General features: G+C 63.9%; 44 protein-coding genes and 2 tRNA genes (1 of these 46 only partly in view). 30 read left to right on the top strand and 16 right to left on the bottom strand.

Annotated features, from left to right (window positions below; genetic code table 11):
- From ACFW0H_RS23740 to ACFW0H_RS23750, 3 genes are all read right to left on the bottom strand, one after another.
- Positions 1–2,390, bottom strand: the 5' portion of a protein-coding gene (locus ACFW0H_RS23740) for an FAD-binding and (Fe-S)-binding domain-containing protein (RefSeq protein ID WP_422916303.1). 424 nt of this gene lie to the left of the window's left edge; the window shows 2,390 of its 2,814 coding nt (coding positions 1–2,390); its start codon is at positions 2,388–2,390; its stop codon lies beyond the left edge, outside the window.
- A 54-nt stretch (positions 2,391–2,444) separates the two neighbouring features.
- Positions 2,445–3,590 carry an FMN-dependent L-lactate dehydrogenase LldD gene (gene lldD, locus ACFW0H_RS23745; protein WP_422916304.1) on the bottom strand — a complete coding sequence of 382 codons (1,146 nt, stop codon included), beginning with the start codon at positions 3,588–3,590 and terminating at the stop codon, positions 2,445–2,447.
- Between the two features lie 75 nt (positions 3,591–3,665).
- A complete protein-coding gene (locus ACFW0H_RS23750) occupies positions 3,666–5,351 on the bottom strand; it encodes a lactate permease LctP family transporter (RefSeq protein WP_422916305.1) in 1,686 nt (561 codons plus the stop codon).
- A gap of 325 nt (positions 5,352–5,676) precedes the next feature.
- Between ACFW0H_RS23750 and ACFW0H_RS23755 the strand changes: the two genes are divergently transcribed.
- On the top strand, positions 5,677–6,444 hold the full coding sequence (locus tag ACFW0H_RS23755) for an FCD domain-containing protein (protein ID WP_422916306.1): 768 nt from the start codon (positions 5,677–5,679) through the stop codon (positions 6,442–6,444).
- A 47-nt stretch (positions 6,445–6,491) separates the two neighbouring features.
- Here ACFW0H_RS23755 and smpB read toward each other — a convergent pair whose 3' ends face one another.
- Positions 6,492–6,971 carry an SsrA-binding protein SmpB gene (gene smpB, locus ACFW0H_RS23760; protein ID WP_044874050.1) on the bottom strand — a complete coding sequence of 160 codons (480 nt, stop codon included), beginning with the start codon at positions 6,969–6,971 and terminating at the stop codon, positions 6,492–6,494.
- A 141-nt stretch (positions 6,972–7,112) separates the two neighbouring features.
- Here smpB and ACFW0H_RS23765 point away from each other — a divergent pair, with 141 nt between their 5' ends.
- Positions 7,113–7,547 (top strand): type II toxin-antitoxin system RatA family toxin, encoded by a 435-nt coding sequence (locus tag ACFW0H_RS23765; RefSeq protein WP_422916307.1) that lies wholly within the window; start codon positions 7,113–7,115, stop codon positions 7,545–7,547.
- Complete coding sequence (locus tag ACFW0H_RS23770) at positions 7,540–7,860, top strand: RnfH family protein (RefSeq protein WP_422916308.1); 321 nt, start codon at positions 7,540–7,542, stop codon at positions 7,858–7,860. Before ACFW0H_RS23765 ends, ACFW0H_RS23770 begins: the two co-directional genes overlap by 8 nt.
- 53 nt (positions 7,861–7,913) lie before the next feature.
- Here the strand turns inward: ACFW0H_RS23770 and ACFW0H_RS23775 are convergent, their stop codons facing one another.
- The gene (locus ACFW0H_RS23775; RefSeq protein WP_422916309.1) at positions 7,914–8,441 is read right to left on the bottom strand and encodes an outer membrane protein assembly factor BamE; all 528 of its coding nucleotides are present in this window, start codon (positions 8,439–8,441) and stop codon (positions 7,914–7,916) included.
- Between the two features lie 98 nt (positions 8,442–8,539).
- Here ACFW0H_RS23775 and fur point away from each other — a divergent pair, with 98 nt between their 5' ends.
- Positions 8,540–8,944 (top strand): ferric iron uptake transcriptional regulator, encoded by a 405-nt coding sequence (fur, locus tag ACFW0H_RS23780; RefSeq protein WP_422916310.1) that lies wholly within the window; start codon positions 8,540–8,542, stop codon positions 8,942–8,944.
- 56 nt (positions 8,945–9,000) lie between these two features.
- On the opposite strand, the gene recN is transcribed toward fur, so the two are convergent.
- Positions 9,001–10,674, bottom strand: a complete 1,674-nt coding sequence (gene recN, locus ACFW0H_RS23785) for a DNA repair protein RecN (protein ID WP_422916311.1) — start codon at positions 10,672–10,674, stop codon at positions 9,001–9,003.
- Positions 10,675–10,830: 156 nt separating this feature from the next.
- Between recN and grpE the strand changes: the two genes are divergently transcribed.
- The 9 genes from grpE to ACFW0H_RS23830 all read left to right on the top strand — a co-directional run bounded on the left by grpE (position 10,831) and on the right by ACFW0H_RS23830 (position 21,691).
- On the top strand, positions 10,831–11,400 hold the full coding sequence (gene grpE, locus ACFW0H_RS23790) for a nucleotide exchange factor GrpE (RefSeq protein ID WP_422916312.1): 570 nt from the start codon (positions 10,831–10,833) through the stop codon (positions 11,398–11,400).
- Positions 11,401–11,500: 100 nt separating this feature from the next.
- Positions 11,501–13,414: a molecular chaperone DnaK gene (dnaK, locus tag ACFW0H_RS23795; RefSeq protein WP_422916313.1), complete on the top strand. Its 1,914-nt coding sequence runs from the start codon at positions 11,501–11,503 to the stop codon at positions 13,412–13,414.
- 123 nt (positions 13,415–13,537) lie between these two features.
- Positions 13,538–14,665: a molecular chaperone DnaJ gene (gene dnaJ / locus ACFW0H_RS23800; protein ID WP_422916314.1), complete on the top strand. Its 1,128-nt coding sequence runs from the start codon at positions 13,538–13,540 to the stop codon at positions 14,663–14,665.
- 87 nt (positions 14,666–14,752) lie between these two features.
- On the top strand, positions 14,753–15,556 hold the full coding sequence (dapB, locus tag ACFW0H_RS23805; RefSeq protein WP_422916315.1) for a 4-hydroxy-tetrahydrodipicolinate reductase: 804 nt from the start codon (positions 14,753–14,755) through the stop codon (positions 15,554–15,556).
- A gap of 183 nt (positions 15,557–15,739) precedes the next feature.
- The gene (carA, locus tag ACFW0H_RS23810) at positions 15,740–16,876 is read left to right on the top strand and encodes a glutamine-hydrolyzing carbamoyl-phosphate synthase small subunit (protein WP_422916316.1); all 1,137 of its coding nucleotides are present in this window, start codon (positions 15,740–15,742) and stop codon (positions 16,874–16,876) included.
- A gap of 26 nt (positions 16,877–16,902) precedes the next feature.
- The gene (gene leuE, locus ACFW0H_RS23815; protein WP_422916342.1) at positions 16,903–17,553 is read left to right on the top strand and encodes a leucine efflux protein LeuE; all 651 of its coding nucleotides are present in this window, start codon (positions 16,903–16,905) and stop codon (positions 17,551–17,553) included.
- A 19-nt stretch (positions 17,554–17,572) separates the two neighbouring features.
- Positions 17,573–20,794, top strand: a complete 3,222-nt coding sequence (gene carB / locus ACFW0H_RS23820; RefSeq protein WP_422916317.1) for a carbamoyl-phosphate synthase large subunit — start codon at positions 17,573–17,575, stop codon at positions 20,792–20,794.
- Positions 20,791–21,267, top strand: coding sequence for a transcription elongation factor GreA (gene greA, locus ACFW0H_RS23825; protein ID WP_422916318.1), 477 nt, complete (start codon positions 20,791–20,793; stop codon positions 21,265–21,267). The genes carB and greA overlap by 4 nt, the downstream gene beginning before the upstream one ends.
- Positions 21,245–21,691 (top strand): DUF4149 domain-containing protein, encoded by a 447-nt coding sequence (locus tag ACFW0H_RS23830; RefSeq protein ID WP_422916319.1) that lies wholly within the window; start codon positions 21,245–21,247, stop codon positions 21,689–21,691. The genes greA and ACFW0H_RS23830 overlap by 23 nt, the downstream gene beginning before the upstream one ends.
- A 22-nt stretch (positions 21,692–21,713) precedes the next feature.
- Here ACFW0H_RS23830 and ACFW0H_RS23835 read toward each other — a convergent pair whose 3' ends face one another.
- Positions 21,714–22,028 carry a YhbY family RNA-binding protein gene (locus ACFW0H_RS23835; protein ID WP_422916320.1) on the bottom strand — a complete coding sequence of 105 codons (315 nt, stop codon included), beginning with the start codon at positions 22,026–22,028 and terminating at the stop codon, positions 21,714–21,716.
- 76 nt (positions 22,029–22,104) lie between these two features.
- Here ACFW0H_RS23835 and rlmE point away from each other — a divergent pair, with 76 nt between their 5' ends.
- The 17 genes from rlmE to ACFW0H_RS23920 all read left to right on the top strand — a co-directional run bounded on the left by rlmE (position 22,105) and on the right by ACFW0H_RS23920 (position 39,358).
- Positions 22,105–22,728, top strand: a complete 624-nt coding sequence (rlmE, locus tag ACFW0H_RS23840) for a 23S rRNA (uridine(2552)-2'-O)-methyltransferase RlmE (RefSeq protein ID WP_422916321.1) — start codon at positions 22,105–22,107, stop codon at positions 22,726–22,728.
- 199 nt (positions 22,729–22,927) lie between these two features.
- The gene (ftsH, locus tag ACFW0H_RS23845) at positions 22,928–24,841 is read left to right on the top strand and encodes an ATP-dependent zinc metalloprotease FtsH (RefSeq protein ID WP_422916322.1); all 1,914 of its coding nucleotides are present in this window, start codon (positions 22,928–22,930) and stop codon (positions 24,839–24,841) included.
- Positions 24,842–24,850: 9 nt separating this feature from the next.
- Positions 24,851–25,702, top strand: a complete 852-nt coding sequence (gene folP / locus ACFW0H_RS23850) for a dihydropteroate synthase (RefSeq protein ID WP_422916323.1) — start codon at positions 24,851–24,853, stop codon at positions 25,700–25,702.
- 18 nt (positions 25,703–25,720) lie between these two features.
- Positions 25,721–27,061 (top strand): phosphoglucosamine mutase, encoded by a 1,341-nt coding sequence (glmM, locus tag ACFW0H_RS23855; protein ID WP_422916324.1) that lies wholly within the window; start codon positions 25,721–25,723, stop codon positions 27,059–27,061.
- A 65-nt stretch (positions 27,062–27,126) separates the two neighbouring features.
- Positions 27,127–27,882, top strand: a complete 756-nt coding sequence (tpiA, locus tag ACFW0H_RS23860; protein WP_422916325.1) for a triose-phosphate isomerase — start codon at positions 27,127–27,129, stop codon at positions 27,880–27,882.
- A 4-nt stretch (positions 27,883–27,886) separates the two neighbouring features.
- Positions 27,887–28,270, top strand: coding sequence for a preprotein translocase subunit SecG (gene secG, locus ACFW0H_RS23865; RefSeq protein WP_422916326.1), 384 nt, complete (start codon positions 27,887–27,889; stop codon positions 28,268–28,270).
- A 10-nt stretch (positions 28,271–28,280) separates the two neighbouring features.
- Positions 28,281–28,366, top strand: a tRNA-Leu gene (locus tag ACFW0H_RS23870).
- A 97-nt stretch (positions 28,367–28,463) separates the two neighbouring features.
- A tRNA-Met gene (locus ACFW0H_RS23875) sits at positions 28,464–28,540 on the top strand.
- Between the two features lie 132 nt (positions 28,541–28,672).
- Positions 28,673–29,131 carry a ribosome maturation factor RimP gene (rimP, locus tag ACFW0H_RS23880; protein WP_028630011.1) on the top strand — a complete coding sequence of 153 codons (459 nt, stop codon included), beginning with the start codon at positions 28,673–28,675 and terminating at the stop codon, positions 29,129–29,131.
- A gap of 47 nt (positions 29,132–29,178) precedes the next feature.
- Positions 29,179–30,660, top strand: a complete 1,482-nt coding sequence (gene nusA, locus ACFW0H_RS23885) for a transcription termination factor NusA (RefSeq protein WP_422916327.1) — start codon at positions 29,179–29,181, stop codon at positions 30,658–30,660.
- Between the two features lie 26 nt (positions 30,661–30,686).
- Complete coding sequence (infB, locus tag ACFW0H_RS23890) at positions 30,687–33,251, top strand: translation initiation factor IF-2 (protein ID WP_422916328.1); 2,565 nt, start codon at positions 30,687–30,689, stop codon at positions 33,249–33,251.
- Between the two features lie 93 nt (positions 33,252–33,344).
- A complete protein-coding gene (rbfA, locus tag ACFW0H_RS23895) occupies positions 33,345–33,734 on the top strand; it encodes a 30S ribosome-binding factor RbfA (protein WP_422916329.1) in 390 nt (129 codons plus the stop codon).
- A gap of 4 nt (positions 33,735–33,738) precedes the next feature.
- A complete protein-coding gene (gene truB / locus ACFW0H_RS23900; protein ID WP_422916330.1) occupies positions 33,739–34,656 on the top strand; it encodes a tRNA pseudouridine(55) synthase TruB in 918 nt (305 codons plus the stop codon).
- 94 nt (positions 34,657–34,750) lie between these two features.
- Positions 34,751–35,020: a 30S ribosomal protein S15 gene (gene rpsO, locus ACFW0H_RS23905; RefSeq protein WP_215379404.1), complete on the top strand. Its 270-nt coding sequence runs from the start codon at positions 34,751–34,753 to the stop codon at positions 35,018–35,020.
- A 153-nt stretch (positions 35,021–35,173) separates the two neighbouring features.
- A complete protein-coding gene (gene pnp / locus ACFW0H_RS23910; RefSeq protein WP_422916331.1) occupies positions 35,174–37,282 on the top strand; it encodes a polyribonucleotide nucleotidyltransferase in 2,109 nt (702 codons plus the stop codon).
- Between the two features lie 89 nt (positions 37,283–37,371).
- Entirely contained in the window at positions 37,372–38,790 is a 1,419-nt protein-coding gene (locus ACFW0H_RS23915) for a hypothetical protein (RefSeq protein WP_422916332.1), read from the top strand.
- A gap of 208 nt (positions 38,791–38,998) precedes the next feature.
- Positions 38,999–39,358, top strand: a complete 360-nt coding sequence (locus ACFW0H_RS23920; protein WP_422916333.1) for a BON domain-containing protein — start codon at positions 38,999–39,001, stop codon at positions 39,356–39,358.
- Positions 39,359–39,421: 63 nt separating this feature from the next.
- Here the strand turns inward: ACFW0H_RS23920 and ACFW0H_RS23925 are convergent, their stop codons facing one another.
- The 9 genes from ACFW0H_RS23925 to ACFW0H_RS23965 all read right to left on the bottom strand — a co-directional run.
- Entirely contained in the window at positions 39,422–40,876 is a 1,455-nt protein-coding gene (locus tag ACFW0H_RS23925; RefSeq protein WP_422916334.1) for a rhomboid family intramembrane serine protease, read from the bottom strand.
- Positions 40,877–40,886: 10 nt separating this feature from the next.
- Positions 40,887–41,060 carry a hypothetical protein gene (locus ACFW0H_RS23930; protein ID WP_422916335.1) on the bottom strand — a complete coding sequence of 58 codons (174 nt, stop codon included), beginning with the start codon at positions 41,058–41,060 and terminating at the stop codon, positions 40,887–40,889.
- A gap of 61 nt (positions 41,061–41,121) precedes the next feature.
- The gene (locus ACFW0H_RS23935) at positions 41,122–41,394 is read right to left on the bottom strand and encodes a DUF2845 domain-containing protein (RefSeq protein ID WP_422916343.1); all 273 of its coding nucleotides are present in this window, start codon (positions 41,392–41,394) and stop codon (positions 41,122–41,124) included.
- Between the two features lie 89 nt (positions 41,395–41,483).
- Positions 41,484–41,774, bottom strand: coding sequence for a DUF2845 domain-containing protein (locus tag ACFW0H_RS23940; RefSeq protein ID WP_422916336.1), 291 nt, complete (start codon positions 41,772–41,774; stop codon positions 41,484–41,486).
- Positions 41,775–41,782: 8 nt separating this feature from the next.
- A complete protein-coding gene (locus tag ACFW0H_RS23945; protein WP_422916337.1) occupies positions 41,783–44,716 on the bottom strand; it encodes a DUF748 domain-containing protein in 2,934 nt (977 codons plus the stop codon).
- 92 nt (positions 44,717–44,808) lie between these two features.
- The gene (locus ACFW0H_RS23950; RefSeq protein WP_422916338.1) at positions 44,809–45,828 is read right to left on the bottom strand and encodes a class I SAM-dependent rRNA methyltransferase; all 1,020 of its coding nucleotides are present in this window, start codon (positions 45,826–45,828) and stop codon (positions 44,809–44,811) included.
- Positions 45,829–46,004: 176 nt separating this feature from the next.
- A complete protein-coding gene (locus ACFW0H_RS23955; protein ID WP_422916339.1) occupies positions 46,005–46,880 on the bottom strand; it encodes an oxygenase MpaB family protein in 876 nt (291 codons plus the stop codon).
- 75 nt (positions 46,881–46,955) lie between these two features.
- Entirely contained in the window at positions 46,956–48,893 is a 1,938-nt protein-coding gene (gene acs / locus ACFW0H_RS23960; protein WP_422916340.1) for an acetate--CoA ligase, read from the bottom strand.
- 260 nt (positions 48,894–49,153) lie between these two features.
- Positions 49,154–49,295 (bottom strand): hypothetical protein (locus ACFW0H_RS23965; RefSeq protein WP_422916344.1); only part of this gene is annotated, 142 nt, incomplete at its 5' end.

The following is a 49,295-nucleotide window of genomic DNA, read 5'->3' on the forward strand; positions in this document are numbered from 1 at the left end:
CGCAGGGTGCAGGGGCTGGTGTCGCAATAGATGGGGTCCAGACCGCCGCGGCTGGCGGCGAGCAGGGCGTCCACCAGTTCGCGGCGTTTGTTCTCGGCCTGCTCGGCATAGCCCTTGGAGGCGAAGGGCTGGCCGCAGCAGAGGCTGTCCAGGTTTTCCGGGAACACCACCTGGTAGCCGGCCTTCTCCAGCAACATGCGGGTCTTGTCGATCAGCGGCACCTGCTCGCGGTCTCCCGCGGACGGGCCCATGGCGCGGGAAACGCAGGCGGCCAGGTAGACCACGCGGGGACGGTTGTCGGCGCTCGGCGGGATGAAATGGATGGGTGCCACGGCCTGGGGCAGGGCGGGGGTCCATTGCGGCAGACGATTGCCGGAGAGCTGGCGCAGCGCGCCGGAGGTCTTCTCCAGCAACGGCGCGCCCAGTACCTTGCGAGCACCATTGGCGATTCGCAGGGTCAGGCGCGCGCCTTTGAGCGCGGTTGCGAAATGTCCGGCGAGCCAATTGGCGCTGCCGGCGTGGTGGACGTCCCGGGCGCGCAGCTTGCGCACCAGGTCGCCGGTGTTGATGCCCACCGGGCAGCGCTGGGCGCAGAGGCCGGTGGCGGCGCAGGTGTCGATGCCCTGGTACTGGTAGGCCCGCTCCAGTTCGCTGGTATCGATGCCGGCGCGCTGCTTGGCCTGGATGTCGCGCCAGATCACGATGCGCTGGCGCGGACTGAGGGTCAGCCCCTTGGATGGGCAGACCGGTTCGCAGAAGCCACATTCGATGCACTTGTCGACGATCTCGTCGGCGGCCGGCAGCGGCTTGAGGTTCTTCAGGTGAATGTCGCGGTCTTCGCTGAGGATCACATCCGGGTTGAGGATGCCGCGTGGGTCCAGCAGGCGCTTGATCTGCCACATCAGCTGGTAGGCGTCGCTGCCCCATTCCAGCTCGACGAAGGGCGCCATGTTGCGCCCAGTGCCGTGCTCGGCCTTGAGCGAGCCGCCGAACTCCACCGCCACCAGTTGTGCCACGTCCTGCATGAAGGCTTCGTAGCGGGCCACTTGCTCGGGCTGCTCGAAGCCCTGGGTGAAGACGAAGTGCAGGTTTCCTTCCAGGGCATGGCCGAAAATGATCGCTTCGTCGTAATGGTGCTTGTCGAACAGCGCCAGCAGACGGTTGACGCCTTCGGCCAACTGCTCGATGGGGAAGGTGACGTCTTCGATGATCACCGTGGTGCCGGTCTGGCGCACCGCGCCGACGGCCGGGAAGGTGTCCTTGCGGATTTTCCACAGCAGGTTGTACACCGCCGGGTCCTCGCTGAAGTCCACCTTCTGCTCCAGCGGAAAATGGGCGATGGCGGCCATGATCTGCGTCAGTTGCTCATGCAGCAGGCTCTGGCTGGCAGCGCGGGACTCGATCAGCAGGGCGCAGGCGTTGGCCGACAGGCCCTTCACCCATTCGGGCATGCCGGGCTTGTTTTCCACCGAGCGCAGGCTGCGGCGGTCCAGCAGTTCTACCGCCGACACCGGCTGGCTCTTCAGCAGTGTCACGGCCTTGCAGCAGCTTTCCACGTCGGGGAAGACGATCAGCGCGCTGGCCTTGTGCGGGTGGTCGGGCACGGTGTCGTAGGTCACCGCGCTGATGAAGCCCAGGGTGCCTTCCGAGCCCACCAGCAGGTGGCTGAGGATGTCCAGCGGCTCGTCGAAGTCCACCAGGGCGTTGAGGGACAGGCCGGTGGTGTTCTTCAGCCGGTACTTGTGGCGGATCTTTGCAGCCAGCTCGGCGTTGGCGCGGGTCTGCCGTCCCAGCTCGGCCAGCTCTGCCAGCAGCGGGCCATGGCTGCGGCGGAATGCAGCGACGCTGGCCTCATCCTCGGTGTCCAGCAGGGTGCCGTCGGTCAGCACCAGGCGCAGTCCGGCAAGGGTGTGGTAGCTGTTCTGGGCGGTGCCGCAGCACATGCCGCTGGCGTTGTTGGCGACGATGCCGCCGATCTTGCAGGCGTTGATGGAGGCCGGGTCGGGGCCGATCTTGCGGCCGAAGGGCGCCAGCCAGGCATTGGCCTGGGCGCCGATGACGCCTGGTTGCAGGCGGATCTGTTCGCCACCCTGGCGGATGTCGCGGCCGTTCCAGTTGTCACCCAGCACCAGCAGCACGGAGTCGCTGATGGCCTGGCCGGAGAGGCTGGTGCCGGCGGCGCGGAAGGTCACCGGCACCAGCTCGGCGTGGGCGGCCTTGAGCAGGGCGATGACTTCGGCCTCGCTTTCGACGCGGATCACCAGCTTGGGGATCAGCCGGTAGAAGCTCGCGTCGGTACCGAAGGCCAGGGTGGACAGTGGATCGTCGAAGCGCCGCTCGCGGGGGATCAGGCGTTCGACGGTATTTACGAAGGGGATCGGCAGGCTCATGCGGTGTCCCGTCTGTGGTCGCGGGCCGCGGTTGGCCCGCCGGGTTGTTTCGGGTCAGCGACCGAGTTCGCGCACCAGCGAATCGGCGTTGATCTCGCTGATTGATTTTGCGCCGGTCAGCACCATGGCAACGCGCATTTCCTTCTCGATCAGGTCGAGCAGGTTGCTCACGCCCGCGCCACCGGCGGCGGCAAGGGCATAGACGAAGGCGCGGCCGAGCATCACGGTATCGGCGCCGAGGGCGAGCATGCGCACGACGTCGAGGCCGGTGCGGATGCCGGAGTCGGCGAGGATTTTCAGCTCGCCCTTCACCGCGTCGGCAATCGCCGGCAGGGCGCGAACGCTGGAGAGCACGCCGTCGAGCTGGCGGCCACCGTGGTTGGAGACGACGATACCGTCGGCGCCGAACTTGACCGCGTCCTTGGCGTCTTCCGGGTCGAGGATGCCCTTGATCACCATGGGGCCTTCCCAGAAGTCGCGGATCCACTCCAGGTCCTTCCAGGAAATCGACGGGTCGAAGTTGGCGCCCAGCCAGCCGATGTAGTCAGCGAGGCCAGTGGGGTTGCCGCGGTAGGTGGAGATGTTGCCCAGGTCATGGGGTTTGCCCAAGAGGCCCACGTCCCAGGCCCAGGCGGGGTGGGTCATGGCCTGCAGCACGCGGCGCAGCGGCGCGTTGGGGCCGCTCATGCCGGAGTGGGCATCGCGGTAGCGGGCGCCAGGCACCGGCATGTCGACGGTGAACACCAGGGTGGTCACGCCGGCGGCCTTGGCCCGTTCCAGGGCGTTCTTCATGAAGCCGCGGTCCTTCAGCACATAGAGCTGGAACCACATGGGGCGATTGATGGCCGGCGCGACCTCCTCGATCGGGCAGACCGAAACGGTGGAGAGGGTGAAGGGGATGCCCTTGGCCGCTGCCGCCTGGGCCGCCTGCACTTCGCCACGGCGAGCGTACATGCCGGTCAGGCCGACCGGGGCGAGCGCCACCGGCATCGACAGGGTTTCACCGAACAGCTGGGTCTCAAGGCTCAGCTCGGACATGTTCCGCAGGACGCGCTGACGCAGGGCGATGCTGGCCAGGTCCTCGACGTTGCGGCGCAGCGTGTACTCGGCATAGGCGCCGCCATCGATGTAGTGGAACAGGAAGGGCGGGAGCTTGCGCTGCGCGGCGGCACGGTAGTCGGTAGAGGCGGAGATGATCATGAATTCGATCCGATTCAGGGCTTCAGGGCAGTGAAAAGGAACCGGGCTGCGTCTGTACGCGGCCCGGACGCGCCATTAGTGAACCAGCATGCCGGTGAACACGTAGGCCTGGGCCAGGGTGATCAGGCCGACAATGGCGGCGAAGAGCAGGCTGTGCTTCAGGGTGAAGCGGAACAGGTCGGATTCCTTGCCGACCATGCCGGTGGCAGCGCAGGCCACGGCGATGGACTGGGGCGAAATCATCTTGCCGGTTACGCCGCCGCTGGTGTTGGCCGCGACCAGCAGGGTGTCGTTGACGCCGATCTGGTGCGCGGTGGTCGATTGCAGCGAACCGAACAGGGCGTTGGAGGAGGTGTCCGACCCGGTCAGGAATACGCCCAGCCAGCCGAGGAACGGCGAGAAGAACGGGAAGGCCGCGCCAGTTCCGGCCAATACCAGGGCCAGGGTGGTCGACATGCCGGAGAAGTTGGTGACGAAGGCGAAAGCCAGCACCATGCCGATGGACAGGATCGGCCACTTCAGCTCGACGAAGGTCTCCTTCAGAGTGGTCAGACCAATTTTAAAGCGGATCGAAAGAATGGTCATGGAAACCAGCGCCGAGAGGAAGATCGCGGTGCCGGTGGCCGATACCGGGTCGAACTTGTAGACGGCGGGAATGGCCGTTGCGGTGGCGACGATGGGCGCGCCCTTCATCACCAACTGGTCCAGGTGCGGGATGGCGAACAGGAAGACGAACTGCTCCAGCGCGCCGCCCGGGGCGAACATGGCCTTGAAGGGTTTGAGGGTCCAGATGGTCACCAGCACGGTGAGGACCAGGAAGGGCGACCAGGCCTTGAGGATCTCGCCGAAGCTGTAGGGCGAGGGCGTGGTGCTGCGCGGGCCGCCGAAGCCACCCATGACCGCTGCGCCGCCGGATGCGCCGACCACCTGTGCGTTTTCGGCGCGCTTGGGCTGCCAGACCTTGAGGAACAGGGTCAGGGACACCAGGCTCACCAGGGCGGAGGTGATGTCGGGCAGTTCCGGGCCGATGAAGTTGGAGGTGAAGTACTGGGTGACGGCGAAGCTGGCACCTGCTACCAGGGCCGCCGGCCAGGTTTCCTTGATGCCGCGCCAGCCATCCATCATGGCCACCAGCCAGAAGGGCACGATGATCGACAGCAGCGGCAGCTGGCGGCCGGTCATGGCGCCGATCTTGACGGCGTCGATGCCGGTCACCTGGCCGGCCACGATGATCGGGATGCCCAGGGCGCCGAATGCCACCGGCGCGGTGTTGGCGATCAGGCACAGGCCGGCCGCGTAGAGCGGGTTGAAGCCCAGGCCCACGAGCAGGGCGGCGGTGATCGCTACCGGAGCACCGAAGCCCGCCGCACCTTCCAGGAAGGCGCCGAAGGAGAAGCCGATCAGCAGTACCTGCAGGCGCTGGTCGTCGGTGATGGACAGTACCGAGCTGCGGATCACCTCGAACTGGCCGCTCTTGACCGTGAGTTTGTAGAGGAACACCGCGGCGACGATGATCCAGGCGATGGGCCAGAGGCCGTAGGCAAAGCCATAGCCTGCGGCTGCGAAGGCCATGTCGGCGGGCATCTGGAAGGCGAAGATCGCGACCGCCAGGGACAATGCCAGGGTGATGGTGCCGGCGATGTGGCCTTTCAGGCGGAATACTGCCAGGGCCAGGAAGAAGAACACGATGGGGATGAGTGCGGCGAGCGCCGACAGCCCGAGGCTGCCAAGGGGGGTATAGATCTGCTGCCAGGTTTGCATCTTGGGGTGGCTCCCTAATTGTTTTTGGAGTGCCTGTTAGCCGGACCGGGCGAAGGACCGTTGCGCTTGTGGCGCAGCGGCAGGCGTAGACCGAGTCGGCGCTGCTTGTCGGTTAAATTGGTAAGACCAATTTACAAAACCGATGGCTCAGGGTAAAAGCAGGGCTATCCTTGTGTCAATTTGCCGCGTTGCGACTTTGGTCGAGCGGCGGCGGGATGGTGTGCTTCTTGTGTGTGGCCGGCGCGGTGGTTAGGCTGCCGCGTCACGCGCCGCAGGCGCCGTTCCAGAAGGCCGCCGGGTGTGGCGTGAGAGGGTGGGTAGAGCAATGGGATTCGGTCAGGTACGTCAGCGCCGTCTGTCGGACGATATCGTCAGTCAGTTGGAGGCGATGATCCTCGAAGGCACCTTGAAGGCGGGTGAGCGGCTGCCGGCCGAGCGCGCGCTGGCCGAGCAGTTCGGCGTGTCGCGGCCATCGCTGCGTGAAGCGATCCAGAAGCTGGTGGCCAAGGGGCTGCTGGTCAGCCGCCAGGGCGGTGGCAACTATGTCGCCGCCGAACTGGGCGCCACCTTCAGCGATCCGTTATTGCAGTTGCTCGAAAGCAATCCCGAGGCCCAGCGTGACCTGCTGGAGTTCCGTCACACCCTGGAAGGCTCCTGCGCCTATTACGCCGCGCAGCGGGCGACTCCGGTGGACCACGAACGACTCACCGAGGCATTCGAGGTCCTGCAGGCCTGCTATGCGCCGGGCAGCAAAGCGACGCGGGCGGAGGAGGGCGCGGCCGATGCACGCTTCCACCTGGCTATTGCAGAGGCAAGCCACAATGCGGTGCTGCTGCACACCATTCGTGGGCTGTTCGACCTGCTCAAGCACAACGTGGTGACCAATATCGGCGGCATGTACCTGCAGCGGGGTGAGACCCGCGAGATGCTGACCAGGCAGCACCGCGCGCTCTACGAGGCGATCATCGAGCGGCGTGCCGAGGAGGCGCGGGAGATTTCCCATCAGCACATCCAGTACGTGCAGGAGGTCCTCGAAGAGTCCCAGCTGGAAGCCCAGCGCTTGGCGCGGGCGCAACGGCGGCAGGGCATCTGAGACAAACAAAAACGCCGGGCGATGCCCGGCGTTCTTCTGGGTGGGGCTTACTCCTTGCCCTTGGTGCGCATGGCCCGCGCGATCTCGCGGTCGGAATCGCGCTCCTTCTCCGTGGCGCGCTTGTCGAATTCCTTCTTGCCCTTGGCCAGCGCAATCTCGCACTTGATCAGGTGCTTCTTCCAGTAGAGCGACAGCGCCACGCAGGCGTAGCCCTTCTGCTGCACCGCGCCGAACAGCTTGCCCAGCTCGCGCTTGTGCAGCAGCAGCTTGCGGGTGCGAACCGGATCGGCGATCACGTGAGTGCTGGCGGTCTTCAGCGGGGTAATGTGGCTGCCCAGCAGCCAGGCTTCGCCGTCCTTGAGCAGCACGTAGCTGTCGACCAGCTGTGCCTTGCCGGCGCGCAGACTCTTCACTTCCCAGCCTGCCAGGGCGAGGCCGGCCTCGAACTTCTGTTCGATGGAATAGTCGTGCAGCGCCTTCTTGTTGAGGGCGATGGAGCCTTCGGGATGTTTCTTTTGCTTAGCCATAGGCGGCGCATTATAGGGAGTCGCAGACGGCGCGGCTACGGCGGCGTAGGCTTGAGCGATGCTTGCGAATCCTCGACAATGCGGCACTTTTTTGACCAGTCCGGCCCGCGTGACGCGGCCCGGAACCCGTTCGAGGCCATGATGACCACCCATATCCAGCGCTCCGCCCTGCTGCCATTCCCTGCGCAGGCGCTCTACGACCTGGTCAACGACGTGGCGCGTTATCCGGAATTCCTGCCCTGGTGCTCGGCGGCCACCGTGATGGAAGAGAGCGAGAGCCACATGCTCGCCAGCCTCGAAGTGGCCAAGGGCAGCGTCAGCCAGCGCTTCGTCACCCGCAACAAGCTGGAGCATGGCAAGACCATCGAGATGAATCTGGTGGAAGGTCCATTCACCCAGCTGCATGGCGTCTGGCACTTCAAGGCCCTGGGCGAGAAGGCCTGCAAGATCAGCCTGGATCTGCGCTTCGACTACGCCGGCCCGATCATCAAGGCCACGCTTGGGCCGCTGTTCAATCAGGCCGCCAATACCTTGGTGGATGCCTTCTGCCAGCGGGCGAAACAGCTCTATGGCTGAGGACGTGATCCAGGTCGAGGTGGTCTATGCCCTGGCCGACCGCCAGGAACTGCTGCGCCTTGCCTTCCCCAGGGGTACCAATGCCCGTGACGCGGCACTGCGTTCGGGAATGGACGTACGCTTCCCCGGAGTGGACCTTGCCACTTGCCCGCTGGGCATATTCGGCAAGGCGCTGCCCAGGCCTGAAGAGCGGGTGCTGGAAGAGGGGGATAGGCTGGAGATCTACCGGCCGTTGATTGCCGATCCCAAGGAAGTTCGCAAGCAGCGTGCGGCCAAGGCCGCCCAGGCCCGCGCCGGCGAGCGGGATGCTTGAATCCCGCCCATGAAAAAGCCCGGGACCAGCCCGGGCTTTTTTGTTGCCGCGTGTTATTGCGGCGAAGTTTCAAGCGGTTCCGGAATCGGTACCGGTACCGGTTCCGCGGTGTCCACTTCCTTCTGGATCTTCTCCAGCAGCGAGCCCGGTGCCGCCGGCTCTTCCGGCTTGGGCTGCTCTTTCGGTTGCTCGGGCTTGACCTCGGTGGTGGTGCTTTCGCCGCCGAGGATGGCCTCGTCACGGCTTACGCCGGGCATGAAGTCGCCGGCCAGGCCGATGAGTTGATCGTTGTTGTCGAACACCACGCTGACACGTTCCTGGAGGCGTTGTCCGCCGCCCGGCTGGATGCTGTAGAGGTAGTCCCAACGGTTGGCGTGGAAGGTGTCGGTGATCAGCGGATTGCCCATGATAAACCGCACTTGACGCCGGGTCATTCCGGGCTTCAACTGGTCTATCATGTCCTGCGTTACGACGTTGCCCTGCTGTATGTCGATCTTGTAGACCCCGGGAAACGAGCAACCGGCGAGTGCGAGCAGGCCTGCTAGGGTGAGGCTGTTCAGCAGGAGCTTGGTGTTTTGCATCGGTGGGAGACTTCCACTATCTTGGCTGGGCATTAAAAGCCCGATCATACCTGCATTAAGGGAAGCTGCGAAAGCCGCATTCCTCGAGAAAGCTGACCATGGTTGAAAACAACGAACTGCGTAAAGCCGGCCTGAAGGTGACCTTGCCTCGGGTCAAGATCCTCCAGATGCTCGACTCCACCGAGCAGCGCCACATGAGCGCAGAGGACGTTTACAAGGCCCTGATGGAAGCCGGCGAAGACGTCGGTCTGGCCACCGTCTACCGGGTCCTGACCCAGTTCGAGGCGGCGGGCCTGGTGGTGCGCCACAACTTCGATGGCGGCCATGCCGTGTTCGAGCTGGCCGATAGCGGTCACCACGACCATATGGTGTGTGTGGATACCGGTGAAGTGATCGAGTTCTTCGATCCCGAAATCGAGAAGCGCCAGAAGGAGATCGTCAAGGAGCGTGGCTTCGACCTGGTCGACCACAACCTGGTGCTCTACGTGCGCAAGCGGAAGTAAGTGCGACTCCTGTGAAAAAGGCGACCTCCGGGTCGCCTTTCTCGTTTTGGGCAGGATCAGCCCTGGGCGCTGGTCACCATCTTGCGGGCGTGCGCCAGGGACTCCTCGGTAAGGTCGACGCCGCCCAGCATCCGCGCGATCTCCTCGATGCGCGGTGCCTCCCGCAGCTTGGCAACTGCCGTGCGGGTTTCTTCGGTGCCGCGTTCCTTGTGCACGAACAGGTGGTGATGACCCTGTGCGGCGACTTGCGGCAGGTGGGTGACGGTAAGCACCTGGCCACGCTCGCCGAGGCGGCGCAGCAACTGGCCCACCACCTCGGCGGTGGGGCCGCCGATGCCTACGTCCACTTCGTCGAAGACCAGGGTGGGGACGCGTGAGGTCTGCGCGGTGATGACCTGGATGGCCAGGCTGATGCGTGACAGTTCGCCGCCCGAGGCGACCTTGGCGAGGGCCTTGAGGGGCTGGCCGGGGTTGGCACTGACAAGGAATTCCACCTGTTCCAGGCCGTACTGCTGCGGTTCCTGCGCCTGGCTGGTCTGCAGTTGAATGCTGAAGCGCCCGCCGGGCATGCCCAGGCGTTGCATTTCTACCTGTACCGAGCCGGCCAGTCGGTCGGCGGCCTCGCTGCGCAGCCTGCTCAGCTCCGCGGCTTTTTCATGGTAATGGCGCTCATAGGCGGCCAGCTCCTCGGCCAGGCGCTCGGCGGCCTCGTCGTCGGCATTCAGCGCCTCCAGTTCGTCCAGCAGCTTCTGTTGCAGCTCGGCCAGGTCGCTCGGCTGGACCCGGTGTTTGCGCGCCAGGGTATAGATGGTGTCGAGGCGCTCTTCCAGTGCCTGCTGGCGCTCCGGGTCGGCGTCGAAGTGGTCGAGGAAGCGGTTCAGCTCGCCCACGGCTTCTTCCACCTGGATCTGCGCGCTGGACAGCAGATTGACCGCTTCGGCCAGGGTGCCGGGCTGGGTGTGGAAGGCGGTAATGCGGTTGAGGCTGGCGGTCAGGGCGCTGAGTACGTTGCCGGCATCGCTTTCACTGCACATGTCGATGACCTGGCGGCAGGCGGCCAGCAGGCTTTCCGCATTGGTCAGGTTCTTGTGTTCCAGCTCCAGTCGTTCCAGTTCGTTCTCGCCCAGGGCGAGGTTTTCGAGTTCGTCCAGCTGGTAGCTCAGCAGCTGATGGCGGGCACGCTGCTCGTCGCCTGCGCGGGATAGGCGCTCCAGTTCCTGGCGGGTCTGCCGCCAGCGCTGGGCGGCCAGTTGCACCTGTCGGGCGAGTTCGCTGGCGCCGGCGAACTCATCAAGCAGGCGTCGATGGGTGTCGGCCTTGAGCAGTGACTGATGCTCGTGCTGGCTGTGGATATCGATCAGCAGTTCACCCAGGGTCTTGAGGTCACTCTGGGGGCAGGGGCTGCCATTTATATAGGCGCGGGTACGGCCCTCGGCGGTGATGACGCGGCGCAGGATGCAGGGACCGTCGTTGTCCAGGTCGCGCTCGGCCAGCCAGGCGCGGGCTTCGGGAATGTCCGCCACGTCGAAGCTGGCGAGGATGTCCGCCTTGTCGGCGCCGGGGCGCACCGCGCCGCTGTCGGCACGGTCGCCCAGGGTCAGGCCGAGGGCGTCGAGCATGATCGACTTGCCGGCCCCGGTTTCGCCGGTGATCACGGACATACCGGCTTCGAGTTCCAGGTCCAGGTGTTCGACGATGGCGTAGTTGTGGATCGACAGGTGTACCAGCATGGTGCGACTCCCGCGCTGAGTTGGCTGTGTATTTATACAGTGTTTGTTTTCTGGCTGACAATCGCCCCTCCCCCTTGAAGCGACAAAATGGCGACCCCATATAGGCGGACATATCAGCGGGTCTTTCCCGCAGCTGTCTTTTATGAGGAGGAAGGCATGGCCGACGAACAGACCCTGGATACCCAGACCCCCGAAGCGAATTCCGCTGCTGAAACCGCGTCCGGCGAAGACCTCGCCACTCGCGTGCAGGTGCTGGAAGAGCAACTGGCCGCGGCCCAGGATCAGTCGCTGCGTGTTGCCGCTGAGCTGCAGAATGTGCGCCGTCGTGCCGAGCAGGATGTGGAGAAGGCGCACAAGTTCGCCCTGGAGAAATTCGCCAACGACCTGCTGCCGATCGTCGACAGCCTGGAGCGTGGCCTGGAATTGACCAGCGCCGACGATGAATCGATCAAGCCGGTGCGTGAAGGCATGGAACTGACCCTCAAGTTGTTCCACGACACCCTCAAGCGCTACCAGCTGGAAGCCGTGGACCCGCACGGTGCGCCCTTCAATCCGGAGCACCACCAGGCCATGGCCATGCAGGAAAGCGCCCATGTCGAGCCGGGCAGCGTGCTCAAGGTGTTCCAGAAGGGCTACCTGCTCCACGGTCGCCTGCTGCGCCCCGCCATGGTGGTGGTCAGCAAGGCGCCGAGCGAAACGCCGCCGTCGATTGACGAGAAGGCTTGAAATTCGCCCTCGGGCCCCCATCTGTTAGTTCAAGCGTTTATGTGCTGCCGCGGCTCGTGAAGCAGGGCCGCGGAGAATCCAAAGTTTCGGGAGAGAGAATATGGGCAAAATCATTGGTATCGACCTGGGGACCACCAACTCCTGCGTGGCCATCCTGGAGAACGGCAACGTCAAGGTGATCGAGAACGCCGAAGGCGCTCGTACCACGCCGTCCATCATCGCTTACACCAACGATGGCGAGACCCTGGTGGGCCAGTCCGCCAAGCGTCAGGCGGTGACCAACCCGCAGAACACCCTGTACGCCGTGAAGCGCCTGATCGGTCGCCGCTTCGAAGAAGACGTCGTGCAGAAAGACATCAAGATGGTTCCCTACAAGATCGCCAAGGCTGACAACGGTGACGCCTGGGTGGAAGTGAAGGGCCAGAAGATGGCGCCGCCGCAGATTTCCGCGGAAGTGCTGAAGAAGATGAAGAAGACCGCCGAAGACTACCTCGGCGAGCCGGTGACCGAAGCGGTGATCACCGTTCCGGCCTACTTCAACGACAGCCAGCGCCAGGCTACCAAGGACGCCGGCCGCATCGCCGGCCTGGACGTCAAGCGCATCATCAACGAGCCGACCGCGGCTGCCCTGGCCTATGGCATGGACAAGGCCAAGGGCGACCACACCGTGATCGTCTATGACCTGGGTGGCGGTACCTTCGACGTGTCGGTGATCGAGATCGCCGAAGTCGACGGCGAGCACCAGTTCGAAGTGCTGGCCACCAACGGTGACACCTTCCTGGGTGGTGAGGACTTCGACCTGCGCCTGATCGACTACCTCGTCGACGAATTCAAGAAGGAATCCGGCATGGACCTCAAGGGCGACCCCCTGGCCATGCAGCGCCTGAAGGAAGCCGCCGAGAAGGCCAAGATCGAGCTGTCCTCCAGCCAGCAGACCGACGTCAACCTGCCGTACATCACCGCAGACCAGACCGGTCCGAAGCACCTGAACGTGAAGATTTCCCGCGCCAAGCTGGAAGCCCTGGTGGAAGATCTGGTCGCTCGCACCATCGAGCCGTGCCGCATCGCCCTGAAGGACGCCGGCCTGGACGTGTCCGACATCCAGGAAGTGATCCTGGTCGGCGGCCAGACCCGCATGCCGCTGGTGCAGAAGCAGGTGGCCGACTTCTTCGGCAAGGAGCCGCGCAAGGACGTGAACCCGGACGAAGCCGTCGCCATCGGTGCCGCCATCCAGGGCGCCGTACTGGCCGGTGACGTGAAGGACGTGCTGCTGCTCGACGTCTCCCCGCTGACCCTGGGTATCGAGACCCTGGGTGGCGTGATGACTGCGCTGATCGAGAAGAACACCACCATTCCGACCAAGAAGTCCCAGGTGTTCTCCACCGCTGACGACAACCAGTCCGCCGTGACCATTCACGTGCTGCAGGGTGAGCGCAAGCAGGCCGCGCAGAACAAGTCCCTGGGCAAGTTCGACCTGGCCGAGATCCCGCCGGCTCCGCGTGGCGTGCCGCAGATCGAAGTGACCTTCGACATCGACGCCAACGGCATCCTGCACGTTGGTGCGAAGGACAAGGCCACCGGCAAGCAGCAGTCCATCGTGATCAAGGCCAACTCCGGCCTGTCCGAGGAAGAGATCCAGCAGATGGTGCGCGACGCCGAGGCCAACGCCGAGGAAGACCGCAAGTTCGAGGAGCTGGCCGCTGCCCGCAACCAGGGTGATGCGCTGGTTCACGCCACTCGCAAGATGATCACCGAGGCTGGCGACAAGGCCACCGCCGAGGAGAAGGCTGCCATCGAGAAGGCGCTGGGCGAGCTGGAAGTCGCTGTGAAGGGTGACGACAAGGCCGAGATCGAGGCCAAGATGAACGCCCTGTCCCAGGCTTCCACCCCGCTGGCGCAGAAGATGTACGCCGACCAGGCTCAGGCCGGTGAGCAGCCGCAGGGCGCCACCGCGGACAAGGCTTCCGACGATGCCGTCGATGCCGAGTTCGAAGAGGTCAAGGAAAACAAGTAAGTGTCACGCTTGCTTCCGCTCCAGCGTGCGAGGTCGAGCGCCTCGCACGCCTGAACCGCCGCGCGGGAGCTTGCTCCCGCGTTGGCGTGTCTGGGGTGGGTGAATTCGAGAGTGCAGGAAATCATGTCAAAACGTGACTTTTACGAAATCCTTGGTGTCGAGCGCGGCGCCAGCGAGGCTGAGCTGAAGAAAGCCTATCGCCGTCTGGCGATGAAGCACCATCCGGATCGCAATCCGGGGGACAAGGCGTCCGAAGAGAAATTCAAGGAGGCCAACGAGGCCTACGAAGTGCTGTCCGACGCCAGCAAGCGCGCCGCCTACGACCAGTACGGCCATGCCGGGGTCGACCCGCAGATGGGTGGCGGTGCCGGTGCCGGCTTTGGCGGCGCCAGCTTCTCCGACATCTTCGGCGACGTGTTCAGCGACTTCTTCGGTGGTCAGCGTGGCGGCCAGCGCGGTGGTCCGCAGCGCGGCAGCGACCTGCGCTACACCCTGGAACTGGACCTGGAAGAAGCGGTGCGTGGTACGACGGTCACCATCCGCGTTCCGACTCTGGTCAACTGCAAGACCTGCGACGGCTCGGGTGCGAAGAAAGGGACCAGCCCGGTCACTTGTACCACCTGCGGCGGTATCGGCCAGGTGCGTATGCAGCAGGGCTTCTTCTCGGTGCAGCAGACCTGCCCGCGTTGCCACGGCAGCGGCAAGATGATCAGTGACCCCTGTGGCAGCTGCCATGGCCAGGGGCGCGTGGAAGAGCAAAAGACCCTGTCGGTGAAGGTGCCGGCCGGTGTCGATACCGGCGACCGCATCCGCCTGTCCGGCGAGGGCGAGGCCGGCGTTCTGGGTGGCCCGCCCGGCGACCTCTATGTAGTGGTCAACGTGCGCGAGCACCCGATCTTCCAGCGCGATGGCAAGCACCTCTACTGCGAAGTGCCGATCAGCTTCGCCGATGCGGCGCTCGGCGGCGAACTGGAAGTGCCGACGCTGGACGGCCGGGTCAAGTTGAAGATTCCGGAGGCGACCCAGACCGGCAAACTGTTCCGTCTGCGCGGCAAGGGCGTGGCTCCGGTGCGGGGCGGCGGCGCGGGAGACCTGATGTGCCGGGTGGTGGTGGAAACGCCAGTCAACCTGGACAAGCGCCAGCGCGAACTGCTCGACGAGTTCCGCAAGACGCTGCAGAGCGACGGTTCCCATTCTCCCAAGGCCAGCACCTGGTTCGAGGGCATGAAGCGCTTCTTCGGCGATCTCTAATCGGTAAGCTGGAAGCTGGAAGCTGGAGGCCTGAGGCGCTCCGGCTTGCTCTTCCGGCTTCGGGCTTCCAGCTTGGAGCTTTAATTTATGCGACGTATTGCTGTGATGGGCGCCGCCGGGCGCATGGGTAAGAACCTGATCGAGGCGGTGCAGCAGGCGCCGGGCGCCGGTCTGACCGCTGCCATCGATCGTCCGGATAGCACCCTGGTCGGCGCCGATGCCGGTGAGCTGGCGGCCCTGGGTCGCATCGGCGTGCCGCTGTCCGGTGATCTGGCCAAGGTGGTCGACGAGTTCGATGTGCTGATCGACTTCACTCATCCCTCGGTGACCCTGAAAAACCTGGAAGTCTGCCGTCAGGCCGGCAAGGCGATGGTGGTCGGTACCACCGGTTTCTCCGCCGAAGAGAAGGTGCTGCTGGCGAATGCGGCCAGGGAAATTCCGATCGTCTTCGCCGCCAACTTCAGCGTCGGAGTGAATCTTTGCCTGAAGCTGTTGGACACCGCGGCGCGCGTGCTGGGTGACGAAGTGGACATCGAGATCATCGAAGCCCATCACCGCCACAAGGTGGACGCGCCGTCCGGGACTGCCCTGCGCATGGGGGAGGTGGTCGCCGACGCCCTGGGGCGCGACCTGTCCAAGGTGGCGGTATACGGCCGGGAAGGCCAGACGGGCGCCCGTGCCCGCGAGACCATCGGCTTCGCCACCGTGCGCGCAGGTGACGTGGTGGGCGATCACACCGTCTTGTTTGCTGCAGAGGGCGAGCGCGTGGAGATCACCCACAAGGCCTCCAGTCGCATGACCTTTGCTCGCGGCGCGGTCCGCGCGGCTCTCTGGCTCGACGGCCAGGAAGCGGGACTCTACGACATGCAGGATGTACTGGGTTTGCGTTGATGTGCAGATCAGGATGTCTTTCGGGTGGACCGAAATGACGCATTCCTGTAAACTGCAGCTTTAGTGTGTCCACTAAAAGTTACGCAGAAATGGCTCAGATAAGAAAGCGGGGTGACGGTATCAACGTCATCCCGCTTTTTTACAACCTGCGTTTGCTTCAGCCTTGATCTACGGGAGGTCTTCTTGACTAAGCCAGCCATACTCGCGCTTGCCGACGGCAGCATTTTTCGCGGCGAAGCCATTGGGGCCGATGGCCATACCATCGGCGAGGTGGTGTTCAACACCGCCATGACCGGCTATCAGGAAATCCTTACCGATCCTTCCTATGCCCAGCAAATCGTTACCCTGACCTATCCGCACATCGGCAACACCGGCACCACGCCGGAAGACGCCGAGGCCAACCGCGTATGGGCCGCCGGCCTGATCATTCGCGACCTGCCGCTGCTGGCCAGCAACTGGCGTAACAAACAGTCGCTGCCGGATTACCTGAAAGAACACGGCACCGTCGCCATCGCCGGTATCGATACCCGCCGCCTGACCCGCATCCTGCGCGAGAAAGGCTCGCAGAATGGCTGCATCCTCGCGGGTGACGACGCCACTGAAGAGAAGGCGCTGGAACTGGCGCGCAGCTTCCCTGGCCTGAAGGGCATGGACCTGGCCAAGGTGGTGTCCTGTGAGGAGCGCTACGAATGGCGTTCCGGCACGTGGAACCTGGAAACCGACAGCCATCCGGAAATCGCCGCAAGCGATCTGCCCCACCATGTGGTGGCCTATGACTTCGGCGTCAAGGTGAACATCCTGCGCATGCTGGTGGCCCGCGGCTGCCGCCTGACCGTGGTACCGGCGCAGACCCCGGCCAGCGAAGTGCTGGCGCTGAACCCGGACGGCATCTTCCTCTCCAACGGCCCTGGCGATCCCGAACCGTGCGACTACGCCATCCAGGCCATCCGCGAATTCCTCGACACCGAGATTCCGGTCTTCGGCATCTGCCTCGGTCACCAGCTGCTGGCCCTGGCCTCCGGCGCCAAGACCGTGAAGATGGGCCATGGTCACCATGGTGCCAACCACCCGGTGCAGGACCTGGATTCCAGCGTGGTGATGATCACCAGCCAGAACCACGGTTTCGCTGTGGACGAGTCGACCCTGCCGAGCAACCTGCGCGCCACCCACAAGTCGCTGTTCGACGGCACCCTGCAGGGCATCGAGCGTACCGACAAGGTCGCCTTCAGCTTCCAGGGCCACCCGGAAGCCAGCCCCGGCCCGCACGACGTGGCGCCGCTGTTCGATCGCTTCATCTCGGCCATGGCCGAGCGTCGCTGAGACCGCTGAAGGGGCTTGCGTAGATGATGCCGACCCTCGGGATCACCGACCTCTGGACCTATGTCCTGGGTACGCTGTTCATCGTCCTGCTGCCGGGGCCGAACTCGCTGTTCGTGCTCGCCACCGCCGCCCAGCGCGGCGTGGGCGCCGGTTACCGGGCGGCCAGCGCGGTGTTCCTCGGCGATGCGATCCTGATGCTGCTGTCGGCGCTGGGGATCGCCTCGTTGCTCAAGGCCGAGCCGATGCTGTTCCTCGGCCTGAAGTACGTCGGCGCTGCCTACCTGTTCTATCTGGGTGTCGGCATGCTCCGGGGTGGCTGGCAGAAGCTGCGCCAGCCGGTCGAGCAGGCTGTCCCGGCGAAGGACCTGGATGTCAACCAGCCGTTCCGCAAGGCGCTGCTGCTGAGCCTGTCCAACCCCAAGGCGATCCTCTTCTTCGTGTCCTTCTTCATCCAGTTCGTCGACCCGGCATACGCCTACCCCGGGCTGTCGTTCCTGGTGCTGGGCACGATCCTCGAAGTCATCAGCGCCATCTACCTGAGTTTCCTGATTTTTTCCGGTGTGCGCCTGGCGGCCTGGTTCCGCCGGCGGCAACGGCTGGCTGCCGGCGCCTCGAGCGGCGTCGGCGCCCTGTTTGTCGGCTTTGGCGTGAAGCTGGCCACCGCAACCCTGTCCTGATTATTGCAACGAGAGTCCCATGCCCAAGCGTACAGACATCAAGAGCATCCTGATCCTCGGTGCCGGCCCCATCGTGATCGGCCAGGCCTGCGAGTTCGACTACTCCGGCGCCCAGGCCTGCAAGGCCCTGAAGGAAGAAGGCTTCCGCGTCATCCTGGTGAACTCCAACCCGGCCACCATCATGACCGACCCGGCCATGGCAGACGCCACCTACATCGAGCCGATCAAGTGGGCCACCGTCGCCAAGATCATCGAGAAGGAGCGCCCTGACGCCCTGCTGCCCACCATGGGTGGCCAGACCGCGCTGAACTGCGCCCTGGACCTGGAGCGCCATGGCGTGCTGGCCAAGTTCGGCGTGGAAATGATCGGCGCCAATGCCGACACCATCGACAAGGCCGAGGACCGCTCGCGCTTCGACAAGGCGATGAAGTCCATCGGCCTGGCGTGCCCGCGCTCCGGCATCGCCCACAGCATGGAAGAATCCTACGGCGTCCTGGAAAAGGTCGGCTTCCCATGCATCATCCGTCCGTCCTTCACCATGGGCGGCACCGGCGGCGGTATCGCCTACAACCGTGAAGAGTTTGAAGAAATCTGTGCACGTGGTCTGGATCTGTCGCCGACCAATGAGCTGCTGATCGACGAATCCCTGATCGGCTGGAAGGAATACGAGATGGAGGTTGTCCGCGACAAGAAGGACAACTGCATCATCGTCTGCTCCATCGAGAACTTCGATCCGATGGGTGTGCACACCGGCGACTCCATCACCGTCGCTCCGGCCCAGACCCTGACCGACAAGGAATACCAGATCATGCGCAACGCCTCCCTGGCGGTGCTGCGTGAGATCGGTGTGGAAACCGGCGGTTCCAACGTGCAGTTCGGCATCTGCCCGAACACCGGCCGCATGGTCGTGATCGAGATGAACCCGCGCGTATCGCGCTCCTCGGCCCTGGCCTCCAAGGCCACCGGCTTCCCCATCGCCAAGATCGCCGCCAAGCTGGCCGTCGGCTACACCCTCGACGAGCTGCAGAACGACATTACCGGCGGCCGTACCCCGGCGTCGTTCGAGCCGGCCATCGACTACGTGGTGACCAAGGTTCCGCGCTTCGCCTTTGAGAAGTTCCCGAAGGCTGACGCCCGCCTGACCACCCAGATGAAGTCCGTGGGCGAGGTCATGGCCATCGGCCGTACCTTCCAGGAGTCCGTGCAGAAAGCCCTGCGCGGCCTGGAAGTGGGCGTTGCCGGCTTTGATCCCAAGCTCGACCTGAGCGACCCGGAAGCCGAAGGCACCCTGCGCCGCGAGCTGACCGTGCCGGGCGCCGAGCGTATCTGGTACGTGGCCGATGCCTTCCGCGCCGGCAAGACCGTCGAGCAGGTATTCGAACTGACCAAGATCGACGAGTGGTTCCTGGTGCAGATCGAGGATCTGGTCAAGGACGAGGAGAAGGTCAAGACCCTCGGCCTGTCCGGCATCGACGCCGACCTGATGCGCAAGCTCAAGCGCAAGGGCTTCTCCGACGCGCGCCTGGCCAAGCTGCTCGGCGTTACCGAGAAGAACCTGCGCAGCCACCGTCACAAGCTGAAGGTGCTGCCGGTCTACAAGCGCGTGGACACCTGCGCTGCCGAATTCGCCACCGACACCGCCTACATGTACTCGACCTACGAGGAAGAGTGCGAGGCCAACCCGTCGACCCGCGACAAGATCATGATCCTCGGCGGCGGCCCCAACCGTATCGGCCAGGGCATCGAGTTCGACTATTGCTGCGTGCATGCCGCGCTGGCCATGCGTGAAGACGGCTACGAGACCATCATGGTCAACTGCAACCCGGAAACCGTCTCCACCGACTACGACACCTCCGACCGCCTCTACTTCGAGCCGGTGACCCTGGAGGACGTGCTGGAAATCGTCCGCGTCGAGCAGCCCAAGGGCGTGATCGTCCAGTACGGCGGCCAGACCCCGCTGAAGCTCTGCCGCGCCCTGGAAGAGGCCGGTGTGCCGATCATCGGCACCAGCCCCGACGCCATCGACCGTGCCGAGGATCGTGAGCGCTTCCAGCAGATGGTGCAGCGCCTGAACCTGCGTCAGCCGGCCAACGCCACCGCGCGCAGTGAAGACGAAGCCCTGGCCCTGTCGAAGAGCATCGGCTACCCGATGGTGGTACGCCCGTCCTACGTGCTGGGCGGTCGCGCGATGGAAATCGTCTACCAGGAAGAAGAGCTCAAGCGCTACATGCGCGAGGCCGTGAAGGTTTCCAACGACAGCCCGGTGCTGCTGGACCGCTTCCTCAACTGCGCCATCGAAGTCGATATCGACGCGGTGTGCGACGGCGAGACCGTGGTGATCGGCGCCATCATGCAGCACATCGAACAGGCCGGGGTGCACTCCGGTGACTCCGCCTGCTCGCTGCCGCCGTACTCGCTGCCGAAGCACATCCAGGACGAGATCCGCGAGCAGGTCAAGAAAATGGCCCTGGAACTGGGCGTCGTCGGCCTGATGAACGTGCAGATGGCCGTGCAGGGCGAGGACATCTACGTGATCGAGGTGAACCCGCGCGCCTCCCGTACCGTGCCCTTCGTCTCCAAGTGCATCGGCGATTCCCTGGCCAAGGTGGCTGCCCGTGTCATGGCTGGCAAGACCCTGTCCGAGATCGGCTTCACCAAGGAAATCATCCCGCCGTTCTTCAGCGTGAAGGAAGCGGTGTTCCCCTTCGCCAAGTTCCCGGGGGTCGACCCCATCCTCGGCCCGGAAATGAAGTCCACCGGTGAGGTGATGGGCGTCGGCGACAGCTTCGGCGAAGCCTTCGCCAAGGCCCAGGTGGGCGCCAGTGAGATCCTGCCGAACTCCGGCACCGTGTTCATCAGTGTGCGCGAGGATGACAAACCGATGGTCACCCAGGTCGCCCGCGACCTGATCGAGCTGGGCTTCGAGGTCGTCGCCACCTCCGGCACCGCCAAGGTGATCGAGGCCGCCGGCCTGCCGGTTCGCCGTGTGAACAAGGTGACGGAAGGCCGTCCCCATGTCGTTGACATGATCAAGAACGATGAGGTTACCCTCATCATCAACACCACCGAGGGGCGTCAGTCCATTGCTGACTCCTACTCGATCCGTCGTAACGCCCTGCAGCACAAGATCTACTGCACCACCACCATCGCGGCTGGTCAGGCAATCTGTGAAGCGCTCAAGTTCGGTCCCGAGAAGACCGTGCGCCGTCTGCAGGATCTCCATGCAGGAATCAAGGCATGACCAAATTTCCGATGACCGTCCAGGGCGCTCGCGCCCTGGAAGACGAACTGAAACACCTGAAAGGCGTAATGCGCCCGCAGATCACCCAGGCCATCGCCGAAGCGCGTGAGCTGGGCGACCTGAAGGAAAACGCCGAATACCATGCCGCCCGCGAACAGCAGGGCATGGTTGAGGCGCGTATCCGGGATATCGAAGGACGCCTGCAGAACGCCCAGGTCATCGATGTCGCGTCGCTGCCCCATACCGGCAAGGTGATCTTTGGTGTGACCGTGGATATCGCCAACGTCGATACCGACGAAACCGTGACCTACCAGATCGTGGGTGACGACGAGGCGGATATCAAACAGGGCAAACTGTCGGTCAGCTCCCCCATTGCCCGCGCCCTGGTGGGCAAGGAAGAAGGGGACGTGGTGACGGTCAAGACTCCGAGCGGTGTCGTCGAGTACGAGATTGTCGAAGTCCGTCACGTCTGAGCGTTCGCCCTTCCGAGCCGGCACCATCGCCTGGCAGCTGGCCCAGACCTTCTGGGTCGGCGGCCTCTGGCTCCTGCATTTCGTCATGCTGCCTGCGCTGGAGCGCATAGGTCTGGCGCCGATGCTGGTGGAGGAGGTGGCCGGCGCGCTGCGGCCGCTGCTGGTGGCTTTTGCCGGTTTCTGTGCGCTGCTCCAGGCCCTGCTGCTGATCCAGCATGCAGGGCTTGTGCGTCTCTGGCGCGATGCGCGCGCGCAGTTGCTGGCCGCGGTGCTGGCCCTGGTGGTGGTATTCCTGCTGGTGCGTTTCCGGATGCCGGAGGCGCTGTTTTGGCTGAACTTCAGCTATTTGTTGCTGGCCTTCTGCGGCCTGCTGCTGGTGATCCAGCCCATGCCGGCGAAGCTGGCGGAGGGCAGGGCGCGCTGAGTGCGCGCCCTTGGCGGGAAGCTTAGAGGCCGCTGAAGCGGCTGATGTTGGACAAGTTGCGGTTCGGCTTGGGGTTGCGGCGATAGACCAGCGCCATCTTGCCGATGACTTGTACCAGCTCGCAGTTGCCAGTTGCGCAGAGTTCATCGATCAGTGCGCGGCGGTCGTCGCGCTCGGTGATGCGGAACTGGACCTTGATCAGTTCGTGATCGTTCAGCGCGCGCTCCAGTTCGGCCAGTACACCTTCGGTCAGGCCGTTTTCGGCGACCGTCAATACCGGTTTCAGATGATGACCGATAGATTTGTATTGCTTCTTGTGCTCCTGTGAGAGCGCCATAATCAGACCCCTGCGAAAAAAGGCTGCTAGTTTACCCGAGTGATTCCGGGGCGCACAGCCGAACACGAGGTATCCCGTGGCCCGTTCCAAGAGTAGCCAGCGTTGGCTGCAAAGACACATCGACGACCCTTACGTCAAAATGGCGCAGAAGGACGGTTACCGTTCCCGCGCCAGCTACAAGCTGCTCGAGATCCAGGAAAAGGACCGCATCCTGCGGCCCGGGATGACGGTGATCGACCTCGGCGCCGCACCGGGCGGCTGGTCCCAGGTCACCAGTCGGGTCATTGGCGACCGCGGCCGGCTGATCGCCTCCGACATCCTGGAAATGGATAGCATTCCGGATGTGACCTTCATCCAGGGCGATTTCACCGAAGATGCGGTCTTCCACCAGATCATCGAAGCGATCGGTGGCCAGCCGGTGGACCTTGTGATTTCCGATATGGCCCCCAATATGAGTGGGGTACGCTCCTCCGACCAGCCGCGCGCCATGTTCCTCTGCGAATTGGCGTTGGACCTGGCCGGGCAGGTGCTGCGTCCGGGGGGGGATTTCCTGATCAAGATCTTCCAGGGCGAAGGCTTCGACGTCTACCACAAGCAGGTACGTGAAAGATTCGACAAGGTGCAGATGCGCAAGCCGCTTTCGTCGCGTGACCGCTCCCGGGAGCAATACCTGCTCGCGCGCGGCTTCCGCGGGGAATAGACTGCAACGGGGACCTGACTCATGGGTCCCATCTGCAGGGCTGGATGCTGCAGGGAGACCGCAGGGTCTCATAAAGGGTTACAGACGGCGCCTGCCAGGGGTAGGGGTTGTGTAGTAAGTTAGGCCGGTTAACCACCAGCCGTCATGCGGGGTGCGCTCCAGGAAGGGGCCCGTTCCAGAGGGTAGCTAATTGAACGACATGGCAAAAAATCTGATCCTGTGGCTGATCATCGCCGCTGTGCTTGTCACGGTGATGAACAATTTCTCCAGCCCGAGCGAACCGCAGACCCTTAACTACTCGGAATTCATCGAGCAGGTTAAAGACGGCAAGGTCGAGCGCGTGACTGTCGATGGCTTCGTCATCACCGGCAAACGCAACGATGGCGAGTCCTTCAAGACCATTCGTCCGGCCATTCAGGACGGCGGCCTGATCGGCGACCTGATTGATAACAACGTGATCATCGAAGGCAAGCAGCCCGAGCAGCAGAGCATCTGGACCCAGTTGCTGGTTGCCAGCTTCCCGATCCTGGTGATCATTGCCGTCTTCATGTTCTTCATGCGCCAGATGCAGGGCGGCGGCGGTGGCCGCGGCGGCCCGATGAGCTTCGGCAAGAGCAAGGCGCGCCTGTTGTCGGAAGACCAGGTGAAGACCACTTTCGCCGACGTCGCCGGTTGCGACGAGGCCAAGGAGGAAGTCAGCGAACTGGTGGAATTCCTCCGCGATCCGGGCAAGTTCCAGCGCCTGGGGGGCCGCATCCCGCGCGGCGTGCTGATGGTCGGCCCACCCGGTACCGGTAAGACCCTGCTGGCCAAGGCCATCGCAGGCGAGGCCAAGGTACCTTTCTTCACCATCTCCGGTTCCGACTTCGTCGAAATGTTCGTCGGCGTGGGCGCGTCCCGGGTCCGCGACATGTTCGACCAGGCCAAGAAGCACGCGCCGTGCATCATCTTCATTGACGAGATTGACGCCGTTGGTCGCCATCGTGGCGCCGGCCTGGGCGGCGGTCACGATGAGCGCGAGCAGACTCTCAACCAGTTGCTGGTGGAGATGGACGGCTTCGAGATGAACGACGGCATCATCGTGATTGCCGCCACCAACCGTCCTGACGTGTTGGACCCGGCCCTGCTTCGTCCCGGCCGCTTCGACCGCCAGGTGGTCGTCGGCCTGCCGGATATCCGCGGCCGCGAGCAGATTCTCAAGGTGCACATGCGCAAGGTGCCCATGGGTGACGACGTCGACCCGGCGGTGATCGCGCGCGGTACCCCGGGCTTCTCCGGTGCCGACCTGGCCAACCTGGTAAACGAGGCTTCGCTCTTCGCCGCGCGCGTCAACAAGCGCCTGGTAGAGATGAAGGAGTTCGAGCTGGCCAAGGACAAGATCATGATGGGCGCCGAGCGCAAATCCATGGTCATGTCCGAGAAAGAGAAGCTCAATACTGCGTTCCACGAGGCGGGCCACGCCATCGTCGGTCGCCTGGTGCCCGAGCATGATCCGGTCTACAAGGTGTCGATCATTCCGCGCGGTCGCGCCTTGGGTGTGACCATGTTCCTCCCCGAGGAGGACCGCTACAGCCTGTCCAAGCGCGCACTGACCAGCCAGATCTGCTCGCTGTTCGGTGGCCGTATCGCCGAAGAGATGACGCTGGGTTTTGATGGTGTCACCACCGGTGCCTCCAACGACATCATGCGTGCCACCCAGATCGCCCGGAACATGGTGACCAAGTGGGGATTGTCCGAGAAACTCGGTCCGCTGATGTACGCCGAGGAGGAGGGCGAGGTGTTCCTGGGTCGCAGTGCGGGTGCCCAACACGCCAACGTCTCCGGTGAAACCGCGAAACTGATTGACCAGGAAGTTCGCCGCATCATCGACGAGTGCTACACCACCGCGAAGAACCTGCTGGTGGAGAACCGCGACAAGCTCGACATGATGGCCGAAGCACTGATGAAGTACGAAACCATCGACTCCGAGCAGATCGATGACATCATGGCCGGTCGCGCTGCTCGCGAACCGAAGGACTGGCAGGGCGGTTCCGGTACTTCCGGCACACCCGCCCCGCGTGAGGAAACGCCGCGTCCTGAAACTCCCATCGGTGGGCCTGCCGGCGAACACTAAGGCCTGTACATGAAGTCAGCGCAGTACCCGACCCGGTTGCCTTGTGGCAACCGGGTTCTTGATTTGGCCCAGCCCCATGTGATGGGCATTCTCAATGTCACCCCGGACTCCTTCTCCGATGGCGGCCGCTTCAGTGGGCGCGATGCCGCCCTGCGCCATGCTGCCGAGATGGTCGCCGCGGGCGCGACGCTGATCGATGTCGGCGGCGAGTCGACGCGGCCCGGTGCGCGTCCGGTCTCGCCCACCGAGGAGCTGGAGCGGGTCGCGCCGGTGGTCGAGGCCATTGCCCGCGAACTGGACGTGGTGATTTCTCTGGATACCTCCACGCCCGCGGTGATGCGCGAAGGCGCGCGCCTCGGCGCCGGGATGATCAACGACGTGCGCGCCCTGCGTCGCGATGGGGCGCTGGACGCGGCGGCCGATACCGGTCTTGCGGTTTGCCTCATGCATATGCTCGGCGAGCCGGGCAACATGCAGCAGGACCCGCGCTACGACGACGTCGTGCGTGAGGTGCGGGATTTCCTCGCTGAGCGCATGCAGGCCTGCCTGGGGGCGGGCGTCAAGGCCGACCGGATCGTCCTGGACCCGGGCTTTGGTTTCGCCAAGAACCTGGCCCACAACCTCAGCCTGTTCAAGCACATGGAGGCGCTGCACGAGCTGGGGCGCCCGCTGCTGGTCGGGGTTTCTCGCAAAAGCATGATAGGTCAGGCGCTCGGACGGGAAGTCCATGAGCGCCTGTACGGCAGTGTCGCCCTGGCCGCCCTCGCGGTGGCCAAGGGTGCCTGCATCCTGCGCGTACACGATGTCGCCGAAACCGCCGACGCCGTACGCATGATCGCCGCAGTACAAGCGGCGGAATAAGACAACACGGAGCATTTCATGAGCAGAAAGTATTTTGGTACCGACGGTATTCGCGGACGCGTTGGTCATTTCCCGATTACTCCGGACTTCATGCTCAAGCTCGGCTGGGCCGCCGGCATGGCGTTCCGCAAGCAAGGCAAGTGCCGCATCCTGATCGGCAAGGACACGCGGATTTCCGGCTACATGTTCGAGTCTGCCCTCGAGGCGGGTCTGCTGGCCGCCGGCGCCGATGTGATGCTGCTCGGACCCATGCCCACCCCGGCCATCGCCTACCTGACCCGCACCTTCCTGGCTGATGCGGGTATCGTCATCAGTGCATCCCACAACCCCCACCACGACAACGGCATCAAGTTCTTCTCCGGTCAGGGCACCAAACTCTCGGACGAAGTGGAGCTGATGATCGAGGAACTGCTCGACCAGCCGATGACGGTGGTGGAGTCCGAGCAGTTGGGCAAGGTCACCCGCATCAACGACGCCGCAGGGCGCTATATCGAATTCTGCAAGAGCACCACCCCCATTAGTACCGACTTCGCCGGTCTGAAGCTGGTGGTGGACTGCGCCCATGGCGCCACTTACCGGGTGGCTCCGAGCGTGTTCCGCGAGCTGGGTGCCCAGGTAAGCGTGCTGGCGGCACAGCCTAACGGCCTCAACATCAACGATGACTGTGGCTCCACCCATATGGCCGGCCTGCAGGCAGCGGTAGTCGCGCAGCATGCCGACATCGGCATCGCCTTCGACGGCGATGGTGACCGCGTGCTGATGGTCGACCACACCGGCGCCGTGGTGGACGGCGACGAGCTGATCTATCTCATCGCCCGCGATCTCCACGGCCGCGGCAAGCTGAGCGGCGGTGTGGTTGGCACCCTGATGAGCAACCTTGGCCTGGAGTTGGCGCTGAAGGACTTGGAAATCCCCTTCGTGCGCGCCAAGGTTGGCGACCGCTACGTGATGAGCGAGCTGCAGACCAATGGATGGACCTTGGGCGGCGAGAACTCCGGTCATATCGTCTGCAGCCATTTCACCACGACAGGCGACGCCATCGTTGCCGCCCTGCAGGTGCTGCTCGCTCTGCAGCGCAGCGGTCGGTCCCTGGCCGAGGCGCGTCAGGGAATGCGCAAGTGCCCGCAGGTACTGATCAACGTGCGCTATTCCGGTAGTGATGTAGACCCGGTCAGCCATCCCGTGGTCAAGGATGCTTCTGCCCGTGTCACGGAGCAGATGGCGGGCCGTGGCCGCGTCCTCCTGCGCAAGTCCGGCACCGAGCCGCTGGTTCGCGTGATGGTCGAGGGCGACGATGAAAATCTGGTCCGTGGTTACGCGGAAGAGCTGGCTCAGGTCGTGAAAGAGGTATGTGCTTGATTTCTCTTGCTAGTTGGAAATCTCTTGGGTAATATCTGCGCCCACTTTGATCGACGAGATAAAGCATGCGCCGACCTCTGGTAGCCGGTAACTGGAAAATGCACGGTACCCGCGCCAGCGTCGCAGAGCTGATCAACGGCTTGCGCCATTTGGTCTTGCCTGCTGGGGTTGAAGTTGCGGTCATGCCGCCAAGTCTGTTCATCGACCAGGTTGTTCAAGGCCTGGCTGGCAATTCGATTGTCGTTGGTGCGCAGGATTGTGCGGTAGAGTCGGTGCAGGGAGCCCTCACCGGAGAGATCGCGGCAAGCCAGTTGGTGGATGCAGGTTGCAAGCTGGTCCTGGTCGGTCATTCGGAGCGTCGCCTGATTCTGGGCGAAGGCGATGAAGTCGTGAGTCGCAAGTTCGCGGCTGCTCAATCCTGTGGTCTGGTGCCGGTACTTTGTGTCGGTGAGACCCGGGAGCAGCGCGAAGCCGGCAAGACGCTCGAAGTGGTCGGGCGTCAGCTGGGAAGTGTGATCGAAGAGCTTGGTGTGGGCGCATTTGCGCAAGCGGTAATTGCCTACGAGCCGGTATGGGCCATAGGTACGGGGCTGACAGCCTCGCCGCAACAGGCGCAGGAAGTTCACGCGGCGATTCGTTCGCAATTGTCGGCCGAGAATGCCGATATTGCTCGCGGCGTACGGATTCTGTACGGCGGCAGTGTGAAGGCGGCCAGTGCGGCCGACTTGTTCGGCATGCCGGATATCGATGGGGGGCTTGTTGGTGGCGCCTCCCTGAATGCGGATGAGTTCGGTGCGATCTGTCGCGCCGCAGGAAGCTGACGAGATGCTGGAAACTGTCGTGATTGTGGTTCACCTGGTGGTGGCCCTGGGTGTAGTAGGCCTGGTGCTGGTCCAGCAGGGTAAAGGTGCGGATGCTGGCGCCTCCTTCGGTGCCGGTGCTTCGGCAACCGTATTCGGAAGCCAAGGTTCCGCTACCTTTCTGAGTAGAGTTACTGGTATACTCGCCGCGGTTTTTTTCATTACCAGCCTGGGCTTAGCGTTCTTCGCTAAGGAAAAGGCTGAAGCGCTGAGCAAGGTTGGCCTGCCGGATCCGGCGGCTCTCGAAGTTCAGCCGAGCAAGCCGGCAGCTGACGATGTGCCGGTGCTTGAAGAGCAGAAGCCAGCTACCCAGTCGGGTGATGTGCCGCAGGCTCCAGAGCAGAAGTAAGGCAAGTTTTGCCGAGGTGGTGGAATTGGTAGACACGCTACCTTGAGGTGGTAGTGGCCATAGGCTGTAGGGGTTCGAGTCCCCTCCTCGGTACCATATGAAGAGATGCCCGCAGCAATGCGGGCTTTCTTTTTCGCGGGATGTTCGGTTGACCATGCAAGGTGCTGGCCGTATACTTTCGCACCAGCTTTGACGCGGGGTGGAGCAGTCTGGTAGCTCGTCGGGCTCATAACCCGAAGGTCGTTGGTTCAAATCCAGCCCCCGCAACCAGTAGTCGCGAAGCCCCTTTTTAGGGGCTTTTTGCTAGCTGGACAGTTGACCTCCGATCACAGATCAGGCGGTTTTTGAAGGGATGGGCGTTTCGCCCATTTTTTATTTGCACAGCATGCGAGAGGCGATCAGGTGTCGAGCAAGCTAGAACAGTTGCAGGCCTTGTTGGCCCCGGTAGTCGAAGCGCTCGGTTATCAGTGCTGGGGCATCGAGTTCCTGTCCCAAGGGCGGCATTCACTGCTGCGGATCTATATCGATCACGAGAACGGCATCCTGGTCGACGACTGCGAGAAGGTCAGCCGGCAGATCAGTGGTGTTCTCGATGTCGAGGACCCGATCAGCAGCGAGTACACCCTCGAAGTATCGTCCCCGGGCATGGATCGTCCGTTGTTTACCCTTGAGCAGTTCGCGGCCCATGCCGGTGAGCTGGTCAAGATCAAGCTGCGTTCGCCTTTCGAGGGACGACGCAATTTTCAGGGGCTTCTCCGCGGGGTGGAGGAGCAGGACGTGGTGGTTCTCATCGAAGACCGCGAATTCCTCCTGCCGATCGAACTGATCGACAAGGCCAACATCATTCCCCGTTTTGACTGAGACGCGGATCCCGCGGATCCAATGGATTGCGAAAGGCGAGGCGTACGATGAGCAAAGAAGTACTGCTGGTTGTTGAGTCGGTATCCAATGAAAAGGGTGTACCGGCTGGCGTGATTTTCGAGGCGCTGGAGCTGGCCCTGGCCACTGCCACCAAGAAGCGTTATGAAGACGAAGTCGACCTGCGTGTGGCGATCAACCGCCACAATGGCAACTACGACACCTTCCGTCGCTGGACTGTGGTCGAAGAAGAGGATTTCGAGGATCCGGCTATCCAACTGACCCTCGACCAGGCCCAGGCGCGTGACGAGAACGCCAAGATCGGCGACGTCATTGAAGAAAAGATCGAGTCCATCGAGTTCGGCCGCATCGCTGCCCAGACCGCCAAGCAGGTCATCGTGCAGAAAGTGCGCGAGGCCGAGCGCGCGCAGGTGGTCGAAGCCTACCGCGAGAAGCTGGGCGATATCATTTCCGGCACCGTGAAGAAGGTCACCCGCGACAATGTGATCGTCGACCTGGGCAACAACGCCGAAGCCTTGCTGGCCCGTGAAGACATCATTGCGCGCGAGACTTTCCGCGTCGGTGCCCGCGTGCGCGCCCTGCTGAAGGAAATCCGCACCGAGAACCGCGGTCCGCAGCTGATCCTTTCGCGTACCGCGCCGCAGATGTTGATCGAACTGTTCCGCATCGAAGTGCCCGAGATCGCCGAAGAGCTGATCGAAGTAATGGCCGCCTCCCGTGATCCGGGCTCGCGCGCCAAGATCGCCGTTCGCTCCAAGGACAAGCGCATCGACCCGCAGGGCGCCTGCATCGGTATGCGTGGCTCCCGCGTCCAGGCCGTTTCCGGTGAGCTGGGTGGCGAACGCGTCGACATCGTCCTGTGGGACGACAACGCCGCGCAGTTCGTGATCAATGCCATGGCCCCGGCCGAAGTGGTGGCGATCATCGTCGACGAGGATGCCCATGCAATGGACATCGCCGTAGGCGAAGACAACCTGGCCCAGGCCATCGGTCGTGGTGGCCAGAACGTGCGCCTGGCCAGCCAGCTGACCGGCTGGACCCTGAACGTGATGACCGAAGCGGATATCCAGGCCAAACAGCAGGCCGAGACCGGCGGCATCCTGCGCGCCTTCGTCGAAGAGCTGGAGGTGGATGAAGAGTTGGCCCAGGTACTGGTTGAAGAAGGTTTCACCAGCCTGGAAGAAATCGCCTACGTGCCCATGGAAGAGATGCTCAACATCGATGGGTTCGACGAGGACATCGTCAACGAGCTGCGTGCGCGTGCGAAGGATCGCCTGCTGACCAAGGCTATCGCGACCGAAGAGAAGCTGGCGGATGCCCAGCCTGCCGACGACCTGCTTTCCCTGGAAGGCATGGACAAGGACCTGGCTGTTGAACTCGCCGTACGTGGCGTTATTAACCGCGAAGACCTGGCCGAGCAGTCGATCGACGACCTGCTCGACATCGACGGCATGGACGAAGAGCGTGCCGGCAAGCTGATCATGGCCGCCCGAGCCCACTGGTTCGAGTAAGTTTCGCGGCCTGAGGAGAGAAGTGCATGACGCAAGTCACGGTGAAAGAACTGGCCCAAGTGGTCGATACACCGGTGGAGCGCCTGCTGCTGCAGATGCGCGAGGCGGGATTGCCGCACACCAGCGCCGAGCAGGTTGTGACTGACAATGAGAAGCAGGCCCTGCTGGCCCATCTCAAGAGCAGCCACGGCGAACGCCTGGAAGAGCCGCGCAAGATTACTCTGCAGCGCAAGACCACAACCACGTTGCGGGTTGCCGGCAGCAAGACCATCAGCGTCGAAGTACGCAAGAAGAAAACCTACGTCAAGCGTAGCCCCGACGAGATCGAGGCCGAGCGCCAGCGCGAACTCGAAGAGCAGCGTGCGGCGGAAGAAGCCGCTCGCCTGAAGGTTGAGGAAGAGGCTCGCCAGCGCACCGAAGAGGCTGCCCGTCGTGAAGCGGAAGCACGCGCCAAGGAAACCGCCGAGGCCGCCAAGGTCGAAGCAGGTGCCCAGGTTGTCGACGCCGTGGCTGCCGCTCCGGCTGCTGCGCCTGCTGCGGCTCCGGTAGCGGCAGCGGCAGCGGCTGCTGCCCCTGGTGCTGCCACTGCCGTTGGCGCCGAGCGCAAGAAGGAAGAGCCGCGTCGCCCCGAGCGTGCCCGCGACGAAGACGAGCGCCGCGATCGCAAGCATGCGCAGCACCGTCCTTCGCTGAAAGAGAAGGAAAAGGCACCGGCTCCCCGTGTTGCCCCGCGCAGCACCGAGGAAGAGAGCGATTCCTTCCGTCGCGGTGGCCGAGGCGGCAAGTCCAAGCTGAAGAAGCGTAACCAGCACGGGTTCCAGAGCCCGACAGGACCCATTGTGCGTGAAGTCAGCATTGGCGAGACCATCACCGTGGCCGAACTGGCCGCCCAGATGGCGGTCAAGGGCGCCGAAGTCGTCAAGTTCATGTTCAAGATGGGCACCCCGGTGACCATCAACCAGGTGCTCGATCGTGAGACCGCCCAACTCATTGCCGAAGAGTTTGGCCACAAGGTCAAGCTGGTCAACGAGAACGCCCTGGAAGACCAACTGGCCGAATCCCTGAGATTCGAGGGCGAGGCCCTGACCCGTGCGCCGGTCGTGACTGTCATGGGTCACGTCGACCATGGCAAGACCTCCCTGCTCGACTACATCCGTCGTACCAAGGTGGCCAGCGGCGAAGCGGGTGGCATCACCCAGCACATCGGCGCCTACCACGTGGAAACCGATCGCGGCATGGTGACCTTCCTGGATACCCCCGGCCACGCGGCGTTCACCGCCATGCGTGCCCGCGGTGCCAAGGCCACCGACATCGTCATCCTGGTGGTGGCGGCCGACGACGGCGTGATGCCGCAGACCGAAGAAGCCGTGCAGCACGCGAAAGCGGCTGGCGTGCCGATCGTGGTCGCGGTGAACAAGATCGACAAGCCGGAAGCCGACCTGGACCGGATCAAGAACGATCTGGCCGCTCGTGACGTGATTCCGGAAGAGTGGGGCGGCGATACCCAGTTCGTACCCGTGTCGGCCAAGGTCGGCACCGGTGTCGACGACCTGTTGGAAGCCGTGCTGTTGCAAGCCGAGGTACTGGAACTCACCGCGACCCCGTCGGCCCCGGGCCGTGGCGTGGTGGTCGAGTCCCGCCTGGACAAGGGCCGTGGCCCGGTGGCCACCGTGCTGGTTCAGGACGGTACCCTGCGTCAGGGCGACATGATCCTTTGCGGTGTCAACTACGGTCGCGTCCGCGCCATGCTCGACGAGAACGGCAAGCCGGTGAAAGAAGCTGGCCCGTCCATCCCGGTCGAGATCCTCGGCCTGGACGGTACGCCGGACGCCGGTGACGACCTGACCGTGGTCGCCGACGAGAAGAAAGCCCGCGAAGTCGCCCTGTTCCGTCAAGGCAAGTTCCGCGAAGTCAAGCTGGCCCGCCAGCAGTCCGCCAAGCTGGAGAACATCTTCGAAAGCATGGGCCAGGACGAGAAGAAGACCCTCAACATCGTTCTCAAGTCCGATGTGCGTGGTTCTCTCGAGGCTCTGCAGGGCGCGCTGTCGGATCTCGGCAACGAGGAAGTGCAGGTTCGCGTGGTCGGTGGCGGTGTCGGTGGTATCACCGAGAGCGACGCCAACCTGGCGCTGGCGTCCAACGCCGTGCTGTTCGGCTTCAACGTGCGTGCCGATGCCGGCGCGCGCAAGATCGTCGAGCAGGAAGGCCTCGACCTGCGCTACTACAACATCATCTACGACATCATCGAAGACGTTAAGAAAGCACTGTCCGGCATGCTGGGCAGCGAAGTCCGGGAGAACATCCTGGGTATCGCCGAGGTGCGTGACGTGTTCCGTTCGCCGAAGTTCGGTGCGATCGCCGGCTGCATGGTTACCGAGGGTCTGGTACACCGCAACCGCCCGATCCGCGTACTGCGCGACGACGTGGTGATCTTCGAGGGCGAGCTGGAGTCCCTGCGCCGCTTCAAGGACGACGTTGCCGAAGTCCGTGCCGGCATGGAGTGCGGTATCGGCGTGAAGAGCTACAACGACGTCAAGGTCGGCGACAAGATCGAAGTCTTCGAGAAAGTCCAGGTGGCGCGCACGCTGTAAGTGCCGCGCTAGCCACAAGCCGGGAGCCAGGAGCTGGAAGCCAACGCTTTCCACTCCTGGCTTTCGGCTTTTAGCGTTCATGAGTGAAACGAAATGGCTAAAGATTACAGCCGTACCCAACGCATCGGCGATCAGATGCAGCGCGAGCTGGCCCTGCTGATCCAACGCGAGATCAAGGACCCGCGACTGGGCCTGGTGACCATCACCGCGGTGGACGTGAGCCGCGACCTGTCCCACGCCAAGGTGTTCATCACCGTGATGGGCCAGGACGACAATGCCGAGAAGATCCAGTTGAACCTCGACATCCTCAAGGAAGCCGCCGGTTTTCTGCGCATGCAACTGGGCAAGGCGATGAAGCTGCGCAGCGTGCCGCAGCTGCACTTCAACTACGACGCCAGCATTCGCCGCGGCGCGGAGCTGTCGGCGCTGATCGAGCGTGCCGTTGCGGAAGACCGCAAGCACCAGGGCAGCGACGAGGAGTGATGGCGTGGCCCAGGTAAAACGTATCCGCCGCAATGTCAGCGGTGTGCTGATCCTCGACAAGCCGCGCGGCATGAGCTCCAACGCCGCGTTGCAGAAGGTGCGCTGGCTGCTCAACGCCGAGAAGGCCGGCCACACCGGCAGCCTCGATCCCCTGGCTACCGGCGTGCTGCCGCTGTGTTTCGGCGAGGCGACCAAGTTCTCCCAGTACCTGCTGGATGCCGACAAGGGTTACGAGACCCTGGCCCAACTGGGCGTTACCACCTCCACCGGCGATGCCGAGGGCGAGGTGGTCGAGCGCCGCGAGGTGACCGTTGGTCGCCAGGACATCGAAGCGTTGCTGCCGCGTTTTCGTGGCGAAATCAAGCAGATACCGCCGATGTACTCCGCCCTCAAGAAGGATGGGCAGCCTCTCTACAAGCTGGCCCGGGCTGGCGAAGTAGTGGAGCGCGAGGCGCGTTCTGTTACTATTGCGCGCCTGGATTTGCTGGCCTGTGAAAACTCCCAGGCAAGACTGGCCGTAGCCTGCAGCAAGGGCACCTATATCCGCACCCTGGTCGAGGACCTCGGCCAGGCCCTGGGATGCGGTGCCCATGTGGCGGAGCTGCGTCGGACCCAGGCGGGCCCCTTCGTTCTGGCCCAGGCGATCAGCCTGGAGACCCTGGAGAAGGCCCACGCCGAAGGCGGCAACGAGGCACTGGACCAGTTCCTCCTGCCGGTCGACAGCGGACTGGAACACTGGCCGCAGGTCCAGCTGAGCGAGCACAGCGCCTATTACTGGCTTCACGGCCAGCCGGTGCGTGCTCCGGAAGCGCCGAAGTTCGGCATGATGCGAGTGCAGGATCATACCGGTCGCTTTATCGGTATCGGTGAAGTGAGCGATGACGGGCGCATAGCGCCGCGTCGACTGATTCGGTCGGAATGACCGATCCGAGGATGGCTGTTAATAGGCACGGTCACTCCTCTTCTTTGAACACGGGGCGCAGGTCCCGGCCTATTACTCTCAGAGGAAGCCCAACATGGCACTGAGCGTTGCTGAAAAAGCCCAGATCGTTAACGAGTACAAGCAAGCTGAAGGCGATACCGGTTCCCCGGAAGTGCAGGTTGCCCTGCTGACCGCCAACATCAACAAGCTGCAGGATCACTTCAAGGCCAACGGCAAGGACCACCACTCCCGTCGTGGTCTGATCCGCATGGTTAACCAGCGCCGCAAGCTGCTGGACTACCTGAAGGGTAAGGACACCACTCGTTACAGCGCCCTGATCGGTCGTCTGGGTCTGCGTCGCTAAGCGACTCAGATGAGCTGGAAGCTGGAAAACCGGAAGCTGGACATCGTTCCAGCTTTCGGCTTTCCAGCTTCTGGTTTTTTAAGGGATTGAAACGGGTCCGACTCCCGCCACTTCCACGATTTCCCCCAAGGCAACACAGAGAAGGAAAACACCGTGAACCCGGTAATCAAGAAATTCCAGTTCGGTCAATCGACCGTCACCCTCGAGACTGGCCGTATTGCCCGTCAAGCCTCCGGTGCCGTTCTGGTCACCGTCGATGAAGACGTCACCGTACTGGTGACCGTGGTCGGCGCCAAGCAGGCCGATCCGGGCAAGGGCTTCTTCCCGCTGTCCGTTCATTACCAAGAGAAAACCTACGCTGCTGGCCGCATCCCCGGTGGTTTCTTCAAGCGTGAAGGCCGTCCTTCCGAGAAGGAAACCCTGACCTCGCGCCTGATCGACCGTCCGATCCGCCCGCTGTTCCCGGAAGGCTTCCTGAACGAAGTGCAGGTCATCTGCACCGTGGTTTCCACCAACAAGAAGACCGATCCGGACATCGCTTCCATGATCGGTACTTCGGCCGCCCTGGCCATCTCCGGCATTCCCTTCGCCGGCCCGATCGGCGCTGCTCGCGTGGCCTACCACGAAGAGACCGGCTACCTGCTGAACCCCAACTACGAACAGCTCAAGGCTTCGAGCCTGGACATGGTGGTTGCCGGTACTCAGGACGCGGTGCTGATGGTTGAATCCGAAGCCCAGGAGCTGACCGAAGACCAGATGCTGGGCGCCGTGCTGTTCGCCCACCAGGAATTCCAGGCCGTGATCAACGCCGTCAAGGAATTCGCTGCCGAAGCAGGCAAGCCGACCTGGAACTGGTCCGCCCCGGCCGAGAACACCGCCCTGCTCGGCGCCATCAAGGCCGAGTTCGGCGAGGCCATCTCCCAGGCCTACACCATCACCATCAAGCAGGACCGCTACAACCGCCTGGACGAGCTGCGTGACCAGGTCATCGCCCGCTTCGCTGGCGAGGAAGCCGGCCAGTTCCCGACTGGTGAAGTGAAGGACGCCTTTGGCCTGCTGGAATACCGCACCGTTCGCGAGAACATCGTCAACGGCAAGCCGCGTATCGACGGCCGCGACACCCGCACCGTGCGTCCGCTGAAGATCGAAGTCGGCGTGCTCGGCAAGACCCACGGTTCCGCCCTGTTCACCCGCGGCGAAACCCAGGCCCTGGTGGTTGCCACCCTCGGCACCGCCCGCGATGCCCAGCTGCTGGACACCCTGGAAGGCGAGCGCAAGGACGCCTTCATGCTGCATTACAACTTCCCGCCCTTCTCGGTCGGTGAGTGCGGCCGCATGGGCAGCGCCGGTCGCCGCGAAATCGGCCACGGCCGCCTGGCCCGTCGTGGCGTTTCCGCCATGCTGCCGAAGGGCGACGAGTTCCCCTACACCATCCGCGTGGTGTCGGAGATCACCGAGTCCAACGGTTCCAGCTCCATGGCTTCCGTCTGCGGCGCCTCCCTGGCCCTGATGGACGCCGGCGTGCCGATGAAGGCGCCGGTCGCCGGTATCGCCATGGGTCTGGTGAAGGAAGGTGACAAGTTCGCCGTCCTGACCGACATCCTGGGCGACGAAGACCACCTGGGCGACATGGACTTCAAGGTTGCCGGTACCGCCAAGGGCGTGACCGCGCTGCAGATGGACATCAAGATCAACGGCATCACCGAAGAGATCATGGAAATCGCCCTGGAGCAGGCTCTGGAAGCGCGCCTGAACATCCTCGGCCAGATGAACCAGGTGATCTCCCAGTCCCGCAGCGAGCTGTCGGCCAACGCACCGACCATGATCGCGATGAAGATCGACACCGACAAGATCCGCGACGTCATCGGCAAGGGCGGCGCGACCATCCGTTCGATCTGCGAAGAAACCAAGGCCTCCATCGACATCGAAGACGATGGCAGCGTGAAGATCTTCGGCGAGACCAAGGAAGCCGCTGAAGCCGCCAAGCAGCGCGTGCTGGGCATCACCGCCGAAGCCGAGATCGGCAAGGTGTACGTGGGCAAGGTCGAGCGCATCGTCGACTTCGGCGCCTTCGTCAACATCCTGCCGGGCAAGGACGGTCTGGTGCACATCTCGCAAATCAGCGACAAGCGCATCGACAAGGTCACCGACGTGCTGCAGGAAGGCCAGGAAGTCAAAGTCCTGGTTCTGGACGTCGACAACCGCGGTCGTATCAAGCTGTCGATGAAAGACGTGGAAGCCGCTGAGGCTTCCGGCGTTTGATGATCGCCAGTCGATAGAAGAGAGGGCCCCTTGCGGGCCCTCTTTTTTTGCCCGGAGAATGGCGAACCGCCATCAAGCCTGGGACAGTCATGGACAAGACGCTCTGCCAGTACCACCCCGCACAACCCGCGACCTGGCACTGCGTGCCCTGTCAGCGCCATTTCGGCGACTGCTGCATACCGCTCAACGCGGATGCACCCGACGATAACCCGGTCTGCCCGCTGTGCCGCAGCCAGCTCACCTTCCTCGGTGCCGCCAATACCGCCCAGCCATTCTGGGAGCGCCTGCCGCAATTCTTCGCTTACGGTCTGCAGGCCAGCCCGCTGGCCTTCAGTGCCCTGCTGGCCCTGGCCGGACTGTTCATGCCGCGCTCGGTGTTCCTCTGGATCACCTTGCTGAGTGTGGTGACCAAGTACTTCCACAGCGTGATCGAGGCCAGCAGCGAGGGCCAGCGCGAGGCGCCGAGCCTGCTCGACGCCTTCGGCGGGGAAGGCTTCTCGTTGTTCTTCAAGCAGATGCTGGTATTCGCCGTTGCCCTTGTCGCGCTCTGGCTGGCCGCGGACTTCAACAGCGAAACCCTCTTCTGGGTGGTGAACATCGCCATCGTCCTGCTGCTGCCGGCCAGCATCATCCGGTTGGCCCTGAGCCAGGAGCTGGGCGCGGCACTCAGCGCAGACCAGGTGGGCGAGGTGATCAGGGCCATGGGCTGGCGTTACCTGATCCTCTGCGCCTTTCTCTTCATCCTCTGGCAGTCCCCCGGCTATGTCGCCTGGATGCTCTCGAACGGCCTGCCCAAGGTGGTGGTGATGCCGATCGCGACTTTCCTCTTCGGCTACTTCGGCGTGGTGATGTGCAGCATGATGGGCTATGCCGTTTTCCAGTATCAGGGGGCCCTGGGCTTCGCCATCGCCGAGGAGGGTGCCCAACAGGGGGTGCCGGAGGAGGAGTGGCGCCGCCGCAAGGCCCTGGCCGAAGCGGAGATCCGACTCAAGGAGGGCCAGGGCGAGGGTGCCCTGGAAACCCTCGGCAAGGCGCTGGAGCGTACCCCCTCGGACCTGCGCCTGAACGAGCGTCTCCATCAATTGCTCCATGGCCTGGGCGCCCGTGATCGATGCCTGAGCCACCTGGACCGTTACCTGCCTCTGGCGGCCGGCCAGAACCCGGCCCTGGCCGCTACCGCCTTGCTCAACGGGCGCCAGCTCAAGGCTGACTATCTGCCCGCCGACCCCCTGGTCTGCGAGCAGGTGGCGGCAGCCCTGCTGGATCGCCACAAGGTGCGCGAGGGCTTGAGCCTGCTGCGTAACCTGCACCAACGCTTCCCCGACTACCCGCACATTCCCCGCGCCTACCTGCTGGCCGCCCGCGGATTCGCCGAGGGCCTCGGGCAACTGGAGCCGGCGCAAAAGCTGCTGGCCTATATCCGCGCGCGTTACCCGGCCTCGCCGTTGCTGGATCAGGTCAGTGCCCTGGAGGGCACCATCGCCCGGTTGAGCAATGCGGTGCGCTGAACCCGTTTTTGTCGTGCAGTCTGCAAGGCCGCTGGGAGGGCGAACTTGCAGACTGCAAGCAGGCGGCCTTCAGTGCTTGATTTCATGTTTCTGTTTTCATTGGTTTTTTCTGTACTTCGGAAGCTGGCACAGGGCTTGCGACGTTCCTTGTGAGGCTGCAGCCAGGAGCTTGCTGCAGACGTTCCGAAAAAGAGAGGAGACCTACCTCATGAAACAGTCTTTCACCAAGTGGACTTTTGCCGCTGTCACTGCTGCCGCCCTGAGCCTGCCGTTCGCGACTGGCGTCTATGCAGAAACCAGCGGTCACACGATGCTGGCAGCCAGCGAGACCATGCAGAAAGCCGAAGATGCGGTCTCCGACACCTGGATCACCAGCAAGGTCAAATCCAAATTCCTGGCCGACAAGAACCTCAGCGGCATGGATATCAAAGTCGAGACCAACCAGGGCGTGGTGGCGCTGTCTGGTGAGGTGAAGTCCAATGCCGAGCGCGAACTCGCCATCGAGACCGCCAAGAAGATCAAGGGTGTCACTGCGGTGTCCGCTGACGGCCTGACGTCCGCCGACTAAGCCTTCGCCCTGCACGGAAGAACGAAGGCCCCGCAATTGCGGGGCCTTTTCATGCATGGCGACTCAGCGCGCCAAGTGCTGCTGGTAGACCGCCAACTGGCGGGTCTGCTCGGCGTCCGGGAAGGCACGGCGCAGGTATTGAACGAGTTCGCCTACACCGCGCAGGTCCCGGCGCTGGCCCAGCAGCTTGGCCAGTTGCAGCGTCAGTCCAGGGAGCTGAGGCGGTGCCGGGTTCGCCTGGCTGAGACGACGCCAGGGCAACAGGGCACGGGAGCTGTCGCCGGCCTTGAGCAGGTGCTGCAGCAGGTGCAGGAGCACGGTCGGGTGCTGCAGCAGGCGCTGCTGCGGGTCGGCGGCGTCGTCGGCCAGCTTTTGCAGCAGTGGCAGGGTGGTGGCCGGATCCGGCAGGCTGAACAGCTGTTTCAGCACGGCGGCCAGCAGCGCCTTGTCCTGGCGACTCTTGGCCAGCGGGTAGAGGCGCTCCAGCAAGGCTGGTCGGCCGGGGTAACGTTGCAAAAGGTCAAGCCCGCGGGCAGCGGCCTGATCCAGGGCGAAGCGGCCGATCAGTTGGTCCAGTGCCGCCAGTTCTCGTTTGAACGGGGCGTCCGGGTCTTCCTTGTTCAGGTACGCCTCGTCCACCCTGAGGACGCCTGAAAGCCGTAGCAGCCAGGTGGCCAGGAAGCCGAAGGCGAGGCCGCCAAGGTGCGCGTAGTAGTTCACATGGTCATCGGCCAGCAGGACGCCATACAACTCCTTGGCGAGCCACGCGGGGAATATCCACAGGGCGGGGGCCTTGAAGTAGCCGATCAGCGGGCCGAGCCAGTAGAAGAACCTGATCCTGCGCAGTCCATAGACGCCGATGGTCATGCCCATCAGCCCCGAGACTGCGCCCGAGGCGCCGATACCCGCGACCCAGGCCGGGTCCAGGGCCCACCAGAGCAGGTGCGAGGCGAGGCCGCTCGCGAGGTAAAGGCCGAGGTAGACCCAGCGCCCCAAGGCCGCTTCCAGGGCGAAGCCGCAGATGAACAGGAAGATCATGTTGCCCAGCAGATGATCGAAGCTGCCGTGCAGGAACATGGCGCCGAACAGCCCCTGGAGACTGAACTTGTTGGGTATGAAACCGAAGCGCTGGGCACTGATCCGGTCTCGTGCCGCTTCTGCATGCTGCCGTGCCTGCTGCCAGGCGGGGTCAGCCTGGAAGGCTGGGGCGCGGTGCAGCCAGTCCTCGAATTCCAGGTCGCGGAGAATCACGCTTGCCAGGTCCTGGCGACGCATGGCGTCCACCGCCCGGCGCTGGTCGGCGTCGAGCTTTTCCCTCGCCGTCAGGTGGTCGATGAACAGGGCGCGCTCGCGATTGAGCAAGCCGCCGTCCAGATAGAGCTGCCGGGCTTGTTCGGTGCGCTCCTGGTCGCCGCCCTGGTAGACGATGTAGATCAGGGTGTTGAGCAGGATCAGCAGCAGGGTGATGACCGGCGGCCGCCGCCAGTCCAGGGGTTGGTCGGCGGGGAGGATGATCATGATGCGCGACTCAGTTGCGCTTGCTGTCGAATTGGCGGAGGCGACCACCGACGAATTTGAGGGAGTGGTCCATGCCGTTGCCGGGGCCGTAGACCCATTCCGCCACCTGCAGCTCCTGGCGTCCGCTGGTGGTTTCCGAGTAGCCGATGAAACTGCGGGCGAAGAGGCAAGCGAGGACTTGCATGGGGGCGGGCATCCATTCCGTATGGGAAGGCGCAGAGCCTAGCACTCCGCCCGAGCGGCTGTCAGTTGCCGCGTTTGCTGTCGATGCTACGCAGACGATTGCCCTCGAAGCGGAGGAACTGGTACATGCCGTTGCGCGGCCCATAGACCCATTCTTCGACGCGCACTTCGATGCGCTGGTAGTACTCGTCCGTCACTTCCCGGTAGCCCAGATCGCTACGGCTGACCGGTTCGCCGCATTTTTCCAGCACTTCGCTGCTGGTGTCATCGAGGCTGATCAGGTTGCTGTTGCAGCGCAGGGTGGAGGACGCCTGGGCGTTGCCCAGCGCCAGCATCAGGGACAGGCAGAGGAGGGTGGGAAGTTTCACGGGGTTGTCCGGGGACGCAGGAAGTGCCTACAGCCTACACCCGGTGCCGGAGGCCGTCAGCGGCTGCGCTTGGTCTCGATGCGTACCAGCCGGTTACCCTCGAAGGTGAGGATGCTGAGCATGCCGTTGTTGGGCCCGTAGACCCATTCCTCGATGGTGAATTCGCGTGAGTCGTAATAGCCCCCGGTGTAGCCCACCAGGTCGCGCTGGACCGGCTCGCCGCACTTCTGCAGGACCTCGAAGGTACGGTCGCCAATGCTGATCAGCTTGCTGCCGCAGCGCATGGTATCGGCCCCGGCCGGGGTGGCCAGGGCGAGTGCCAGCAGGGCGAGCGGCAGCGTGCGCATGGGGTCTCCTACTCGCTGTCCAGGTGCAGCGGAGTAATCACCTCTCCGGCCTGGTTGGGCTCCACCATGCTGACGTCCAGCAGGAAGATGCGGTCGTCGGCAAGGCCCCCGCGGTCGACCAGATAGTCCTTGATGCTGGCGGCGCGGGCCTGGCCCAGTTGCCGCAGCAACAGGTCGCTCTGGGCCCAGGAGGCGAGAACCGCTTCGCGGAGCTTGGCCGCGCGCTGCTCGCTTTCCAGATCTTGCCACTCCGGTGGCGGCTGTTGCTTCAGGCGGGTGCGGTAGATGCCTTCCAGCATAGGCGCTTTCTCGTCGTCCGGGACCTCGATCTGGCCGGCTTCGGCCGGCACCTTGTCACCCCGGCGCTGGGCGATCTTGTAGTAGGTGCTCTGGTATTCCCGTGCAAGGCGTTGCTCGGCCAGCGGCGGGCCGTCGGCGGCCTTGGCGCTGGCGCCTTCCACTTCCAGGCGCAGGGCCGGGCGTTGCTTCAGCGCTTCGGCCAGGGTGTCCAGGGCTTTCTGTGCCTCGGCATCGAGCTCGCTGCTGCCAGCCTGGAAGGGCACCTGGCCAAGGTCTTCACTGCTGCCGCCCACCAGGCCGGCAACGAAGTTGAAGGGCGCCTGCACGGCACGCAACACCAGGTTGCGCAGGGTCTGCCAGACGATCGGGGCGACGCTGAACTGCGGGTCGTTGAGGTTGCCGGCCACCGGCAGCTGGATATCGATCTTGCCTTCAGTGTCCTTGAGCAGCGCCACCGCCAGGCGCACCGGCAGGTCCACCGCGTCGGGGCTGGTTACCTGTTCGCCGAGCTGCAATTGCTCGAGTACCAGGTGGTTCTCCGCCTTCAACTGGCCCTTTTCGATCTGGTAGTGCAGGTCCAGGTTCAGCCGGCCCTTGCGGATGCGATAACCGGCGAACTTGCCCGAGTAGGGCGTCAGGGTGGTCAGCTCGACACGCTTGAAGCTGGTGGCGATGTCGAGGCTGTCCAGCGGGTCGAAGGGGTTCAGGCTGCCCTTGATGGTCACCGGCGCATAGCGGTCCACCTTGCCGTTCACCGCGACCTTGGCCGGCTTGGGATTGCGGTTGTCGAGGGTGCCGATCTCGCCATTGAGCTGCTGGATGGCGGTGGCGAAGTTCGGTGTCAGGCTGAAGTCGGCGAAGTTGGCCGATCCATCTTTGATCTCGATGCCGCCTATGCGGATGCCCAGGGGCTTGCCGGCAGGTTCGGCGCTGCCGTTCGCGGCGGGCTGGGCATTGGCGGCGGCCGGAGCGTCGGCTGCAGCCTGCTTGATCACCAGGTCGTTGGCGTTGGTGGTCAGGTCCTCATTGATGATGAAGCGTGCATAGGGCTGGTTCAGGCTCACCTTGTCGATGCTCAGGCTGTCGCCGTGCTGGTAGTTGAGGCCATCGACCAGCAGTTGCTGCCATTTGACGAAATCGCGCTCCTTGAGGGTATCCAGGGTGTGCATCTGGTTGACCAGGGCGCGGCCGGTAATGCCCAGGGCCAGCGGTTCGGTGCTCTTGAGCTCGACGCTGAGATCGCTGTCGAGCATGCCGCTGCGCAGTTCCAGGCGCACGAAGGGGCTGAGATAAGCCTGGGCGACACGCAGGTCGATATCACGGGTCTGTACCTGCAGCTTGGCGGTGGTTGGCTTGAGCTGGACCTGGCCAACCGCCTGCACCTTGCCCTGCTTGCCGAGGCCGGTGTCCAGGCTGAGGTTGAAGGGGGATTCGCCGCGGCTGTCGAAGTCCTTGAGGTCCAGGTCAAGCGGGCCCAGTTCGAGCTGCACCGGATCCTTGGGGACCCGATCGGCCAGGTGCACCTTGTAGCCGCGCAGTTGGGTCTCACGCAGCTTGACCGCCCAGGGGCTGGACGGTTCGGCCTTGGCTTCGGCCTGTTCGCTGGCCGGCTTCTCCTCGGCCTTTGGGGCGGGTTTGGCTTCGCTGGCGAAGAGCTTCTGCCAGTCCAGTTGGCCGTCGGCCTCGCGGGCGGCCCAGGTTTCCAGGTTCTGGCTGCGGACCTTGCCGATCACCACTTCCTGCTTGGCCAGGTCCAGCGAGCTGTCGCTGATTTCCAGCGTTTCGAGGTTGACCAGGGGGCGATTGTCCGGTGCCTTGATGGCGAATGGGGCGACCTTGATCCAGATCTTCTCCAGGTTGAGCTGGGTGCCCTTGGCCAGGTTCAGCCGGTAGTCGGTGGCCAGGCTCATCACACCCTTGTCCAGGACCAGGGGCACGGCATCGCGGACGTAGGGCCAGAAGGCTTTCATCTTGCCATCGGTGATCTTCAACTGGCCGCTGGAAGCGAGTGGCACCAGGCTGATCTGCCCCTGCCAGTCAATGCGCCCGCCGTAGGGACCGGTCGCCACCAGGGACATCTCGGCATTGTCGTCCGGTAGCGTGCTGAGGTTGCGCAATTCCAGGTTCAGGGAGTCGTAGACGAACTCGATGGGCTCGCTGGGGCGCAGGTCCTCGAAGTGCAGACCGCCTTCGTTCAGCTTGATGCGCTCGATGCGCAGGGGAAAGGGCTCGCCCGCCGGCTCTTCCGGCTTGGGCTCACTGGCGGGCAGCTTGAACAGTTGGGTGAGGTTGAGGGTACCGTCCTTGGCGAACAGCACCTCGGTGGTGGACTTGTCCAGTTCCACATCCGCCAGGTGCAGGGCGCCGGACCAGAGGCTGTCCAGTTCAAGGTTGGCGTAGAGCCGCTCGAATCCCACCTGCGAGGCCTTGTCGTCGCCGATGCGCAGGCCCCAGAGGGTCAGCTCCAGGCTGAAGGGGTTGAGCTGGATGCGCTCCAGCCGCGCCGGCACCGTGGCGTACTGCGCCAGTTGCTGGTTGGCGACACGCAGGGCGATTCCCGGAATGATCAGAAAGCCAAGCAGGCTGTACAGCGCTACGACGATCAGCAGGGCGTAGGCGGCCCGTTTCAATCCTTTGTACATGAGGCGTCAACTATCCCGGCAAAGAGTGCCTTGGATTATGGCACGGCCTCGGGGTTCCGCCCTGATGGCTGCATCTCGTTACGGCGCGGCTTTCAGAGCTGCAGGACCAGGGTCTTGAGCGGTGGGCGCGCATCCTGGGAGGGGAAGTCGGCAGCGGGCGCCAGTTGCTGGCAGTCACGCACCGGCCGACCCAGTTTGCTGGCGCAACGCAGCACCTGCTCGCGCCAATCTTCCATGGCCACCTTGGCCAGGTTGTTGTTGCACACCAGCACGCCGCCTTCGGCGGTCGCCAGCAGGGCCGGCTTGAGCAGGCTCTGGTAGTCGCGCAAGAGGTCCACGGTGCCGAAGGCGCTCTTGGCCCAGGCCGGCGGATCGAGGAACACCAGGTCGAACTGGCGCTGTTCCAGGCGCGGGTAGCTGGGCAGCTTCTGGCCGTGGCGGCGGGCGATGGGCTGTCCGGCCAACTGGCGGATCGCGGGGAAGTAGTCGGACTGCACGAAGTGCATGGGGGCCAGTTCCGGGTTCAATGCACCGTTCTCGCGGCCGACCGCCAGGTTGCCCTCGGCGAAGTCCAGGTTCCACACCTCGCTGGCGCCGCCAGCGGCGGCACACAGGCCAACGCCGCAGGTGTAGGCGAAGAGGTTGAGCACCGACTTGCCGGCACTGTTGGCCTTCACCCAGCCGCGAGCGTTGCGCAGGTCGAGGAAGAGCAGCGGGTCCTGGCCGGGGTGTCGGCCGCGCACCCGGTAGTTCAGGCCCCATTCGTGGCCCACCAGGTCTTCCAGGGCCGCTGGCTCGGCCTGATAGACCGGGTCGCGGCGATCGATACGCGAGTTGCCCTGGGAGCGATCGTTGTAGACCAGCATCAGCTCTTGTCCGAGGAATTCGCCCACCGTCGCGGCCAGTGCCAGCAGAGCCTCGCGCTCCAGCGTCTGGTGGAAGCTCTGCACCATCAGTTGTGGGCCGTAGCGATCGACGGTCAGGCCGGGCGCGCCTTCCTGGCTGCCATGGAACAGCCGATAGCAGTCGGTACCCTGGCCATGGAGTTCGGCCAGCAGTGCCTGGCGGTTATCGAGAGCGGCGCGCAGCGCCTGGTGGAGAACGGAGGACATGCGCGGCGTCTCGCAAAAAGGGGCGCGCAGTTTAACAAAGGGAGAAGGGGCGGAGCCTTCGTAGGGTGGAAATCGCAACGCGATTTCCACCAGTGGGAGGCGAGTTCTGCTTGAAGGCCGTCTGGTGGACAGAAAAGCGCTGTCCACTCTACGGAGCGGAGTCCCGGGATAGGCGCTCAGCGTGGCGCCAGTCCCATGCGGCGGCGTGCACGATGAACGGCACCATTACGCATGGCCCAGCGCAGCAGCGGCGCCATTCGCCAGACCCAGGTGCGCACAAAGCGGCGCTGCCAGGGGCGATGCTGGAGGCCGAGTGTGGCGCCGGCCCATTCCGGCAGCAGGTCGATCCCGGCCTGCATCATCAACAGGCCGAATGGCTTGGTCATGGCGCTGGGGGCGGGGGCGGCGAGGAGGACGCGTACCACTTCCAGGCAGCGCGCGTCGCAGAACAGCTGTGGGCGCATGGCCTCGAGGTAGTCCGCCACTTCCTGGCGGGACTTCGGCACGTCGCGGGCGCCCAGGCGTTCGGCCACGAGGGCGATCTCGGCGTAGTAGCGGTCCTGATCTTCGCCGGAAAGGTGCGGGTTGAGGTAGCGCAGGTGAGCCTTGAGAAAACAGCTGACCTCGGCAACGTGGACCCAAGTCAACAGGTCGGGGTCGCTGGCAGCGTAATGGCGGCCGTCGGGGGCGATGCCGACCACCTGCTGGTGGATGCTGCGCACCCTTTCGATCAGCCAGTCGGCGTCCTTGCGGGTACCGTAGGTGGTGCCGGAAATGAACTGGCCGGTGCGGCGCAGGCGGCCGAGCATGTCCTTGCGGAAATTGGAGTGGTCCCAGACGCCGGCCAGGGCCAGCGGGTGCAGCATCTGCAGCAGCAGGGCACTGATGCCGCCGATCATCATCGAGGTGAAGTCGCCGTGGACCCTCCAGGTCACCGAGTCCGGGCCGAACAGCCCGGGATCGCCCTTGGGGTTTTCGAAGTCGAGCTGGCCGAGGGCGAGGCCGGTTAGTCCGATGATCTGGCGTTCGATACGGCGACGGATGAATTCCATGGGCAAGCGTCAAGCTTCAAGCCCCAAGCGGCAAGTGGGGCACTTGCAGCTTGCCGCTTGAAGCTTGCGACTCCTTTACTGGTTGAGGCGTTTGTCGATCAGGTTCTGCACCACCGACGGGTCGGCCAGGGTGGAGGTGTCACCGAGGTTGTCCAACTCGTTGCAGGCGATCTTGCGCAGGATGCGCCGCATGATCTTGCCCGAGCGGGTCTTGGGCAGGCCCGGGGCCCACTGGATCAACTCGGGCTTGGCGAAGCTGCCGATTTCCTTGCTGACCAGGGCGAGCAGTTCCTTTCTCAGTTCTTCAGTGGGCTCCAGGCCCGTCATTGGTGTGACGAAGGCATAAATGCCCTGGCCCTTGAGGTCATGGGGATAGCCCACCACCGCGGCCTCGGCCACGGCGTCGTGCAGCACCAGGGCGCTTTCCACTTCGGCGGTGCCGATGCGGTGCCCGGAGACGTTGATCACGTCGTCGACGCGGCCTGTGATCCAGTAGTAACCGTCCTCGTCGCGGCGCGCGCCGTCGCCGGTGAAGTAGTAGCCGGGGTAAGCGGAGAAGTAGGTATCGATCATCCGCTTGTGGTCACCGTAGACGCTGCGGATCTGGCTCGGCCAACTGGCCTTGATCGCCAGCACCCCTGAACCCGCGCCCTCGATTTCCTTGCCTTTCTCATCCAGCAGCACCGGCTGCACGCCGAAGAAGGGGCGGGTCGCCGAACCGGGCTTGAGGGTGGTGGCGCCGGGCAGCGGAGTGATGAGGATGCTGCCGGTCTCGGTCTGCCACCAGGTATCGACTATGGGGCAGCGCTTGTCGCCCACGACGTTGTAGTACCACTCCCAGGCTTCCGGGTTGATCGGTTCGCCGACGCTGCCGAGCAGGCGCAGGCTGGCGCGGGAGGTGTTCTTCACCGGGGACTCGCCCTCGCGCATCAGGGCGCGGATGGCGGTGGGGGCGGTGTAGAAGATGTTCACCTGGTGCTTGTCGATCACCTGCCAGAAGCGCGAGGCATCCGGGTAGTTGGGCACGCCTTCGAACATCAGGGTGGTGGCCGCATTGGCCAGCGGGCCGTAGACGATGTAGCTGTGGCCGGTGACCCAGCCCACGTCCGCGGTGCACCAGAAAATCTCGCCGTCGTGGTAGTCGAACACGTACTTGTGGGTCATGGCCGCAGCCAGCAGGTAGCCGCCGGTGGTGTGCAGCACGCCCTTGGGTTTGCCCGTGGAGCCGGAGGTATAGAGGATGAACAGCGGGTCCTCGGCATCCATCCACTCCGGCGGGCAGTCCTCGCTGGCGCCGTGCAGGGCCTCGTGGTACCAGAGGTCACGACCCTCGACCCAGTCGATCTTGCCCTGGGTGCGCTGGACCACCAGCACCGAGGAGACGTCCGGGCAGTCCTGCAGCGCCTTGTCGACGTTCTGCTTGAGCGGGATGTACTTGCCACCGCGCACGCCTTCATCGGTGGTGATGACCGTGCGGCAGTCGGCATCAAGGATGCGGTCGCGCAAGGCATCCGGGGAGAAGCCGCCGAATACCACCGAATGCACGGCGCCGATGCGTGCGCACGCCAGCATGGCGTAGGCGGCTTCCGGGATCATCGGCATGTAGATGCAGACCCGATCGCCCTTCTTCACGCCACGGCTCTTCAGCACGTTGGCCAGGCGGGTGACGTGGCTGTGCAGCTTGCGGTAGGTGATCTGCGCGGACTCGCTGGGGTTGTCGCCTTCCCAGATGATGGCGACCTGCTCGCCGCGCTGTTCCAGGTGGCGGTCGATGCAGTTGTAGGCGACGTTGAGCTTGCCGCCCTTGAACCACTCGGCCTCGCCTTTCTTCAGGTCGCTGCGGTGCAGCTGGTCCCAGGGCTTGAACCAGGTGAGGAAACTGGTGGCCTGCTCGCTCCAGAACAGCTCGGGCTGCTCGACGGACTGCTGGTACAGGCGCAGGTAGGCATCGTTGTCGATGAGGGCGTGCTTGCGCACAGCGTCCGGTACGGGGTGAAGGCTGATCTCGTACATGGCGGGTCCTTGTTGTTGTGTATCCGAGATGGCAATAAGGGTGCATCCAAGCCATTGCCCGGTTCAAGGGTTGTCCATGGAGTTTTGAACTTCGAATGCGCTGGATCGTTCAGCGACACCCGCCAGGCGGGGAGCAGCCCGTTGGTGGGGGCGAATTCATTCGCTGGCCGGACCGCGGGTCCCGCGCGCAAGTGTGCAGGGGACGCCCCTGGGGGAATGAAGGCGCCCCACAGGCCCGGGATGGGCCCGTGGGGAGAGGGTCAACCGCGGTGACGCGCGCGGAAGAAGTCGATCAGGCCCTGGGTCGAGCCGTCTTCCGCCGGGGCCTCGTCCTGGCCGGTCAGCCGCGAGTAGACGGCCTTGCCCAGCTCCTTGCCCAGCTCCACGCCCCACTGGTCGAAG

This window comes from Metapseudomonas cellulosilytica, assembly GCF_049334135.1.
GTDB lineage: Bacteria > Pseudomonadota > Gammaproteobacteria > Pseudomonadales > Pseudomonadaceae > Metapseudomonas.

What these genes read in the sequence shown, in the direction of transcription:
- ACFW0H_RS23770 (WP_422916308.1), top strand. Translation starts at nt 7,540, where the DNA reads ATGGCTGAGGACGTGATCCAGGTCGAGGTGGTCTATGCCCTGGCCGAC.
- dapB (WP_422916315.1), top strand. Translation starts at nt 14,753, where the DNA reads ATGCGACGTATTGCTGTGATGGGCGCCGCCGGGCGCATGGGTAAGAAC.
- nusA (WP_422916327.1), top strand. Translation starts at nt 29,179, where the DNA reads ATGAGCAAAGAAGTACTGCTGGTTGTTGAGTCGGTATCCAATGAAAAG.
- ACFW0H_RS23950 (WP_422916338.1), bottom strand. Translation starts at nt 45,828, where the DNA reads ATGTCCTCCGTTCTCCACCAGGCGCTGCGCGCCGCTCTCGATAACCGC.
- ACFW0H_RS23945 (WP_422916337.1), bottom strand. Translation starts at nt 44,716, where the DNA reads ATGTACAAAGGATTGAAACGGGCCGCCTACGCCCTGCTGATCGTCGTA.
- lldD (WP_422916304.1), bottom strand. Translation starts at nt 3,590, where the DNA reads ATGATCATCTCCGCCTCTACCGACTACCGTGCCGCCGCGCAGCGCAAG.
- recN (WP_422916311.1), bottom strand. Translation starts at nt 10,674, where the DNA reads ATGCTGGTACACCTGTCGATCCACAACTACGCCATCGTCGAACACCTG.
- ACFW0H_RS23920 (WP_422916333.1), top strand. Translation starts at nt 38,999, where the DNA reads ATGAAACAGTCTTTCACCAAGTGGACTTTTGCCGCTGTCACTGCTGCC.
- ACFW0H_RS23750 (WP_422916305.1), bottom strand. Translation starts at nt 5,351, where the DNA reads ATGCAAACCTGGCAGCAGATCTATACCCCCCTTGGCAGCCTCGGGCTG.
- smpB (WP_044874050.1), bottom strand. Translation starts at nt 6,971, where the DNA reads ATGGCTAAGCAAAAGAAACATCCCGAAGGCTCCATCGCCCTCAACAAG.
- fur (WP_422916310.1), top strand. Translation starts at nt 8,540, where the DNA reads ATGGTTGAAAACAACGAACTGCGTAAAGCCGGCCTGAAGGTGACCTTG.
- leuE (WP_422916342.1), top strand. Translation starts at nt 16,903, where the DNA reads ATGCCGACCCTCGGGATCACCGACCTCTGGACCTATGTCCTGGGTACG.
- ACFW0H_RS23755 (WP_422916306.1), top strand. Translation starts at nt 5,677, where the DNA reads ATGGGATTCGGTCAGGTACGTCAGCGCCGTCTGTCGGACGATATCGTC.
- ACFW0H_RS23835 (WP_422916320.1), bottom strand. Translation starts at nt 22,028, where the DNA reads ATGGCGCTCTCACAGGAGCACAAGAAGCAATACAAATCTATCGGTCAT.
- ACFW0H_RS23775 (WP_422916309.1), bottom strand. Translation starts at nt 8,441, where the DNA reads ATGCAAAACACCAAGCTCCTGCTGAACAGCCTCACCCTAGCAGGCCTG.
- secG (WP_422916326.1), top strand. Translation starts at nt 27,887, where the DNA reads ATGCTGGAAACTGTCGTGATTGTGGTTCACCTGGTGGTGGCCCTGGGT.
- tpiA (WP_422916325.1), top strand. Translation starts at nt 27,127, where the DNA reads ATGCGCCGACCTCTGGTAGCCGGTAACTGGAAAATGCACGGTACCCGC.
- infB (WP_422916328.1), top strand. Translation starts at nt 30,687, where the DNA reads ATGACGCAAGTCACGGTGAAAGAACTGGCCCAAGTGGTCGATACACCG.
- rpsO (WP_215379404.1), top strand. Translation starts at nt 34,751, where the DNA reads ATGGCACTGAGCGTTGCTGAAAAAGCCCAGATCGTTAACGAGTACAAG.
- glmM (WP_422916324.1), top strand. Translation starts at nt 25,721, where the DNA reads ATGAGCAGAAAGTATTTTGGTACCGACGGTATTCGCGGACGCGTTGGT.
- dnaJ (WP_422916314.1), top strand. Translation starts at nt 13,538, where the DNA reads ATGTCAAAACGTGACTTTTACGAAATCCTTGGTGTCGAGCGCGGCGCC.
- acs (WP_422916340.1), bottom strand. Translation starts at nt 48,893, where the DNA reads ATGTACGAGATCAGCCTTCACCCCGTACCGGACGCTGTGCGCAAGCAC.
- ACFW0H_RS23915 (WP_422916332.1), top strand. Translation starts at nt 37,372, where the DNA reads ATGGACAAGACGCTCTGCCAGTACCACCCCGCACAACCCGCGACCTGG.
- carB (WP_422916317.1), top strand. Translation starts at nt 17,573, where the DNA reads ATGCCCAAGCGTACAGACATCAAGAGCATCCTGATCCTCGGTGCCGGC.
- ACFW0H_RS23765 (WP_422916307.1), top strand. Translation starts at nt 7,113, where the DNA reads ATGACCACCCATATCCAGCGCTCCGCCCTGCTGCCATTCCCTGCGCAG.
- folP (WP_422916323.1), top strand. Translation starts at nt 24,851, where the DNA reads ATGAAGTCAGCGCAGTACCCGACCCGGTTGCCTTGTGGCAACCGGGTT.
- greA (WP_422916318.1), top strand. Translation starts at nt 20,791, where the DNA reads ATGACCAAATTTCCGATGACCGTCCAGGGCGCTCGCGCCCTGGAAGAC.
- grpE (WP_422916312.1), top strand. Translation starts at nt 10,831, where the DNA reads ATGGCCGACGAACAGACCCTGGATACCCAGACCCCCGAAGCGAATTCC.
- ACFW0H_RS23930 (WP_422916335.1), bottom strand. Translation starts at nt 41,060, where the DNA reads ATGCAAGTCCTCGCTTGCCTCTTCGCCCGCAGTTTCATCGGCTACTCG.
- ACFW0H_RS23925 (WP_422916334.1), bottom strand. Translation starts at nt 40,876, where the DNA reads ATGATCATCCTCCCCGCCGACCAACCCCTGGACTGGCGGCGGCCGCCG.
- ACFW0H_RS23955 (WP_422916339.1), bottom strand. Translation starts at nt 46,880, where the DNA reads ATGGAATTCATCCGTCGCCGTATCGAACGCCAGATCATCGGACTAACC.
- dnaK (WP_422916313.1), top strand. Translation starts at nt 11,501, where the DNA reads ATGGGCAAAATCATTGGTATCGACCTGGGGACCACCAACTCCTGCGTG.
- rbfA (WP_422916329.1), top strand. Translation starts at nt 33,345, where the DNA reads ATGGCTAAAGATTACAGCCGTACCCAACGCATCGGCGATCAGATGCAG.
- ACFW0H_RS23940 (WP_422916336.1), bottom strand. Translation starts at nt 41,774, where the DNA reads ATGCGCACGCTGCCGCTCGCCCTGCTGGCACTCGCCCTGGCCACCCCG.
- ACFW0H_RS23935 (WP_422916343.1), bottom strand. Translation starts at nt 41,394, where the DNA reads ATGCTGGCGCTGGGCAACGCCCAGGCGTCCTCCACCCTGCGCTGCAAC.
- ftsH (WP_422916322.1), top strand. Translation starts at nt 22,928, where the DNA reads ATGGCAAAAAATCTGATCCTGTGGCTGATCATCGCCGCTGTGCTTGTC.